Source organism: Methylobacterium indicum, assembly GCF_001043895.1.
GTDB classification, from domain to species: Bacteria; Pseudomonadota; Alphaproteobacteria; order Rhizobiales; family Beijerinckiaceae; genus Methylobacterium; species Methylobacterium indicum.
This window is the reverse complement of sequence record NZ_JTHF01000111.1, coordinates 1-56,426: the sequence shown is the minus strand read 5'-3', so window position 1 is coordinate 56,426 and position 56,426 is coordinate 1. Positions and strand designations below refer to the sequence as shown.

Below are 56,426 nucleotides of genomic sequence, written 5' to 3'. Positions count from 1 at the left end.
CAGGCGGTCGAACTCGCGCATCTCGGCATCCGGGTGAACGCCGTGGCGCCGGGCCCCGTCGATACCGCGATGGCCAAGAAGGTCCACAGCGCGGCGATCCGGGCCGACTACCACGACGCGGTACCGCTCAACCGCTACGGGTTGGAGCGCGAGATCGCCGACGCCATCGTGTACCTGTGCGGCGAGCGCGCGAGCTACGTCACCGGCCAGACCCTGGCGGTGGATGGCGGCTTCGACGCCGCCGGCATCGGCCTGCCGACCCTGCGCCGGGACCTCGCGGCGCGCTGACGGCGCATCCGGCGCCGGGTCACTCCCCCCGGGCCAGGAACTGCCGGAACCTGTCCGACGTCGGCGCGGAGAAGACCTGCTCGGAGGGGCCGTCCTCCAGGATCCTTCCCTCGTGCAGGAAGACGACCCGATGGGCGACGTCGCGGGCGAAGGCCATCTCGTGGGTGACGACCAGCATGGTGCGGCCCTCCTCGGCGAGCGCCCGCATCACCCGCAGCACCTCCGCGACGCGCTCGGGATCGAGGGCGGAGGTCGGCTCGTCGAAGAGCAGGACGCGCGGGTGCATGGCCAGCGCCCGGGCGATGGCGGCGCGCTGCTGCTGGCCGCCGGAGAGATGCGCCGGGTAGTGGTCGCGCTTGTCGGCGATGCCGACCTTGGCGAGGAGCGCCTCGGCCTCGGCGACGCACTCGGCTCTCTTGCGGCCGAGCACGTGGACCGGCGCCTCGATCACGTTCTCCAGCACCGTGCGGTGGGACCAGAGGTTGAAGCTCTGGAAGACCATGCCGACCCGGGCGCGGATGCGATCGACCTGTCGGGTATCCGCCGGCACCCGGCCGCCGCGGCGGGCGCGCCAGGCCACCGCCTCGTCGCCGACCACGACCTCGCCGGCCTCCGGCACCTCCAGCAGGTTGATGCAGCGGAGCAACGTCGACTTGCCGGAGCCGGACGAGCCGAGGATCGCCACCACCTCGCCCTCCCGGGCCGAGAGCGAGACGCCGCGCAGGACTTCGAGATGGCCGAAATGCTTGTGCAGGTCGCGGACCGCGACGGCCTCGGGACGGATGGGCGAGGGGGCGAGCATGGTCGGGTCCGGGGTCAGGCGGGGCGGGCTGCCGGTCGCGGGCGCAGGTCCGGGGAGAGCCAGGCCTCGGCGAGCCGCAGGAGCCCGATGATCACGAAGGTGAGGGCGAGGTAGAAGGCGCCGGCGCAGACGAAGACCTCCAGCGCCCGGAAGCTCTGGGCGATGAGCTTCTGGGCGAGGCCGGTGATCTCCATCAGCGTGATGGTGGAGGCGAGCGAGGTCGCCTTGACTACCGAGATCACCTCGTTGCCGTAGGCCGGCAGGGCCTGGCGGGTGGCGAGCGGGAGGGTGATCCGGCGAAACAGCAGGAGCCGCGGCATGCCGCAGGCCCGCCCCGCCACCAATGCCCCGTACGGGACCGAGAGGACCGCGCCGCGAAAGATCTCCGCCGTGTAGGCCCCGGTGTTGAGGGCGAGCGCCAGGAGCGCGCACCAGTACGGCTCGCGGAAGAAGGTCCACAGGCCCCAGGCCTGGAGCACCGGCCGGAACTGGCCGAGCCCGTAATAGATCAGGAAGATCTGCACGAGCAGCGGCGTGCCGCGGAACACGAAGATGTAGAGCCGGGCGATCCAGTCGAGCGGGACGATGCCCGAGAGCCGGCCCCAGGCGGCGAGGGCTGCCAGAACGCCGCCGAGCGCCACCGAGCCGGCGGTGAGGCTTAAGGTAAGAGGCACGCCGCCGAGCAGCGTCCGGACGGTGGCATCGAGGAACGCGACGTCGATCATCGGATCCCCCGTCTCGCATGGGCTTCGGCCCGGGAAAAACCCCAGGTCGAGAGCGAGGTGATGGCGAGGTAGAGGGCGCCGGCCGCGAGGTAGAAGGTGAAGGGCTGGCGGGTCGAGCCGGCGCCGACCTGGGCCTGGCGCAGCAGCTCGACGAGGCCCGTCACTGAGACCAGCGCCGAATCCTTGAGCAGGATCTGCCAGACGTTGCCGAGGCCCGGCAGGGCGTCGCGGGCGACGAGCGGCGCCACGACCCGGCGCAGGATCAGCCCGCGATGCATGCCGACGGCGCGGGCCGCCTCGATCTGCCCGCGATCGAGGGCGAGGTAGGCGCCGCGGAAGACCTCCGCCTGGTAGGCGCCGGAGATCACCCCGAGCGCCACCACGCCGACCCCGAAGGCCGGCACGCCGATGAAGCCCTCGGCGCCGAACCAGCCCCCGACCACGCCGAGGGCCGCGCTGCCGCCGAAATACATCAGGTAGATGACGAGCAGGTCCGGCACGCCGCGCAGGAGCGTGGTGTAGCCCTCGGCGAGCGCCCGCAGGGGCAGGAGGCCGGAGAGTTTGGCGCTCGCGGCGAGGCCGCCGAGCACGGCCCCGAGCAGGAAGCCGCACAGGGCGAGGCCCAGGGTGGTGCCGGCGGCGACGAGCAGCGCGCCGCCCCAGCCGCCGGGGCCGAAGCCGAGAAGGGTGAAGGCGCTCACGCGGATGGGGCCCCCGTCCGACGACGCACCCTCAGCCCTGCGGGGTCATGTCGGCCTTGAACCACTTGAGCGAGAGCTTCTTCAGGGTGCCGTCGGCGATCACCGCGTCGATGCCCTCGTCGAGCTTGGCCTTCAGCTTCGCCTCGCCCTTGCGCAGGCCCATCGCCACGCCGCGGCCGAGGATGCCGCCGCGGAAGCGCGGGCCCGCCAGCATCACCGTGTCGGCGAATTCCGGCTTCTCGGCGGTGGCCCGGAGCGGCGCGTCGTTGGCGAAGATCGCGTCGATGCGGCCGGCGGCGAGATCGAGGTCGTGCTGCTCGGTGGTCTTGTACTCGCGCACCTCGACGGTGCCCTTGAGGTACTTGTCCATGAAGGCCGCGTGGATGGTCGAGACCTGGACGCCGACGGTCTTGCCCTTGAGGAGCGGCTTGATCGCGTCGAGGGCCTTCGCCGCCTCGGCCTCGTCCATCAGGCTGAACTTCTGGCCGCCCAGGGGAAGCTTGGCGAGCGGCCCGTTGCGGTCGACGGCGAAGCCCGAGGAATCGCCGCTATAGGGCTTGGTGAAATCCACCACCTTCAGGCGCGCATCCGTGATCGTCATGCCCGACATGATGGCGTCGAACTTCTTGGCGTTGAGACCCGGTACCACGCCGTCCCAGTCCTGGGCCACGAACTCGCATTTCAGCTTGGCGCGGGCGCAGATCTCGCGGCCGAGCTCGATCTCGTAGCCGTCGAGGGTGCCGTCGGGCTTGGTGAAGTTGTAGGGCGCATAGGCGCCCTCGGTGGCGATCCGCACCGTCTCCGGCACCGTGTCGTCGGCCCTGGCCGCCCCGGCGGTGCCGATGGCGAGCGAGAGGACGAGGGCGAGAGCAGACCTGATTGTCATTGTGGCGTCGTTCCCGGACCGTTGAGGCGTTCCCACGCGCAGCTAACCCGCAAGGCGACCCTCAAGGCAAGCGCTTGCAGGCTTGCGGCATGCGAGCGGCATGCCACCGGCGGTTTGCACTCACAGGAAAGCGCTGCTATGGCGCCCCCGCGGGCGATGCGCCCGCCGCGGGCGCGCCGCTCGCCAGGAGTGAGAACGATGGCCCCGAGGGCAGAGGCGCGACGACGGATCGGCTGACCGATCCGCCCTTCCTCATCGACGCCCCGCCCAGAGTGTGCCCGTGACCACGCTTCCCCTCGTCATCCGGCCCGAATCCCCGCGCGACAACGACGCCATCGAGCGCCTGCACGAACGCGCCTTCGGCCCCGGCCGCTACGCCCGCACCGCCTTCCGGCTGCGCGAGGGCGTGTCCCATCTCGCCGACCTCTCGTTCACCGCCCTCGTCGGCACGCTGCTCGTCGGCTCGGTCCGGGTCTCGCCGGCCCGGGCGGGATCGAGCCCGCTCCTGGTGCTCGGGCCGCTCACCGTCGATCCGGCCTTCGGCAGCCGCGGCATCGGCGGCGCCCTGATGCGCGCCTCCCTCGATGCGGCGCGCGAGGGCGGGCACGGCCTCGTCATCCTGGTCGGCGACGCGCCCTACTACGCCCGCTTCGGCTTCCGGGTGCTGCCGCCGCGCAAGCTCATCCTGCCGGGCCCGGTCGATCCGGGTCGGTTCCTGGGTCTCGAGCTGCGCGAGGGGGCGCTTGCCGAGGCCGGCGGCAGCGTCGTCGGCGGAGCCTGACGCCTCAGCCCGGATCGGCCTCGCCGCGATAGGCCTCGAGCGGGATCGTCCCGCCCGTGCGGGCGACCTTTTGCTCGTCGCCCGCCGGCAGGGCCCCCTCGAAGAGGTCGATCCGCTTCCAGGCCGGGAAGGGCTGGCGCCCGTCCGCGTCGGGCAGGTGGGGCGACAGCTCGGTGGCCCGGCTCCGGTGGATGTAGCGGCCGCAATTGACGAAGATTCTTTCGACCGAGACCCGCACGACGTGGTCGGCGCCGGGATAGAGCGCGAGCAGGTCGGGATCGTCCGCGAGCGCCGCGGTACCGTGCAGCCGCAGGCGGTGCGGGTTCTCGAAATCGATGAAGAGCAGGCCGATGCGGGGATTCTGCCCGAGATTGCCGAGGGTCAGGAACATGCCGTTCCCGTCGTAGCTCGGAAGGACCAGTTCGCTCGGGCCGGTGATGCGCACGAAGCCCGGGGGGCCGCCCTTGTAGGACACGGTGGGCTGGCCGTTGCCGTCGACGGTGCTGAGGAAGACCATCGTGGCGCCGGCGATGAAGTCGCGCTCGGGTGCCTCGAACGCGTCGTGCGCGTGCGCTTCCAGCCGGTCGGCGAGACGGCGCGTGCCGTGCTCGTCCTGAAGGCGCCGATGGCTTTCGCCGAAGAAGACGCTCATGATTTCCCCCTTGGCCCTTCGGCCCTTCAGGGCCGTTGCGGCTTCCTAGCATGGGGGCCGGGGGGCCGTCGCACCCACCTTGACGGCTGCGGCGCGACGGCCTCGGGAGAGGCCGGCGCCCCGTCACGGGGACGGGGCGCCGAGACCGATCCGTTTAGTCCTTCATGATCTGACCGTCCGGCCCGACCTTCACTTCCTGCTCCTTGTCGGCCAGCGCCACCTTGATCTCGTAGGCGACGGCCGAGCCTTCGCGCTCGACCTCGGCCTCGTAGGCCTTGCCGCCGCCGGCCTGCTTCTCGGCGATCGCCAGGGCGTCCTTCAGCGAGACCTTGGCGTTGTTGAAGTCGGCGACCTTCAGGCGGGTGAAGTAGCGCTCGATCGGCTGGTTCTCGCTCTTGTAGAGCGCGCCGGTCTCGGCGTTGATGCCGTGCTCGACCAGCTTGCCGTCGGGATAGACGACCTTGATCGACCAGTGCATCGGGTTCTTGCTGTCGGCCTTCTCGAAGTCGGCGTCGATGGCGCGGCCGTTGCCGTCCTTCTTCTCGGCGGTAGCGATGGCGTCGGCCAGGCTGATCTTGGCGAGCTTGACGGCCTGCCACTCCTTCATGTCCTTCGTCGCATCCGGCGCGGCGGTCGTGGCCATCGGGGCGGTGCCCGGCGCCGTCGGGGCGGTCGGGGCGGTCGGGGCCGTGGTCTGGGCCAGGGCAAGGCCAGTGGTGAGGGCGAGGGCGCCGGCGGTGGCGAGGAAACGGGTCAGCATCGTGGTCTCCGGGGGCGTGTGAGGCCATCCATCAGGGACACCGGAAACGCCGCTCCCCCGACTTGGTTGCCCATTGGGCAAGATGCTCGTGCACGAGGCAGGCGCGGGACCGGAACACTGATACTCCCCACCAGTTGGCTGGACGTTCCCGGACCTGACGGAGCCCGACGATGACCGATTTCCCGAAGCCCCCGTTCGGGCGCCAGAAGCCGATCCCGATGCCGGGCCGCGATGCCGACATGGACCCAAGGCCGGATTACGGCGAGACCCGCTACCGAGGCTCGGGGCGGCTTGCCGACCGCAAGGCGATCATCACCGGTGGCGACAGCGGCATCGGCAAGGCGGTGGCGCTGGCCTTCGCCCGCGAGGGGGCCGACGTGCTGATCGCCTATTACGACGAGCACGAGGATGCCCGCGAGACCGCCAAGCTCGTCGAATCCGCCGGCCGCCGAGCGGTACTGGTTCCGGGCGACATCAAGGACCCGGCCCATTGCCGCGCCATCGTCGAGAAGGCGGTGGCGGCGTTCGGGCGGGTCGACGTGCTGGTCAACAACGCCGCCCATCAGGCCAGCGTGTCGTCGATCGAGGAGCTGAGCGACGAGGAGTGGGACGTTACCTTCCGCACCAACATCCACGCGATGTTCTACCTGACCAAGGCGGCGGTGCCGCACATGCGGCCGGGCGCGGCGATCATCAACACGACGTCGATCAACGCCGACGCGCCGAGCCCGCAATTGCTCGCCTACGCCACCACCAAGGGGGCGATCCAGAACTTCACCGGCGGGCTGGCCCAGTTGCTCGCCGAGAAGGAGATCCGGGTGAACTGCGTCGCCCCCGGCCCGGTCTGGACGCCGCTGATCCCCTCGACCATGCCCGAGGAGAAGGTGCGCCAGTTCGGCTCCCAGGTGCCGATGAAGCGCCCCGGCCAGCCGGTCGAGCTCGCGCCCGTCTACGTGATGCTGGCGAGCGAGGAGGCGAGCTACGTCTCGGGTGCCACGGTGGCGGTGACCGGCGGCAAGCCGATGATCTGATGACCGCTCGCATGTCGGAGCAAGACGATCGTCCGGGCACCGTCCAAAGCCCTTGCGATCTCGGACCAGGGTGACCGCGCCGCTCTCTCGGGGCGATCGAAAACGGTAGTCATGGCGTTGGGCTTCGGCCACCACCGCCCGGTCGGCGGCCGGGCAGGGGAACGCCCGGTCGACGAATCCTCCGCGCCATCACGCAGGTCGCACCACTCCGGCTATCGGTGCGGTGCTCCAGTAGCCGGAGGTGAGAATCAAAATGCGGGAGCGGTGGCTAGAAATTCACCCGATCCCCGCCCTTCAATCCAAGAATCTCCCGCGCATCGTCCGGCGTCGCGACGTCGAGCCCCAGGCCCTCGATGATCTGGCGCGCCTTCAAGACCTGCTGGGCGTTCGACTCGGCCATCCGACCCGGCCCGATCCACAGCGAATCCTCCAGCCCCACCCGGACGTTGCCGCCGAGCGCGATCGCCTGGGCGGCGATGGTCATCTGGTTGCGGCCCGCCCCCAGCACCGACCAGCGGTAATCGGCGCCGAACAGCCGGTCGGCGGTGCGCTTCATGTGCTGGACGTCCTCCGGGTGCTGGCCGATGCCGCCGAGGATGCCGAACACGCTCTGGACGAAGAAGGGCGGCTTGATCACGCCGCGATCGGCGAAGTGGGACAGCGTGTAGAGATGGCCGATATCGTAGCACTCGACCTCGAACCGGGTGCCGTTCTCGGCGCAGGTGGTCAGGATGTGCTCGATGTCGGCGAAGGTGTTCTTGAAGATCCGGTCGCGCGAGCCCTCCAGGTAGGGCTGCTCCCAGTCGTGCTGGAAGGTCTTGAAACGCTCCAGCATCGGGTAGAGGCCGAAATTCATCGACCCCATGTTGAGCGAGGCGACCTCCGGCTTGAAATGGGCTGCGGGCCCGAGGCGCTCGTCGATGCCCATCGTCGGCGCGCCGCCGGTGGTGAGATTCACCACGCAGTTCGAGCGCTGCTTGATGACCTTCAGGAACGGCTCGAAGGCCTCCGGCGACTGGTCGGGCTTGCCGGTCTTCGGATCGCGGGCGTGCAGGTGGACGATCGCCGCGCCGGCTTCCGCCGCGCCGATCGCGGCCTCGGCGATCTCGTCGGGAGTCACCGGCAGGTGCGGCGACATCGAGGGGGTGTGGATCGCGCCGGTGACGGCGCAGGTGATGACGACTTTCCGTTTGGCCATGGGAATTCCTCCTAGGATTGGGCGCGCTTGTGCGCCATGAGCGCCGCGAGGCGCGCGTCGCGGCGGCGGCTGCGCTCCGCCGGTGAAGCGGGATCGGGGCCGCCGCCCCAGGCGGCATTGATGCGGGCGGCGCTCTCGGGCGACCACACCGAGGCGGGGGCCGGATCGGCGGCGAGCCGGCCGTAGAAGCCGCCATAGCGCGCGGCGTAATCGGCGACGCCGCCCGGCGCGTTGAGATCGATGGTGGCGAAGGGGCCGAGGAAGGACCAGCGCAGGCCCAACCCCTCGGCCACCGTCCGGTCGAGGTCGGCGGGGCTCACCACGCCCTCGGCGACGAGGCGGAAGGCCTCCGAGAGCAGGGCGCCCTGGAGGCGGTTGAGCACGAAGCCCTCGACCTCCCGGTTCACCGTCACCGGCGCCTGGCCGGCGGCCTCGTAGAGGGCGCGGGCGCGCTCGATCACGGCCGGATCGGTCCAGGGCGCGCCGCAGAGTTCCACCACCGGCACGAGATGGGGCGGGTTGACCGGGTGGCCGACGAGGCAGCGGGCCCGCCCCGCCAGCCCCTCGGTGAACAGCGAGGCGACGATGGCCGAGGTCGACGAGGCGAGGATCGTGTCGGGCCCGCACAGCGCGTCGAGCTCGGCAAAGAGCGCGCGCTTGGCCTCCACCGTCTCGGGGCCGTTCTCCTGCACGAGGTCGACCCCTTCCACCGCCTCGGCGAGGGTCGGGCAGGTCCGGATCCGGGCGAGGATCGCCGGGATGTCCGCCACGAGGCCGTGGATCTCGAGCTGGCGCAGGGCCTCCGCGATATGCCCCGGCGCGGCGTCGAGCGCCGCGTGGTGAATGTCGGTCAGGCGGACGGTGAAGCCGGACCGGGCGAAGACCACGGCCCAGGACCGGCCGATCAGCCCGGCCCCGACGATTGCGACGGTCGGCATTGTTGGCGACTCTCCCTCGGGGCGGATCATAGACAAGAACTCACAGCCACAGCACCTGACGGCGAAGGCTAAGATCGTCGCGCAGGGCCTGCGAGGGCCCGGCATGCATCACGCGCCCCCGCTCCAGGGCCACGGTGCGGTCGGAGAGGGCGAGCGCGAGGTCGAGGTTGTGGTCGACGATGACGATCGCGACCTCGCGGCGTAAGGCATCGAAGGTCTCGAACAGGCTCTCGACCACCGCCGGGGCCAGCCCCTCGAACGGCTCGTCGAGGAGCAGCACCCGCACGTCGCCGGAGAGCGCGCGGGCCACCGCCACCATCTGCTGCTCGCCGCCCGACAGGTAGTCGGCGGGGGTGCGCCAGCGCTCGCGCAGGCGCGGGAAGTACGAGAGCACCCGCTCCTCGTCCCAGTGCACGCCGTTGCCGGTGCGGCGCTTGAGCCGGCCGAGTTCCAGGTTCTCGGCGACGCTCATCCCGGCGAAGAGCCCGCGGCCCTGCGGCACGTAGCCGATGCCGGCCCGGGCGATGGAGGCCGCCGAGCGGCCGTCGAGGATGTCGTCCCCGAGCCGGAGATGCCCGGCGGCGTGGGGGGCGAGCCCGGTGATGGTCTTGAGGCAGGTCGACTTGCCGGCGCCGTTGCGGCCGAGGAGCGCCACGATCTCGTGGGCATGCACGTCGAAGGTGACGCCCGAGAGGATGTGGCTCTTGCCGTAGAAGGTGTCGACACCCTGAAGCGACAGCAGCACCTGCGGCTCGGCGGCGCTCGGCCGGGCCCGCGCCGCCATCGCGGCGGTGCCGGAGCCGATATAGACCTCCTGCACGCGCGGCGAGGTGCGGGCATCCTCGACCGTGCCGTCGACCAGCACCGTGCCCTCGTTCATCACCGTCACGGCGTCGGCGATCTGGAAGACCCGGTCGATGTCGTGCTCGACCATCAGGACCGGGACCTCGGTCGAGACCCGCTTGATGATGTCGCCGATGCGGGTGCGCTCGGCTGCCGCGAGGCCGGCCAGCGGCTCGTCGAGGAGCAGCACCCGGGGCTTGGTGGCCAGAGCCACCCCCATGTCGAGGAGGCGCTGGCCGCCATAGGAGAGCGAGCCGGCCTCCGCCCGTTCGAGCCCGGCGAGGCCGAGCCAGCGCAGGATCTCGGCGGTCTCGGCCGCCGCCTCCCGGTCGGCCCGGGCGTCGCGCCACGGGTTGAACCGGCCGGGCCGCCGCCCCTGCACGGCGAGGCGGATGTTGTCCTCGACGGTGAGAGCCGGAAACAGGTTGGTGATCTGGAACGAGCGGCCGATGCCGGCCTCGCAGATCCGCTCCGGCGCAAAGCCGGCGATCGACCGGTCGGCGAGGGTCACGGTGCCGGAATCGGGCCGGTACATCCCGGAGATCAGGTTGAAGGCGGTGGTCTTGCCGGCACCGTTGGGGCCGATCAGGGCGTGCAGCGTCCGGTCGCGCACCGCGATCGTGACGCCGTCGACCGCCTTGAGGCCGCCGAAGCGCTTGGCGATGCCCCGCGCCGCCAGGATCACGCCGTCCACGACCCCGTCCGGCCGCAGGAAGGCCGGCAGGTTCTCCGGCAGCCCGGCCTTGCGGCCGGCCATGGCGGCATCCTCGGTGGCGGGCGGGCGCACCATGCGCCACACGCGCCGGCCGATGCCGACGAGCCCGTCGGGCGAGAACAGGATGAAGCCGACGAACAGGAGGCCGAACCAGAACAGCCAGTTGGCGGTCCAGATCGACAGCATCTCGCGAAACAGGATGAAGAACAGGGCGCCGATCGCCGGCCCGGCAAAGCCCCGCATGCCGCCGATCACCACCATGGCGAGCAATTCGCCCGAGAAGGCGGTGCCGAGCGGTTCGGCCGAGGCGAAGCGGTGGGTGAAGACGCTCAACGTGCCGGCGAGCCCCGTCACGGTGGCCGAGACCGTGAAGGCGGCGAGCTTGTAGCGCTTGGTCGGATAGCCGAGGAAGCGCGCCCGCTGCTCGTTCTCGCGGATCGCCTCGAGCACGGTGCCGAGCGTGGAGCGGCGGAAGCGCGCGAGCCCGTAGACCACCACGAACCCGACGAGGGCCACGAGTCCGTACCAGGTCCAGGCCTCGTCGAGGTCGAGCCCGAGGACACGCGTCCGCTCGACGCCGCCATAGCCGCTCTCGCCGCCGGTGAGCGCGGTCCAGCGGAACGCCACCGTGAAGGAGAGGGCGGAGAGCGCGAGCGTCAGCAGCGAGAAGTAGACGCCGCGCCGCCGCAGGATCAGCAGGCCGAGGAGCGCGGCGACGAGAGCCACCACGACGAGGGCGAACAGGACCGGCGGCAGCAGGGTGCCGGGGAAGAGCTGGCGCTGGCCGATCGCCGCCGCGTAGGCGCCGAGACCGAAGAAGGCGCCGTGGCCGAAGGAGACGAGGCCGGTCTGCCCGACCAGGATGTTGAGGCCCAGGCAGGCCACCGCGAACACCACCACGTCGGTGGCCGAGGTGAGGGTGAGGCCCAGCGCCGACAGGCCGAGCGGCAGGGCCACGAGGGCGAGCGCCATCAGCGGCAGGGTCAGTCTCTCGCTGCGATCGGTCATGGTCGTCACTCGAACCGCAGGATGCGCTCGCCGAGCAGGCCGCGGGGCCGCACGAGCAGGATGACCGCCATCAGGGCGTAGATCGCGGCCTCGGCGAAACCGGGATAGACCAGCACCATCAGGCCGCGGACGATGCCGACGATGAGGGCGGCGAGCACCACGCCCCAGAACGAGCCGAGCCCGCCGATCACCACCACCACGAAGGCGCCGGTGAGCACCTCGGCGCCCATCGCCGGATGCACGCCGGAGATCGGCGCCAGCATCACCCCGGCCAGCGCCGCGAGGCCGACGCTCAGGCCCACCACGGTCGCCATGTAGGGTTTCAGCGAGATGCCGAGCGCCGCCACCATGTCGGGGTTCTGGACGCCCGCCCGGACCACCCGCCCGAAGGTGGTGCGCTGGAGCAGGACCCACACGCCCGCCACCGCCACGACCACCGCCGCCAGGATGGTGAGCCGGTAGCGCGACAGCACGAAGTCGCCGAGGAAGACCTGGCCGCGCAGGGCCTGCGGGATCGCATAGGGCAGGGGCGGCGCCCCGAAGATCATCCGCAAGGCCTGCTCGGCCACCATGGCGAGGCCGAAGGTGAGGAGCAGCGAGAGGATCGGGTCGGAGCGGTAGAAGCGCCGGAAGAGGAACCGCTCGACCAGGAGGCCGATCACCGCGACGAGGACGGGCGCGACGACGAGGGAGCCGCCGAAGCCGAGTGCGGGCGAGAGCAGGATCGTCAGGTAGGCGCCGATCGCGTAGAACGCGCCGTGGGCCAGATTGACGATGCCGCCCAAGCTGAAGATCAGCGACAGGCCGAGCGCGATCAGCAGGTAGATCGCGCCCAGGAACAGGCCGTTCACGACCTGCTCGACGGCGAGGGTGAGGAGGAGCACGGGGTTAGTTCCGATTCAAAAGGACTCGCGTCATTTTCAGATCGCCACCCGCTTCAACGGAGATCGCGGGATCCCCTCTCCCGTGTGGGAGAGGGGTAGGGGTGAGGGTGACACGCTTCCGAATGAGACGTTGGGCGTTGAGCTGCCAGCACGGCAGTTCGAGCCCGACTCAGTCCCGTAGCACCCTCACCCCCAGCCCCTCTCCCACACGGGAGAGGGGAGGTGCGTCTTACCTTGCCAGCCTCGGTGCAACGGCAGAGGTCACCCCTCCATCTTGCACGCCGCCTCCTCCGCCGTCGGGGCCAGCACTTCCATGTCCTCGTTCGGGCCCGGGATCGCCGGGGTCGAGGTGAAGAGGTCCCACTTGTCCTTCACCTTGTCGGCGGGGAGCGCGGTGATCGCGTACATCTCGCTGATGAACTGGTGGTCGCGGGCACGGAAATAGCCGGGGCGGGGCTTCTGCACGTCGAACGTCGCGCCGCCCTCCAGATACGAGACCAGCTTAGGGCCCTCGGTGGAGCGGGTATCGGCCATCGCCTTGGCGACGATCTTGACCGCGTTGTAGTCGCCCCAGGCCTGGTTCTCCGGCGGCTTGCCGTATTTCTTGGTGAAGGCGGCGACGAAGGCCTTGGACGACGGCGTATCGATCTTGTGGTGCCACAGGCACGGCCAGGTGCCGGCGAAGTTGCCGGGGCCGGCGCCCCAGGCCAAAGCCGTGTCGAAGCCGAAGCCGGCGACCGGGAACGGCAGGCCGTACTCGGCGTATTGCTTGAGGAAATTGGTGATCTGGTTGCCGGCGAGGTTCGAGATCACGAGGTCGGGCTTCGCCTGCCGGATCTTGATCATGTAGGCGGAAAAATCGGTGGCGTCGGTCGGCACCAGTTCGTCGGCCGCGAAGGTGCCGCCGTTCCCCTGCATGAACCCCTTGGCGACCCGCAGGAGGTCGTGGCCGAAGGCGTAATCGGCGGTGAGCGAGTACCAGCGCTTGCCCTTGACGAGGCCCTGCTCGGTCAAGGAGCGGCCGACCGCCTTGACGTACATCGAGTTCGCACCCTCGACGTGGAACATGTAGCGCTTGCAATCCTGGCCGCGCAGGGCGTCCGAGTTGGCGCCGGTATTGAGGAAGATCGTCTTGCCCCGCTGCGCGACCTGGCCGATGGCGAGGGCCGAGGCCGACGAGATCTCGCCGACGATCGCCGCGACCTTGTCGCGCTCGATGTAGCGCTCGGCCTTGCTCGACGCGGTCTGGGGGTTGACCGAGTCTTCGGTCAGCAGCTCGACCTTGCGGCCGTCGATGCCGCCGGCGGCGTTGATCTCCTCGACGGCGAGCTGTGCCGCCATCACGGCGTATTCGCCGAGCGGCCCGAGGAAGCCGGTGCGCGGCGTGAGGTGGCCGATGCGGATCGGCTGCGCGCCTTGCGCCCGCACGAGGCCCGGCATCGCGAGCGTGGCGCCGACCGCGAGACCGCCCTGCACGAGGCGGCGGCGCGTGATCGCGTGGCGCGTGGGGGTGAAGCCCTGCGTCATGGTGCGTATCCTGCCCGAGATCGATCACGGTCGTTTGGGTTGCCGTGATCTGTGATCACACTTAGGCTGGCATCAAACGGCGCGCCTGTCGAGACGGTCTTGAAGCCGCCGGAGCGCCGGAGGGAAACGCAGGGAGGAGGTCCGCGCTTGCAGAGGCGGGACTTGCATGGCGCTGCCGTGGAGGCGCGCGCTCGGCCCGACCCGGAGGCTCTCCCGCCTCCCGGGCGGATCACACTGGGCACCCAGGTCTACGACGCGCTGCGCGATCTCCTGATCGCCGGCGAGCTGGCACCCGGCGAGCGGCTGTCCCTGCGCACGGTGGCGGAGCGGCTCGGCACCTCGATGATGCCGGCCCGCGAGGCGGTGTCGCGCCTCGTCGCCGACGAGGCCCTGGAGGTGCTGCCGAACCGCGCGGTGCGGGTGCCGGTGATCACGCTCAAAAAATTCCGGGAGCTGACCCGGGTGCGGATCGCCGTCGAAGGATTCGCGGCGGCGGAGGCCGCCCAGGCCTGCGGACCGGGCGACCTCGCGGCGATCCGGGCCCACGACGCGGCGTTCCGCAGCGAGGTCCGGGCCGACGCGCCCGATCTGGAGCGGGCGATGCGGGCGAACCGCGACCTGCACTTCGCGGTCTATGCCGCCGCCGGCCTGCCCTCGCTCGTCGCGATCATCGAGGGGCTATGGCTGCGCATCGGCCCGGTGCTCAACCTCGACATGCGCTCCTCGCCCCGCCGCCTCGCCGAGGGCGGGGCCGAGGCGCACCACGCGCGCCTCGTGGCAGCCCTCGCGACGGGAGACCCCGAGGGCGCCCGCGCCGCGCTCGCCGCCGACATCGCCGGCAGCGCCGCCTTCATCGAAGCGACCGGTCGCCTGGCCTCCTGAGCCCGGCGCCCCACAACGGAGGATCATCATGGAGATGGGACTGGGCGGCCTGAAGGTGCTGGTCACCGCGGGGGCCGGCGGCATCGGGCTCGAGGTGGCGCAGGCCTTCCGGGAGGAGGGCGCGCAGGTCCATGTCTGCGACGTCGACCGCGATGCGCTCGCAGCCCTGCCGACGGGGATCACCGGCACCCATGCCGACGTCGCCTCGCGCGAGGACATCGCCCGTCTGTTCGCGGAAGCCGACGCGGCGCTCGGCGGCCTCGATTGCCTCGTCAACAATGCCGGCATCGCCGGGCCGACGGGCCGTGTCGAGGAGATCAACCCGGAGGACTGGGACCGCACCCTCGACATCTGCATCACCGGGCAGTTCAATTGCGTGCGCCTCGCGGTGCCGCAGCTGCGCCGGAGCGCCAACCCGTCGATCGTCAACCTGTCCTCGGCGGCGGGCCGCTTCGGCTTCCCGCTGCGCACGCCCTACGCGGCGGCGAAATGGGCGGTGATCGGCTTCACCAAGTCGCTGTCGCGGGAGCTCGGGCCCGACGGCATCCGGGTCAACGCGGTGCTCCCCGGCATCGTCGCCGGCGACCGCCAGCGCCGGGTGCTGGAGGCCAAGGCGCAGCAGCGCGGGATCAGCTTCTCCGAGATGGAGAGCGCGGCCTTCGCGGCGGCCTCGATCAAGGATTACGTCACGGCCCGCCAGCTCGCCGACCAGATCCTGTTCCTCGCCTCGGCGCGCGGCAAGACCATCTCGGGCCAGGCGCTGGCGGTGGATGGCGACCTGCAGATGCTCACGTAGAGCGGTCGCCTCGAGCCTTGAAATCGGAGATCTGGAGCAGCGCCCGGTTGCACCGCGATCGGGCGCTGCTCTCGTGCGCCGGATTGTTCGGTCTCCGGCCTGCATCGGGTCCCGCCGCGGCGGCTGCCGGTCACGGCCACCAGCGGGCGAGGAAGCCGCCCACCACCACGGCGAACATCGCCCAGGGCCCGACCACCAGCCAGACCGGATGGGGCCCCGTCCCGTCCCTCGTCTTCGCGTGGTCCAGGTTCGCGTCACCCAGGTGCACGTCGCCCACATTCACATCGCCCAGGATCATCGCGGCCCCCGCCGATTCGTCGCGTGAGGCGACAAAGCCCGGCGATTATGGTTGGACGGGGGAAGCTTGACCGGTGGGGCTTGCGTCAGGCTGGCCTGTTCTCGGGAGCCGGCGCGACCACGCGGCGCGGACGCGCCGCGTCGAGGGCGTAGAGCGCCAGTCCCGCCCAGATCAGCCCGAAGACCAGCACCCGGGAGAGCGGCAGGGACTCGCCGTAGACCAGCACGCTCAGGCCCAGCAGGCAGGACGGCGAGAGGTATTGCAGCAGGCCGATGGTCGAGAGCTTGAGACGCGAGGCGGCGGCCGCGAACCACATCAGCGGGACGGCTGTGGTGACGCCGGTGAGCATCAGGAGCAGCCATTGCCCGGTCCCGAGCCCGGGGGGCGTCGGGGTGAGGGCGAGGTAGGCGAGCGCCAGCGGCAGGAGCGCGAAGGTCTCGGCGCCGAGCCCGAGGATCGGGTCGATCGGCACCAGCTTGCGGATCAGGGCATAGACCGCGAAGCTGACCGCGAGCGCGAGCGCGATCCAGGGCAGCGCGCCCGCCGCCACCACCGCCGCGACGACGCCGATGGCCGCGAGCGCCACCGCGGCGAGCTGGAGCGGACGCAGGGATTCGCGCAGGACCAGGGCGCCGAGCGCGACGTTGACGAGGGGGTTGATGAAGTAGCCCAGGCTCGCGTCGAGCATCCGGCCGTTCTGCACCGCCCACAGGTACAATGACCAGTTGCCCGCGACGATCAGGGCGGAGAGCAGCAGGAAGAGGTGGCGGCGCTGGAAGCCGATCACCGGCCCCCGCCGCATCAGCCGCAGACCGACGAGCAGCAGGGTCACGAACACGCTCGACCAGAGAATGCGGTGGGCGAGGATGCCCCAGGCCGGCACCCCGTCGAGCAGGCGGAAGTGAACCGGGACGACGAGGCCCCAGCTCAGGAAGGCGCCGAGCGCGTAGATCAGACCCACGGATGTTTCCCCCGGGCGAACGCGATCATCCGCCCGCCCGGGTTGTGCCGCAGGGGCCGCGCGCCCGCTACGGTCCCGGGCGGGGAGCGGTCATCCGCCCTGCGCGGGTCTGCCGGGTCGGGCGAGACCGGATACGGGATGAGAGCGGCGCGGGTTCTCGCCTCCTCCCGGTGGCAAAGGGCTGTCGGGGGAAAAGCCCTTCAAGAATCAAGCGCGGGATCCCCTCTCCCGTGTGGGAGAGGGGTAGGGGCGATCGAAGATCGCGCGAGGGTGATACGGTTCTTATCCAAGCACTGAACGTCGTGCTGACAGCGGGACGGTCAGAGCCTGACTCGGAAGCGTGTCACCCTCACGCGGGATCTTCGATCCCCCGGCCCCTCTCCCACACGGGAGAGGGGAGCCGCTCTATTTTCTTCCCGGACAGCCCTACCGCCGACCGCCCGCGGGGAGAGGAAAAACCCGCGCGTCCTCCCATACCGTGTCGCCTCGCAGATCACGCGCCGAAGAACTGCTCCAGGATCGGCAGCATTGCCTCCGGATTCTCCTCGGCGACGAAATGGCCCGAGGGGACGATCTCGAAGGTCGTGTCCTCCGGCGCGAAGGTGCCGGTCCAGGCCTGGCGCACCGGGTCGAGGCCGTTCCTGCCGACGAAACGGTCGGCGACCAGGACCAGGAGAGGACCGGCGAGGCGTCGTCCTTCGGCGAGATCGGCCTCGTCGGCGGCCCGGTCGGGTCCGGCCCCGGCGCGATAATCCTCGCAGCTGGCGTGGATGCGCTCGGGCACGTTCCAGCTCTGGCGGTAGAGGTCGAGGGCGCCGGGCGAGAAGGCGTCGAGGGTGCCGGAGCCTGTCCAGAGGCGCAGCAGGTCCTCGTAGTAGGGGATCGGCGCCTTGCCGATCTCCGTCTCGGGGATGGGCGCGGGTTGCGCCAGGAAGCGCCAATGCGGGTAGGCGTCGGGCTCCCGCTCCATCGTCCGCCATTGCGAGACCGTCGGCACGATGTCGAGGAGGGCGAGGCGGTCGATGCGGCCCGGCTCGTCGAGGGCGAGGCGGTAGCCGACCCGGGCGCCGCGGTCGTGGCCGACGAGCCCGAAGCGGACATGGCCCAGCCGCTCCATCACCGCCACCACCTCGCGGCCCATCTGGCGCTTGGAATAGTCCTGGTGGGCGGGATCGCCCTTCGGCGCCGCCGACCAGCCGTAGCCCTTGAGGTCGAGGCAGATCACCCGGTGGGTGCGGGCGAGCGCCGGGGCGATCCGGTGCCAGCAGGCATGGGTCTGGGGAAAGCCGTGCAGCAGCACGAGCGGCGGCGCGCCCTCGGCGCCGCCGGCCCGGGCGAAGAAGCGCCCGTCGGGCAGGTCGATCCAGTGCGAGGTGAAGCCGGGAAACAGGTCGGCGGGCATCGGGCGCTCCCCAAGGGTCGTCGGGCCCGCGCCGGGACACGGGCCCTCGTCGGGGCTAACGCACGAGGAAGGCTCAGGTCTCGCGGGCCACCGCGCGCCAGCCGATGTCGCGGCGGCAAAACCCCTCCGGCCAGTCGATCCTGTCGAGGGCCGCGTAGGCCCGGCTCTGCGCCTCCCGCACGTCGCGGCCCAGCGCCGTCACCGCCAGCACCCGGCCGCCATCGGCGACGAGCCGCGCGCCGTCGCGCTTCGTGCCGGCCTGGAACACCAGGGCGCCGGCCGCCTCGGCCTCGGCGAGCCCGCGGATCTCCGAACCCTTGGCGACGGTGCCGGGATAGCCGGGGGCGGCCATGATGACGGTCAGCGCCACCTCGTCGCGCCACTCCGGCACGACGCCCGAGAGGTCGCCCTCGGCGGCCGCGAGCAGCAGCGGCACCAGATCGGAGGCGAGGCGCGGCATCAGCACCTCGCATTCGGGATCGCCGAAGCGGGTGTTGTACTCGATCAGCATCGGGCCCTCGTCCGTCAGCATCAGGCCGGCGTAGAGGATGCCCGAGAACGGCGTACCCCGCGCCCGCATGCCGTCGAGGGTCGGGCGGATGATCCGCGCCATCACCTCGGCTTCGAGCTCCGGCGTCAGGACGGGGGCGGGCGAGTAGGCGCCCATGCCGCCGGTATTCGGGCCGAGGTCGCCGTCGTGGACGCGCTTGTGGTCCTGCGCGGTGCCGAGCGGCACGGCGCGGGTGCCGTCGCACAGCGCGAACAGGCTCGCCTCCTCGCCGACCATGCACGCCTCGATCACCACCTCGGCTCCGGCGGCGCCCATCCCGCCGCCGAGCATGTTTTCGACCGCGGCCTCCGCTTGTTCCAGCGTCTCGGCCACCACCACGCCCTTGCCGGCGGCAAGACCATCCGCCTTGACGACGACCGGGATGCGGCCGGCACGGAGATGAGCGAGCGCCGGCTCGACCTCCCGGAAGCGCGCGAAGGCGGCGGTCGGGATCGCGAAGTCCCGGCAGAGTTCCTTGGTGAAGGCCTTCGAGCCTTCGAGCTGGGCCGCGGCCGCGTTCGGGCCGAAGGCCCGGATCCCGGCCCCCGAGAGCGCGTCGACGAGGCCCGCCACCAGGGGCGCCTCGGGGCCGACGACGACGAAATCGACGCCCTCCTGACGGCAGGCCGCGATCACCGCGGCGTGGTCGGTGACGTCGAGGGACAGGTTGGTGCCGTGGGCGGCCGTGCCGGGATTGCCGGGGGCGATGAGCAGGCGCCGGCAGAGCGGGCTCTGGGCGAGCTTCCAGGCGAGCGCGTGCTCGCGCCCGCCGGAGCCGATCAGCATGAGGGTGAGGGGGTGCTGGTCGCGCATCGCCGGTCCCGGAACGGAAGGTCAGTCTTAGCACGAGACGTTTAGGGGTGCGGGCGCGGCGCGGCAACCGGGACTGATGCGCGGGGGACACTGGACGGCCGCAAGCGGCGGGGCGGCCTTCCGCGACTCGGGCCAAGCCGCTAGCGTCCCGCCCGATGTCCGCCTCCGCCTTCTCCGCCCCGATCGCCAACGTGCCCGAATGGTCGGTCACCGAACTGGCGACCGCCCTCAAGCGCACCCTCGAGGATGCGTTCGGGCATGTGCGCCTCAAGGGCGAGATCTCGGGCTATCGCGGCCCGCACGGCTCCGGCCACGCCTATTTCAGCCTCAAGGACGGCGGCGCCAAGATCGATGCCGTGATCTGGAAGGGCACGATGCTGCGGCTGCGTCACAAGCCCAAGGAGGGCCTGGAGGTCGTGGTCACCGGGCGGATCACGACCTATCCGGGCAAGTCCGCCTACCAGATCGTGGTCGATTCGCTGGAGCCCGCCGGGGCCGGGGCCTGGATGGCGCTCCTGGAGGAGCGCCGCCGGCTGCTGGCCGCCGAAGGGCTGTTCGACGCCGCCCGCAAGCGGCCGGTGCCGTACCTGCCCACGGTCGTCGGCGTCGTCACCTCGCCGACCGGCGCGGTGATCCGCGACATCCTGCATCGGCTGGCCGACCGGTTCCCGCGCCCCGTCCTGGTCTGGCCGGTGCGGGTGCAGGGAGAGGGCGCCGCGGAGGAGATCGCGGCGGCGATCCACGGCTTCAACGCGCTCGAACCCGGCGGCGCGATCCCGCGGCCGGACGTCCTGATCGTCGCCCGCGGCGGCGGCTCGATCGAGGACCTGTGGTGCTTCAACGAGGAGATCGTGGTGCGGGCCGCCGCCGCCAGCACGATCCCGCTGATCTCCGCCGTCGGGCACGAGACCGACGTCACGCTGATCGACCACGCCGCCGACCGGCGCGCCCCGACCCCGACCGGGGCCGCCGAGATGGCGGTGCCGGTGCTGCACGACCTGCTCGCCGATCTCGATTCCCTGAGCCGGCGCCATGCCGGCGCCCTGTCGCGCCTCGTCGACCAGCGCCGGGGCGAGTTGCGCGGCCTCGCCCGGGCCCTGCCGGGCCCGGAGGCGCTGCTGGCCCAGAAGCGCCAGCGCCTCGACCTCGCGGAGGCCCGCCTGGCGCCCGCGCTCGCCGCCAATGCGCGCGACGCGCAAGGCCGCCTCAACCGGGCGCTCCAGGGGCTCGCCCGCAACCCGCCCTCCCTGCGGCTGGCGCGGGCCCGCGAGCGGCTGGCGGCGATCGATCACCGCCCGCGCCACGCCCTGGAGCGCGTGCTGGCGGTGCAGGGCGAGCGGCTGAACGGGCTGTCGCGCCGGCTCGACCGGGCGCCGGGGCAGGGGCTGGAGCGCCTCGCCGGGCGCCTGTCGCGGGCGACCGCCCTGTTTTCCAGCCTCAACTACCGCTCGGTGCTGGCCCGCGGCTACGCGCTGGTGCTCGGTCCCGCCGGCACGCCGGTCGGCTCGGCAAAAGCCGCGCGGGCGGCCGGCCGCCTCACGGTGGAGTTCGCCGACGGTCGGGTGGCGGCTGCGGTGGAGGGAGCGGCAGCTCCCGAGACGCCGCCGGAGACGCCGCCGTTGCCGGCGCGCCCGGCGCCGCGTCGGGCGGCCAAGCGCAAGGAGCCGGCGGCGGAGACGAAAAAGGCGCCCGTGGAGGGCGCCGTGCAGGGGTCGCTGTTCGAGAGCTGACCGGCGCCCCAAGGCTCATACCCGAACCCTCCCCCCTCTGCGGGGGAGGGGTCACGAGCGGGCACCTCGACAGGCTGCCGGTCCGCGGCTCAATACTCGTCGTCGTCCTCGTCCTGCTCGCCCTTGCGCATCGGCTTGAGGCGGGCGAAGACCGAATCGGCGTCGAGGCGTTCGTCGCCGCGGCCGGGGCGACGCTCGTCGTGATCCTCGGGCTCGGGCAGGACCGACAGCTCGGGCGGCATCAGGGTGGCGCCGCCCTCGGCGGGATCGACCAGCGGACGGTCCTTGGCGGAGCGCTGCACCTCGAAGTCGAGGTCGATCTGCGAGCACAGGCCGAGGGTCACCGGATCCATCGGCTGCAGCGAGCCGGAATTCCAGTGGGTGCGCTCGCGGATCTGCTGGATCGTCGACTTGGTGGTGCCGACGAGGCGCATCACCTGCGCGTCCTTCAGCTCCGGGTGGTTGCGCAGCAGCCACAGGATGGCGTTCGGCCGGTCCTGGCGCCGCGACAGCGGGGTGTAGCGCGGGCCCTTGGTGCGCTTCACCTCGGGCAGCTTCACCTTGGACACCGCCACCTTCATGCGGTGGTTCGGGTTGGTCTGCGCCCGCTCGATCTCCTCGCGGGTGAGCTGGCCGGTCGAGACCGGGTCGAGGCCCTTGATGCCGGCCGCCACCTCGCCGTCGGCGATGCCCTTCACCTCGAGGGGGTGGAGCTTGCAGAAATCGGCGATCTGATCGAAGGACAGCGACGTGTTCTCGACGAGCCAGACGGCCGTCGCCTTCGGCATCAACGGACCCTGGGACATACACACCTCCTCGGGGCGCTCCCGCCCGGCGGAAGCGCGGCGGCCGCTCCCTCGGGAGGCGGCGTTGCGACACGGGCCCCTCGGCGGCGACAGGGCGCCCGGGGCGGAGCCTTTCGGCCCCGCCGGCGTCCCGGGATGATCGGGACGGCCTGTCTCACGCTGTGAGGGAATCGTCCGATATATAGGCGCGTCGCCGGCCCGGTGCAAACCGGTTTCGCGGGGGACGTGCGGGCATTCGGACCGGCTTTCGGGTCCGGATCATCTTGCGCCCGCCGGACGAAGCCGGCGGGCGTCGCGGCGCGATCAGGCGAACAGGCTCGACACGCTCGACTCGTCGGCGGTGCGCCCGATCGCTTCGCCGAGGAGCGGCGCGATGGTGACGACCCGGATGTTGCGGGCGAGCTTGACCGCGGCGGTCGGCTGGATCGAGTCGGTGATCACCAGCTCCTTGAGCTTCGAGGAGGCGATGCGCGACACCGCGCCCCCCGAGAGCACGCCGTGGGTGATGTAGGCCGAGACGTCCTTGGCGCCCTTGGCGAGCAGCGCCTCGGCGGCATTCACGAGGGTGCCGCCGGAATCGACGATGTCGTCGACGAGGATGCAGGAGCGGCCCTCGACCTCGCCGATGATGTTCATCACCTCGGATTCGCCCGGCCGGTCGCGGCGCTTGTCGACGATGGCGAGCGGTGCGTCGATGCGCTTGGCGAGCGCGCGGGCCCGCACCACGCCGCCGACGTCGGGCGACACCACCATCATGTCGGCGGGGTCGAGCCGCTCCTTGATGTCGCGCACCATCACGGGCGCGGCGAACAGGTTGTCGGTCGGGATGTCGAAGAAGCCCTGGATCTGGCCGGCATGCAGGTCGAGGGTCATCACCCGGTCGGCGCCGGCCTCGGTGATGAGGTTGGCCACCAGCTTGGCCGAGATCGGGGTCCGGCCCGAGGTACGCCGGTCCTGGCGGGCATAGCCGAAATACGGAATCACCGCCGTGATGCGCCGCGCCGAGGAGCGCCGCGCCGCGTCGATCATGATGAGGAGTTCCATCAGGTGATCGTTCGCCGGGAACGAGGTCGACTGGACGATGTACACGTCCTCGCCACGCACGTTCTCCTGGAGCTCGACGAAGATCTCCATGTCGGCGAAGCGGCGCACGGAGCAGACCGCCAGCGGCTTCTCGAGATAGGCCGCGATCGCCTCGGCCAGCGGGCGGCTCGCATTGCCGGCGACGATCTTGATCGAGGATTTCATCGTGCTTCCATCGTGGCCCGCGCCGAGAGCCCCGGCGCTGCCGCACGGTGCCCTTGGGGAACCGCGCGCGCCGGGGCGAGGGGAGGGGATCGCATCGCGCGGCGCGCGATTGCGGGCCCCTCGCGCGGCGATGCTCTCATGTGTGACGGGCGAGGCTCTTACCAGCGCCGGGATATCGTCACAATGCTTTCATGTGCGCCGGAATGCGCAAGTCCCCGCGTTTCACAAGTCCCCGCGTTTCACATGCGCGGGGACGTCATGCCTGGCGGCGGAAATTCGCTTCAGGGCTGCAGAAGCTTGTGCAGATGCACGATGAAGTAGCGCGTCTGCGCGCTGTCGACCGTCTGCTGGGCCTTGGCCTTCCAGGCCATGGCGGCGCTGGCATAGTCGGGGAAGATGCCGACCACGTCGAGCTTCGAGAGGTCGCGGAAGGTGACGCTGTCGAGGTCGGTCAGCTCGCCCCCGAACACGAGGTGGAGGAGCTGCTTGGGCTCCTGGGAGCTGGCGGGAGTGTTGCCCGGGTTGCTCATGCGCATCGACTCCGCGTGCCGCGATGATGCCGCCCGTCCGATCCGGCGGACGGCGCCTGCCCGGTGGTGGGCAGGCGCCGAGCGGCGTCGCAAACGCGGGACCGCGCGTCAAGCCGGATCATGGTGCGGTGCACGCGGCCGGGCCTCGTGCGCGCCATGATCCGGGCAGGCCGCCGTCAGGCGGCGATCCAGGGCAAGCCGCCGTGTCAGGCGGCGATCGAAGGCACGCCGCCGTCAGGGCGGCGGCGAGCGTGGAGGGAAGGCCGTCAGGCGGCGTCGAGGGTCGGATAGTCGATGTAGCCCTCGGGGCCCTGGCTGTACCAGGTCTTGTAGTTGTCCTTGTTCAGGGGCGCGCCCTTGGCGATCCGCTCCGGCAGGTCCGGGTTGGCGATGAAGGTGCGGCCGAAGGCGATCGCGTCGGCACGGCCCTCGTCGAGGGCGGCCTGACCCTTCGGGCCGTCATAGTCGGAGTTCAGCACCAGCGGGCCCCGGAAGGCGGCCTTGATCGCGGGCGCCACGGCCGGGCGGGCGGCCTTGCCGAAGGTGCCGTTCGGGCCCGGCTCGCGCAGCTCCAGGAAGGCGACGCCGATATGCGAGAGCGCGGCGGCGGCGGCCGGGAACAGGGTCTCGGGATCGGGATCGTCGACACCCTGGATCGGCTCGTTCGGCGACAGGCGCACGCCGGTGCGGTCGGCCCCGACCGTATCGGCGACGGTGCGGGCGACCTCGGACAGCAGCCGGATGCGGTTCTCGACCGAGCCGCCGTAGCGGTCCTGGCGCAGGTTGGTGCCCGAACGCAGGAACTGGTCGATCAGGTAGCCGTTCGCGGCGTGGATCTGCACCCCGTCGAACCCGGCCTCGATCGCGTTGCGGGCGGCCTTGGCGTAGTCGGCGAGCAGCCGCGGGATCTCGTCCTCGCGCAGGGGCCGCGCCTCGGCATAGGGCTTCTTGCCCTCGTAGGTGTGGGCCTGGTCGGGCGCCGTGGTGGCGGAGGCCGAGACCGGCGCCTGCCCGCCGAGGAAGTCGGGATGGACCACCCGGCCCATGTGCCAGAGCTGGGCGACGATGCGCCCGCCGGCCTCGTGAACCGCGGCCACCACCGGCTTCCAGGCCTCGACCTGCTCAGGCGACCACAGGCCCGGGGCGAAGGGCCAGCCGGTGCCTTCCTGCGAGATGCCGGTGGCCTCGCTGATGATCAGGCCGGCGCCGGCGCGCTGACGGTAATACTTCGCCATGATCGGGGTCGGGACGTGGGTCCGCGAGGCGCGGCCGCGGGTCAGCGGCGCCATCAGGATGCGGTTCGGCGCCTGGATGGCACCGAGCTGGATCGGGTCGAACAGGGAAGGCACGGAAGGAAATCTCCGGATCGAGCCCGGCTTCAAGGGCCGGGCGATGCGGGTGGGATGTGGGTGGTGCAGCGCAGCAGACCAGGGGCGGACCCTGCGGCCGCGTCCCGCGATGTGCGCTGCCTCACCTCACGAGAGGGATGAAAGCAGGCCCCAGGTCACGACTTGTCCATCTGCTCCTTGGCGTCCGACACCGCCTTCATGCAACCGGCCTCGTCGCCCTTCTTGTCGAGCTCGCGGGCGCGGTTGAGGCTGGCGCGGGCCTCCATCACGCCGGTGCCGCCGCCGCTCGCCTTGGCGACCTCGGCGGTGGCCTGCGTCTCGGCCGAGCCCGGGGCGGGGCCCTTCGGGAGCGCGGAGGGGCTGGTGCCCTTCTCGGTCGCCGCCTCGGCCTGCGCCTCGCGGCGCGACGCCACCTCCTTGCCCCCGCTCGAGGCCGCGATGGTCTCGCGGCCCTTCGCGTCGAGGCGCGGCTCCAGGGAGGAGATCTCGGTGCCGCAGGCGCCGGCGAAGGCCGGACCGGCGAGACCGGCGATGAGGCCGGCGGCGAGGATGAGCTTCATGGCGTCTCTCCCTGTCGTTGAATCGCGCCCGTTCCCGAACCTTGGCGCGAAGGGCTCCGGTCCGCGAACACCGGCCCGGGCGCGGGGGTTCCGGCGAAAGTAAGAGACGGCTCAGAAAAAAAGGGCCGCCCCCCGGCGGGAGGCGGCCCCTCGTCTCGTCGAGATCCGCGGGGCCGAACGCCCCGCGGGATCTTGGCTCACGCGCTCAGCTTGTCGCGCATCGGCAGCTGGCGGATGCGCCGGCCGGTCGCCGCGAAGATCGCGTTGGCGATGGCCGGCGCCACCGGCGGCACGCCGGGCTCGCCGACGCCGCCGAGCGGCTTGTCCCAGGACCCGCCCTGCACGAGGTGCACGTTGATGATCTTGGGCGCCTCGTTGATCCGGGTCAGCTCGTAGGTGTCGTAGTTGTCCTGGACGGCGCGGCCGTTCTTGAAGGTGATCTGAGCGGTGAGCGCGAGGCCCATGCCCATCACCACCGCGCCCTCGAGCTGCGAGCGCACCCGCTCCGGGTTGACCTGCTGGCCGCTGTCGATGGCGATGTCGACCCGTTCGACGGTGACCTCGCCCTTCGGCCCGACCGAGACCTCCGCCACGGCCGCCGTGTAGGTCACGAAGCTGTAATGCGCCGCGATGCCCAGCCCGCGGCCCTTGTCCACCTTGCGGCCCCAGCCGGCGCCCTTGGCCACCGCCTCGATCACGTTGCGCAGGCGCCCGGTATCGATGGGATAGCGCGAGGGATCCTCGCCGTAGTTCCAGGCATCGCCGATCTTGACCGGATCGATGATCCGGGCCGGGCCGATCACGTCGAGGAGGTAGTCCTTCGGGTCGCGGCCGGCCATCTGGGCCAGCTCGTTGATGAAGGACTGCACCGCGAAGGCCCGCGGGATGTTCGACACCGAGCGGAACCAGCCGATGCGGACATGGGCGTCGGCCGGCGGGTTCTCCATCCGCATGTTGGGGATGGCGAACGGCACGTTGACGAGGCCCATCCCGAGCTCGATCGGGATCTGCTCGTTGGCGCCGGCCACGAAGGTCGAGCCGATGGTCGGGGCCGCGCTGCGGTGCAGCCAGGCGATCGGCATACCCTTGTCGTCGAGGCCGGCCTCCAGCCGCTCCACCGAGACCGTGTGGTAGTAGCCGTTGTGGAGGTCGTCCTCGCGGGTCCAGGTCATCTTGACCGGGGCGCCGTCCATCGCCTTCGAGCAGAGCGCCGCCTCGACGAAGTAGTCGGGCTTCGACTTGCGGCCGAAGCCGCCGCCGAGCAGCGTCACGTTCACCGTGACGGTCTTCGGGTCGACGCCGAGGCGCTTGGCGATCCGGTCGCGGGCGGCCTGGGGCGACTGCACGCAGCCCCACGCCTCGATCGTGCCGTCCTTGGCGATCCTGACGGTCGCGGCCGGCGGCTCCATCGGGGCCTGGACGAGGTGGGGGATGTAGTACTCGGCCTCAAGGCGCTTGGCCGCCTTCTTCATTGCCGCGTCGACGTCGCCTTCCTGGCGCACCACCTTGCCGGGCTTACGCACGGCCTGTTCCAGGGTGGCCCGGTAGGCGTCGGAGTCGTAACTCGCGTTCGGCCCGTCCTCGAAGGAGGCGTTCAAGGCCTCGCGGCCCTTGATCGCCGCCCAGGTGTTGCGGGCGATGACCGCGACGCCGCCGGTCGGCATGAACTCGTAGGGCGGGGCCGGCGGATCGATGGTCACGACCTTGACGACGCCCGGCACCTTCAGGGCGGCGGCCTCGTCGAAGCTCTTGACCTTGCCGCCGAAGACCGGCGGGCGGGCGACCACGGCGTAGAGCATCCCCTCGACGCGGGTGTCGAGGCCGTACTGCGCCTTGCCGGTGGTGATGCCGACATTGTCGATGAGGCCGACGCGGCCCTTGCCGATGTAGCGGAAGGCCGACGGGTCCTTGAGCGTCACCGTCGCGCGGTCGGGCACCGGCATGGAGGCCGCGGCCTGCGCGACCTCGCCGAAGCCGATCCGGCGGCCGGACTTGGCGTGGACGAGGGCGTGGTTCTCCGTCGTCACCTCGGCGGCCGGGACGTTCCACTGCTTGGCGGCGGCCGCGACCAGCATGGCGCGGGCGGCGGCGCCGGCACGGCGCAGCGGCATGAAGAAGTGCCGGAGCGAGCGCGAGCCGTCGGTGTCCTGGTTGCCGAAGCGCTCCTCGTCGCCATGCGCCTGGGCGACCTTGACCTTGGCCCAGTCGGCATCGAGCTCGTCGGCGACCACGAAGGCCACCGAGGTGCGCACGCCCTGGCCCATCTCCGAGCGGATGCAGGTCACCGTCACGGTGCCGTCGGGCGCGATCGCCACGAACAGGGTCGGGTCGTCGCGCCAGCCATGCGGCATGCCGTCGGCGCCGAATTTCGGCGGATCGGCGGCGAGGGCCCCTTGCGGCTTCAGCGACAGGGCGAGCACCAGGGCACCGGCCCCGGCGATGAGGCCGCGGCGGCTGAGCTGGCCGGGCGAGACCTTGGCGACGATGGATTCCGGCTCGTCGGCCGGGGCGGAGGTGGGGAAGGAGGCGAGGTCGTGAATCACAGGCGATCTCCCTGGCCGGCCTTCGGGGTCAGCCCCGCCGCCTGCTTGATGGCGGCGCGGATGCGCGGATAGGTGCCGCAGCGACACAGGTTGCCGCTCATCTGGTTGTCGATGTCGGCATCGGTCGGCTTCGGGGTCTCCTTGAGGAGGGCCGCCGCCTGCATGATCTGCCCGGTCTGGCAGTAGCCGCACTGCGCCACGTTCAGCTCGCGCCAGGCCGCCTGGACCGGGTGATTGCCGTCCGGCGACAGGCCCTCGATCGTCACCACCGGCTGGCCGTCGGCGGCCGAGACCGGGGTTTGGCAGGCCCGCATCGCGGTGCCGCCGACATGGATGGTGCAGGCGCCGCAGGCCGCGACGCCGCAGCCGAACTTGGTGCCCGTCAGGCCGAGCTCGTCCCGCAGGTACCACAGCAGCGGCATCTCGGGGTCGCCGTCGAAGCGGCGCTCCTCCCCGTTCACGTTGAGCTTGATCATCGTCGCCCTCCGGCTTCGGGAGGCTCTTCCGGCGCCCCGCGGACACGCTTCCGGTCGCGGCGCCACCTCCCTCTCGTCGATTGCGGTCTCGGCGCCCCGGCCCCCCGGACCGGACGGCGCCGCTCTCCTCCCTCACGCCGTGCATGCGGCGTGCATTCATGCATCGTGGACGTCGCCGCCCCGGGACACGTCCCGCGAGCCGATCGTCGGAGCCCCGCACCACGCCCGAACATGAGAATGATTTAAGGCTAGGGATGGGTAACCCGGACCCCCGCGTGTCGGCAAGCCGCCAGTTCACCGTCAGGTTGCCGCGCCGGGCCGCTGCAACGCCTTGCCGCGAGTTCCGTTTTCGTGTATCGGCCGCAACTCCGGTCGTCCCATGCCGGGATGCCGCGTGCCGGGCCCTCGCCCGTCCGCACCGCGCCCCGGCCGGGACCTTCGGAGCACACGTTTCTGCCCGTCGATCACGCGCCGGCCCGCTTCCCGTTTCGGGGGCGGCGGTTCTGGAGAAGCCCCGAGGCGGGGCCGCTTTGGGACTCCGGCGGGCGGAAGCGGCCCGTCGATACGAGCCGCCGGCGCCGTCCCCTCGGAGAGAGCGGGGCGAAAAGGAGCATAGATGTCCGCAGGTTTGCAAGGCGCCTCGTCGAGCCGCGAAGATTTCGCCGCCCTTCTGGAAGAGTCGTTCCGCGAGCACGAGATCACGGAAGGTTCCGTGGTCAAGGGCCGCGTGGTGGCGATCGAGAAGGACGTCGCCGTCATCGACATCGGGGCGAAGACCGAGGGCCGCGTCGCCCTCAAGGAGTTCACGGGCCCCGGCCGTGACCAGCCGATCGGCGTCGGCGACGAGGTCGAGGTCTACGTCGACCGCATCGAGAACGCCCTCGGCGAAGCCGTCATCTCGCGCGACAAGGCGCGCCGCGAGGAGAGCTGGGTCAAGCTCGAGAAGGCGTTCGAGAACAACGAGCGCGTCAGCGGCACGATCTTCAACCAGGTCAAGGGCGGCTACACCGTCGACCTCGACGGCGCCGTGGCGTTCCTGCCGCGCTCGCAGGTCGACATTCGTCCGGTCCGCGACGTCACCCCGCTGATGGGCACGCCGCAGCCGTTCCAGATCCTCAAGATGGACCGCCGCCGCGGCAACATCGTGGTGTCGCGCCGCACCGTGCTCGAGGAGAGCCGGGCCGAGCAGCGCTCCGAGCTGGTGGCCAACCTCGAAGAGGGTCAGGTCATCGACGGCGTGGTCAAGAACATCACCGAGTACGGTGCGTTCGTCGACCTCGGCGGCATCGACGGCCTGCTGCACGTCACCGACATGGCGTGGCGCCGCGTCAACCACCCGTCCGAGGTGGTCAACATCGGTCAGACCGTCAAGGTCAAGATCATCAAGATCAACCACGAGACGCACCGCATCTCGCTCGGCATCAAGCAGCTGCTCGCCGATCCGTGGGAGGGCATCGCCGCCCGCTACCCGGTCGACGCCAAGCTCAAGGGCCGCGTGACCAACATCACCGATTACGGCGCCTTCGTGGAGCTGGAGCCGGGGATCGAGGGCCTGATCCACGTCTCGGAGATGAGCTGGACCAAGAAGAACGTCCATCCGGGCAAGATCGTCTCCACCTCCCAGGAGGTCGAGGTCCAGATCCTGGAAGTCGATCCGGTCAAGCGCCGCATCTCGCTCGGTCTCAAGCAGACCCTGCAGAACCCGTGGGAGGCCTTCTCCGAGAAGCACCCTGCCGGCACCGAGGTCGAGGGCGAGGTCAAGAACAAGACCGAGTTCGGTCTGTTCATCGGCCTCGAGGGCGACGTCGACGGCATGGTCCACCTCTCGGACCTCGACTGGAACCGTCCGGGCGAGCAGGTCATCGACGAGTTCAAGAAGGGCGACGTGGTGCGCGCCCAGGTTCTCGACGTCGATGTCGAGAAGGAGCGCATCTCGCTCGGCATCAAGCAGCTCGCCGGCGACCCCTTCGCCGATGCCGGTGACGGCATCCGCAAGAACCAGGTCGTCACCTGCGAGGTGCTCGAGGTCAAGGATTCGGGCATCGAGGTCAAGATCGTCGATTCCGACCTCCAGGCCTTCATCCGCCGCGCCGACCTCGCCCGCGAGCGCAACGACCAGCGCCCCGAGCGCTTCGCCGCCGGCGAGAAGCTCGACGCCCGCGTGACGCAGTTCGACCGCAAGGCCCGCCGCGTCCAGCTCTCCATCAAGGCCCTCGAAATGGCCGAGGAGAAGGAGGCGATCGCCCAGTTCGGCTCCGCCGATTCGGGCGCCTCGCTCGGCGACATCCTCGGCGCGGCCCTCAAGGCCCGCCAGGCCGACAAGAAGTAAGGGACCCGCCCGGGCCGCGAAGGCCCGGGCACCCCTCCACGATCCGGACGCCCGCGCGGAGAGCCCCCTCCGCGCGGGCGTTCTCGTATCCGTATTCTCCCGATCGGGGAGGGGGATGGCCCCAAACCGGTCTTGCCGCTGCGCGACGGCCGGGGGTAGAACACGCCGGGAGCGAGGTGCGCCAAGGACTTGCAGGGGACGCCCCTGCCGGACGGGCGCACCCGGAGGTCGGACCAGGATACGGGCGCCGCATGGCCATCGATGCTGAACTTCTCCTCGACCGGCGATCCTTGCGCCGGAAGCTGTCTGTCTGGCGCGCGGTCGGGATCGGGGCGCTGATCGTCGCCGCCGGCGCCGTCGGCTGGCGGGCGGCCGGGGGCACGGGGTTCTCCGCCGTCACGCCGCAGATCGCCCGCATCAGCATCGACGGCTTCATCGCCGGCAGCGAGAAGACCCGCGAGCTGATGAAGCGCGTCGGTGAGTCGAGCGCGGTCTCGGGCGTCGTCGTCTCGATCAACTCGCCGGGCGGCACCACCACCGGCTCGGAAGAGCTGTTTCGCAATCTCCGCGCGCTGGCCGAGAAGAAGCCGATCGTCGCCTTCGTGGACGGCACGGCGGCATCCGGCGCCTACATCACGGCGATCGCCGCCGACCACATCGTCGCCCGCGAGACCTCCCTCGTCGGATCGATCGGCGTGCTGTTCCAGTATCCCGAGGTGTCCGGCCTCCTCGACAAGGTCGGGGTGAAGGTCGAGGAGGTGAAGTCCTCGCCGCTCAAGGCCGAGCCGAGCGGCTTCCACCCGACCCCGCCGGCCGCCCGCGAGGCCCTTCAGGCGATCGTCGGCGACACCTTCGGCTGGTTCAAGGACCTGGTGGCCGAGCGCCGCAAGATGAATCCCGACCAGCTCAAGGCGGTGGCGGACGGCCGGGTCTTCAGCGGGCGCCAGAGCGTGCCCCTCGGCCTGATCGACGAGACCGGCAGCGAGCGCCAGGCCGTCGCCTGGCTCGAGCGCGAGAAGGGCGTGGCCAAGAACCTGCCGGTGCGGGACTGGAAACCGCGCTCCGACAACCGCTTCGGCCTGTTCTCGGCCGCCGCGTTCGGCGCCGGCCTCCTCGGCTACGACGATCTGGCCGCCCGGCTGCGGCAGGCCGCCCCCGAGACCGCCGCCCTGACCCAGGGCGGGCTGCTCGCGGTCTGGCGCCCGTAAGGCGCCGACCCGCCTCCCCGCGAGACGCATCCGCCCCACGCATCCCCGGCCGGCCCCGCCTCAGTCGAGACGATACTCCATGATCAAGTCAGAGCTGGTCCTCAAGATCGCCGAGCAGAACCCGCACCTCTACCAGCGCGACGTCGAGAACATCGTCAACGCGATCCTCGACACGATCGCCGACGCCCTGGCGCGGGGCGACCGGGTCGAGCTGCGGGGCTTCGGCGCCTTCTCGGTCAAGCGGCGGGAGGCGCGGCGGGGCCGCAACCCGCGCACCGGCGCCGCCGTGGCGGTGGCCGAGAAGGCGATCCCGGTCTTCAAGACCGGCAAGGAGATGCGCCTGCGCCTGAACGCCGCCGGGATCGGCGCCGACGAGCCGAGCCGGGCCGAGGCCGCCTTGAGCTGAAGGCGGACGCCGCGACCCTGGCGCCCGCGCGCCCGCGCGTTACAATTTCCTCCGCGGGACTCCGTCCGGCGGTCCCGATCCCCTCCCGCATCACCGACGAAAGACCGGGTTTCCCGATGATCCGCTTCCTCAAGGGCCTGATCCTGCTGCCCATCGCGATCGTGGTCGTGCTGCTGGCGGTGGCCAACCGCCAGCCGGTGATGCTGTCCTTCGATCCGTTCACCAACGGCACGCCGGCCTTCAGCATGGCGATGCCGCTCTACGCGCTGATCTTCGCCGCGGTGGCCCTCGGCATCGTGGTCGGCGGTGTCGGCTCCTGGCTCGGCCAGGGCGACAACCGCCGCGACCGCCGCGCCAAGGGCCGCGAGCTCGCCCGCCTGCGCCACGAGGCCGAGCGCCTGCGCCAGGCCGCGCCGCCCCCCGCCACGATCGGCCGCACCGCCCTGCCGGCCCCGGTCGGCCGCGCCTGACCATGCGGTGGATCGGCGAGGGCGAGATCGACGCGGCGCTCGACCACGCCCGCCTGGCCGATGCCCTCACCGCCGCCTTCCGGGCCGGCGCCACGGTGCCGACGCGCCACCATCACGCGATCGAGACCGCCCCCGACGGCGCCTCGCTGCTGCTGATGCCGGCCTGGACGCCCGATTATGTCGGCATCAAGATCCTGACCCTGTTCCCGGGCAACCGCGCGAACGGCCTCGACACGATCCAGGGCGGGGTCCTGCTCTGCGGCGGCCGCGACGGCCGGCCGCTCGCCCTCCTCGACGGCGCCCGCCTGACCCTGTGGCGCACCGCCGCCGCCTCGGCGCTCGCCGCCCGCCATCTCGCCCGGCCGGACGCCGCCAGGATGGTGATGGTGGGAGCGGGCGCCCTCGCCCCCTTCTTGGTGCGGGCGCATGCCGCCGCGCGGCCGATCCGCCACGTCGCAATCTGGAACCGCCGGCCGGAGGGCGCGGCGCAGCTCGCCGCGACGCTCGCCGCCGAGGGGTTCGACGCCGAGCCGGTGACCGACCTGGCATCCGCGGTGGGGGAGGCGGATCTCGTCTCCTGCGCCACCCTGTCGACCGCGCCGCTGGTGCGGGGCGACTGGCTGCGGCCGGGCACCCATCTCGACCTCGTCGGCGCCTTCACGCCGGCGATGCGCGAGGCGGACGACGCGGCCTTGCGGCGCGGGCCGCTCTACGTCGACACGCCCGACGCCCTCAAGAAGGGCGGCGACGTGGCGGTGGCGATCGCCGCCGGCGCGCTGACGCCCGAGGCGGTGACGGGCGACCTCGCCGCGCTGTGCCGGGGCGAAGCGCCCGGGCGGCAGGGACCGGACGAGATCACGGTGTTCAAGTCGGTCGGGGCCGCGATCGAGGATCTGGCTGCGGCCATCGCGGTCTGGGAGAGCCTGACGCCGTCGGCTTGAGCCGCGAAACCCGTGCGATCCGGCATCCGACGCTCTATAAACGGCGCATGTCGCCCGCACCCTTCCTCGTCAAGATCTGTGGTCTCGGTACGCCCGAGACGCTCGAGGCCGCCATCGCCGCCGGGGCCGACCAGATCGGCCTCGTCCATTTTCCCCGGAGCCCGCGCCACGTCGACCTCGACCACGGCGGCGCCCTGTCGCGCCAGGCCCTCGGCCGGACCGAGCGGGTGGTGCTGCTGGTCGATCCCGACGACGCCCTCGTCGCGGCGGTGGTGGCGGCGTTCCGCCCTGACTGGCTCCAGCTCCACGGCAGCGAGAGCCCCGAGCGGGTGGCGGTCCTGCGCGCCCGCACCGGGTTGCCCGTGATGAAGGCGCTCGGCATCGCCACCGCCGACGATCTCGCCCGCGCCGCCCGCTACCGGGGCGTCGCCGACCGGCTGCTCTTCGATGCCAAGCCCGCGCCCGGCGCGGTCCTGCCCGGGGGCAACGGCCACGCCTTCGACTGGTCGCTGCTCGCCGGGGCCGGCCGGACCGACCCGTTCATGCTGTCGGGCGGCCTGACGCCCGAGACGGTGGCCGACGCCGTGGCAATGACGGCCGCTCGCGCCGTCGACGTGTCGTCGGGGGTCGAGACCGCGCCCGGCCGCAAGGACCCGGCCCGCATCGCCGCCTTCGTGGCGGCCGCCAGAGCCGCCGCGGGCGCGGACGGGTCCGCCGCCCGTGCCGCCGGGGGTGCGACCGCGCCGGAAATTGCCCCTGCGGCGCGAAGGGCGTAAGCCCCGCCGACACATTTTTTTCACGATCCCGTCCAGAGGCAGAGCTCCCGCCGTGACCGCTCCCCAGAATCCGAACTCGTTCCGCACCGGCCCCGACGAGCGCGGCCGCTTCGGCATCTTCGGCGGCCGTTTCGTCGCCGAGACCCTGATGCCGAACATCCTCGCCCTGGAGCAGGCCTACGCCGCCGCCAAGGCCGACCCGGCCTTCCAGGCCGAGATGAACGGCTACCTCACCCACTATGTCGGCCGGCCGAGCCCGCTCTACTTCGCCGAGCGACTGTCCGAGCACCTCGGCGGCGCCAAGATCTACTTCAAGCGCGAGGAGCTGAACCACACCGGCTCGCACAAGGTCAACAACGTGCTGGGCCAGATCCTGCTTGCCCGGCGCATGGGCAAGCCGCGGATCATCGCCGAGACGGGAGCCGGCCAGCACGGCGTCGCCACCGCGACCCTCTGCGCCCGCTTCGGCCTCAAATGCGTCGTCTACATGGGCGCGGTCGACGTCGAGCGGCAGAAGCCGAACGTCTTCCGGATGAAGATGCTCGGCGCCGAGGTGGTGCCGGTCGAATCCGGTACCCGCACCCTCAAGGACGCGATGAACGAGGCCCTGCGCGACTGGGTCACCAACGTCGCCGACACCTTCTACTGCATCGGCACGGTGGCGGGGCCGCATCCCTACCCGGCGATGGTGCGCGACTTCCAGTCGATCATCGGCACCGAGACCAAGGCGCAGATGCTGGAGATGGAAGGCCGCCTGCCGGATTCGCTCGTCGCCTGCATCGGCGGCGGCTCGAACGCCATGGGGCTGTTCCACCCCTTCCTCGACGACCGCGAGGTCGCGATCTACGGCGTCGAGGCCGCCGGCCACGGCGTTTCGAGCGGCCTGCACGCGGCGTCCCTCACCGGCGGCAAGCCCGGCGTGCTGCACGGCAACCGCACCTACCTGCTGATGGACGGCGACGGCCAGATCGCCGACGCGCACTCGATCTCGGCCGGCCTCGATTACCCGGGCATCGGCCCCGAGCATGCCTGGCTGCACGAGATGGGCCGCGTCACCTACCTGTCGGCGACCGATACCGAGACCCTGGAGGCCTTCCGGCTCTGCTCGCTGATGGAGGGCATCATCCCGGCCCTCGAGCCCGCCCACGCCCTCGCCAAGGTCGCCGAGCTCGCCCCGAGCCTGCCGCGCGACCACCTGATGGTCGTCAACCTCTCGGGCCGCGGCGACAAGGACATCCCCCAGGTCGCCGAGATCCTGGGCGATACCCTCTGATCCCCGCGCGCCGCGCCCAGGATGGCGCGGCGCAAAAAGGCCTGCGACGGTTCCTTGACAGCCCCGCCGGCCTCCCCCTATACCGCGGCCATCGCAGCGGCGCACACGGACCGGCCGCAGCGGGGCGGAGTAGCTCAGTTGGTCAGAGCAGAGGAATCATAATCCTTGTGTCGGGGGTTCAAATCCCTCCTCCGCTACCAAAGTTTTTCAACCCCGCTAAGCAGTTAGCGGGGTTTTTCATTGCCGTGCCCTTGCGCCGGAATGGCAAGATCTCCTAGTGCAGCCCAAGAAATTGCCCTGATCCCGTAACGGTTTTCTGGGGGGTCAGACAGCACTCTAGCGCACTCCTGTCGCACTCGTCTGCACCGCAGCAACCCGACAGGGCCGCCCCTTTGAGACCCCTTGGCAACGTCCCCGACGACCGCTTCCGACTGTTCCAGCGCGAGGGCAGCACCAAGTGGCAGATGCGCTTCAGCATCCGCGGACAAGGGCAGCTCGAGCGCTCCCTCGACACCGACGATCTGCGGGAGGCACAGCGACGGGCAGAGGCCATCTGGTACGAGGCTACCTACCGCGCGCAGCAAGGGCTCACCGCTCGTGCCCACACCTTCGAGAGCGTGGACGCCGAACGAGCGCTCTCGGGACGTGATCGCCAGCTGTCATCCGCGCTGGGGGACACTCCGAGCACGCGGCACATGAGACGCACCGGCCAGGTGGTGGCATGCTGCTCGATGAAGGCGAACGTCACTTGGGCATCTGCGCGAAGATGCCGATCGCTTTTTTTAGCACGTCGCGCTCCATGCGCGTCCGGTCGAGTTCGCGGCGCAGGCGGGCGATCTCAGCTGCCTGATCGGACGGCGAGGCAACCGGGCTCGTAGGAGCGGGGTCCGGCAAGCCTGCGGGTCGCTTTAGCGGCGAGCCCTCCATCAGCACGGTTCGCCACTGGCGCAGCAGGGAGGGCTGGATCCCGAGTTCGGCGGCGACCTGCATCCGCGACCGGCCGCTGCTCTCGAGCAGGGCCCCCGCCTCGCGTTTGAATTCGGGGGTGAACTCGCGTCGTGTCTTCGCCATCAAACACCTTCCCCGCCCGAAACGAGCGTATCAAAGGTGTCCGCGAAACCGAGGGAGGATCAGGGCACACCGGGGTGTCGAGGGCACCCACCAAGCAGCATCCGAGCGGTCATTTCGCCCCTATACCCCGCGAAGGGAAGGGCAGTCAGCGCTGATGCGCCAGGAGCATCGTACAGCGCGTTCGATGGGCTTCCAGCAGCTGGGCGGTTGCTGCGTCGCCCCTTCGGTCCTGGGGCACCCTGAGCCCAGCGCGACAGCTTCCGCCCTCGTGGAGCAGCACCGCTATCCCATGCGGACCTTCGAACTGTCTCCGATATGGATGGCATGGGGTAGAGGGGCCGGCACGGCCATTGCCGCCTCCATCCAATGCGTTTCGAGACTCACATGGCTCGGCTTCGGGCGTCGCGTCAGGCGGGTTGTCGGCGGAGGTAGCCACGGATAGCCGGGAACAGGATTCACTTCTTCGTTCCCCCCTGAATAAGGCAGGCGACGCAAAACTCCGCACAGACGTAGCCTGCGGGAATGCCATCTAGGAGCGACCAAGTCGCGACCTCCCGATCACCCGCCGCATAGGCGATCGACGTGATAAGGAAAAACCGCATAACACAAAATCAAAACGGCTTTCTGGTCGCGAAAAAGTTCGACATCGAGCGGGGCTCCATGTTGCCGATCGATATCTGCATGGCACGGATTTCCAATATTTGACTTAGCTAAAAGGGCAGCGGGCGCACTCAATAATCGGATGGTGAAGATGATGAAATTGAGCGCCGTGCGGGCAGTGCTTCGCCTGTGATGTGCCTTGCCGATGACCAGGGTAGGGCAGCCGGCGAGGAGATACTTAGGGGTGTCATACAACGTGTTCGAAAGGCGTCCTCCGCCTTGCCTCCACATTGCTGTCTATTAAATTCAACAGATCATAATACTCAAGCGCACCAAGCCTCTCTATAAAGAGCCATGATCGCTTTGACGTCTGGTATGATTGGATTGTTCGACGGCGATCCTGAGGCGAGGGCCTGCTGAGCCATCGTAGGGAGCAGGGTCGTCCAGGTTGCCGGGTCGACGCCGTAGGCTTTCGGGGTCGGGACGGCAAGATCGGCGTTTAGAGCACGCAATTCGGCTACGAGGGCTCGGGCTGCCGCATCATCGTCCAGGCCGGCGGCGAGCCCCATCGCACGGGCACAATCGGCATACCGCGCCTCGGCACCCGGAATGCTGTAGGCGGTAATCGCAGGCAGGAGCATGGCATTGGACAGTCCGTGCGGGACGTGAAAGTGCGCGCCGATCGGCCGGCTCATTCCGTGAACGAGAGCGACAGAACTGTTCGAAAACGCGATCCCGGCCTGCGTCGCGCCCAGCATCAAGGCTTCTCGGGCGCTAAGGTCGGCTCCGTCGACATAGGCGCGCCGCAGATGTGGAGCGATGTTCCGTATCGCCGCCAGTGCAAAGCCGTCCGAGAAGGCGTTGGCGCGACGCGAGACATAGGCCTCGATCGCATGCGTCAGGGCATCGATCCCGGTATCGGCGGTCAACCGCGGAGGTTTGCTGAGTGTCAGCTCGTAATCGACGATCGCGGCAACGGGAAGAAACGACAATCCAGCGCACAGCATCTTCTCGCAGTTGTCGTTGTCGGTCACGACGGTGAACCGCGTGACCTCAGACCCGGTGCCCGCCGTCGTAGGGATGCCGATAATCGGAAGCGCGGGGCCGTTTTCCTGGTGGGGAGCCTTGTAGTCGCGCATCGCGCGACCCTGGACGCAGAGGACGGCGACCGCTTTAGCGGTATCGATCGGGCTGCCGCCGCCAAGGCCGATCAAGCAGTCGAAACGGCCCGCTTCGACCGCGGCCAAAACGGCGGCGACCGTTCGGGTATCGGGTTCCGGGATCGTGTCGGAGAAGACCGCCGACTCGATGTGCGCGGAGGCGAGGGCGGCTTGGAGGCGATCGGCAGTCCCGTTTCTCACCATAGTCGCATCCGTGACAATCAGCGGCTTCGACAGTCGCAAGTTGCTCAAGATGTCCGCCGTCTCGCCGAGGGCGCCCCGGCCGATACGGATGATGCGCGGCAGCGTGATCTGATAGCTCATCGACTTTCCCCCCGATCGGCGCTGCGCCGGCCCATCGACGATCGTGATGGGCCTCGAACCGCGCGCGATGCTCTTCCAAGTCTCAATCTGGATCATGTGATTGCCGTTGCATCTGCCGCGGCTGGCCGATTCCCGTCGGCCTGTCAGGCTGACGCAGCGATGACAGACCTCGTACGACCACGATGTCACGTCGAACGGATGCGCTTCATACCAACGGCCTCGAAAGCTCACGCATCAGGCCGTCGACCATTCTTCAATGGTTGACGCCAAGCCCAGCAGTCCGGAACCCTGGGCTTGGCGGAAACTTCAGAACGGAACCAAACTTCCTTTTCAACGACCGTTGGTATCATGCCTCTTCGAGGGCTTTGCCGTTGGTTTCCGGCAGGATGCAGGTGCAGAGAAAGACGATGGCGTAAGCCGAGGTCGTGAAGATGCCGATCGCCATCGCGAGGGAGATATGCGTGCTCAGTTGCCCGACGATGAATGGAAAGGTCGCTCCGACCGCCCGTCCGAAGTTGTAGGAGAATCCCATTCCAGATCCCCGTACGCGGGTCGGAAACAGTTCCGTGAAATAGGCGCCGAGGCCGCTATAGGTCCCGGAGCTGAAGAACCCCAGAGGAAATCCAAGAAGCAACGTCCATGTATTGCCAATCGGCAGAACCGTGTAGCTGATGGTCGCAATGATCGTGCAGACCGAGAAGAGCACGAAAGTGGGGCGGCGCCCGATCAGGTCGGTGCAATAGGCCCCGGCGGCATAACCGAGCCAGGCTGCACCGATCACGACGGCGAGGTAGCCCGAGGAATTGAGTACGGACAGGTGGCGCTCGGTCTGAAGGTAGGTAGGCAGCCACGTGATGACGGCGTAGTACCCGCCCTGCACGCCGGTCGAGAGCAGCGAGGCGAAGATCGTCGTACGAAGCAGGTCGGGGGCGAAGATCGCTGCGAAGCGCTCGCCATGGCGCGTCCCATGGGCCGTGCGGGCGGTGGGGGAGGGCGTATCCGCGGGAACGTATTTGCGCAGGTAGAGGACGAAGCCCGCCGGCAGGAACCCGACGAAGAAGAGAGCTCGCCAAGCCAGATGCTCCGGCAGGAGTTGGAAGCAGATGGTGTAGACGAGGACGGCCGCTCCCCATCCGACGGCGTAGGCGCTCTGGACGAAGCCGAGGGCCTTGCCGCGGTGCTGCGGCCTGACCATCTCGCCGATCAACGCGGCGCCGACAGCCCACTCGGCACCGAAGCCAAGCCCCTGCAGCGCCCGCACGACGAGCAAGGATTCGAAGGAGTTGGTGAGTCCACACAGGGCCGTGAAGACGGAGAACCAGACAATCGTGACCTGCAGGGTCACGAGCCGACCGAAGCGGTCCGACAGGATGCCTCCGAGCCAACCGCCGAGGGCCGAGACAAGCAGCGTGGTCGTCGCGATCGTCCCTGCTTCGGAGCGCGACATGCTCCAGAGCGTCATCAGCGTGGGAATCGCGAAGCTGTAGAGAACGATGTCCATTGCATCGAGGCCGAAGCCGCCGAACGATCCCCAGAATGTTCGTCGTTCGCCCTTCGTCATGCCTCCGAACCAAGAAAACATAGTCGAGCGCGCCGATGGCGCCTCCACGAGCACCCCGTGTCCGGTATCCATGGTGCGATCCTCCTCTTTTGTCGTTGATTTCGACTTTGCATCACGATTGGCGCGTCAAGTGCAAAATTCGAGTCGAGGAGCAATATATACGCTTGGATGATCAATATTTAAAACGCAATGGCGATATAGATCGAGAAAATAGATTGATCTTCCCGGTTAGTATAATTCAACACGCCCCCAATCACCGATCGGCGCCGCTTACGCGTCGTCGTCGACGATCACCTCCTGCTGCTGGTCGCCGAGCCCCTCGATCGTGAGGTGCATCACGTCGCCAGGCTTCAGGTAGACGGGCGGCTTCATTCCCAGACCGACGCCCGGCGGGGTGCCGGTCGTGACGACGTCGCCGGGGTGGAGCGTCATGAAGGAACTCAGGTAGCTCACCAGCGTGGCGACCCCGAAGATCATCGTGCGCGTCGATCCTGTCTGGCGGCGCACGCCATTGACATCGAGGGTCATGGCCAGAGCGCCGGGATCGGGAACATCCTCGCGCGTCACCAGCCAAGGACCCATGGGCGCGAAGCTGTCGTGGCTCTTGCCCTTGGTCCACTGGCCCTGACGTTCGGTCTGCCACGCTCGCTCCGAGACATCGTTGACGATGAGGTAGCCGGCGACGTGATCCAATGCCTGCGCCTCTGCGACATTCTTGGCGCGCGTGCCGATCACAAAAGCGAGTTCGACTTCCCAGTCGGCCTTTGTCGCCCTGGCGGGCAGGCGCACGGGATCGTAGGGCCCCGAGATCGCACTCGTCGCCTTCATGAACACGATCGGCTCCGTGGGGACCGGCAGGCCGGATTCCTCGGCATGATCAGAATAGTTCAGGCCGATGCCGATCAGCTTGCCGACGCGGCCCACGCACGGCCCGAGCCGGGCGCCGGTGGGAGCGAAGGGCAGGAGCGACAGGTCGAGCTCGCGCAGGCGGTCGAGGCCCGCCGGCGAGAGAGCGCGGCCGTCGATCTCGTCGACGACGCCGAGCAGGCTGCGGATTCGACCCTCGGTGTCGATGATGCCCGGGATTTCTCGGCCATCCTCACCGTATCTGACGAGCTTCATGCCGCCCCTCCTTCGCGTACAGCCGGCGCCCGGTGCGCCATCTCTAGCCAGTAATGTCCGCGGGTCTCATGGTGACGTGGGGCCGGCCGCGCGAGACCCTCGTCGCCCGCCGCGACTGGATCGTGGACGGCGTCTGGCGGACGATCGTGCTCGATGAACACGAGATGGGTCTGCGATCCGGGGCCACCGCCATAGATCGCGCGCTCCGAAGTCGTGATGTTGGCAATCGCGGCGTTCGAGCGAAACAACCGGACGCGAGTCACGCCGCGGATGCGGCACGCGGCTGCAATCCAGTCGTCGGCGTAAAGGTCTTCATCGCCCGGCGCGAGATCGAACTGCAATGCCGTAATGTAGGGCGAGGCGAAAGCGCTTGCGAGGCCGACCTCGGCGATGGTCGTGTAGACATTCCTCACCGGATCGCGGAAATGCCGGAGTGCCTCCCGCGTCCAGTCCGTGGGGGCGTTCAAGGCCGCGAGGTAAGCCTCCGAGCCAAGGACCGCCGGCCCGTCGGTCTCGTAGAACATCAGGAATTGCGGCGAGTCGCCGATGACGCGATACCGGCGCCCCTCGCGAAACCCCGGTATGGAGACGCGCTCGATGATGTGCTCGCAATTGTGCCATTGCTGGTACCGGAGCACGTAATCGGGATCGATGCTGGCCCAAAAGGCCATCAGGCCCCCGGTCGTGGTGGCGTGCGTATCCGTCATGGGATGGCTCCGAACTCTGGACGCCGCGCGCGGCGTAAGCGCGTGATGTCGACCTCAGAACTGCCCGGCGCGCTCCTCGTAATGCGTCGGCTTGTGGTGGGAGGGCATGTCGCGGGCGATCCAGTCCGCCACCCAGTCGATCATCTGCGCCAGCGACACGGTCGGGTAGCCGTAGAGACGCTGCGCGGCCAGGGTGGTGTTGTACCACCCGGTCTGCGCTTCCTCGCCGCTGAAGACCGGATCGCGGCCGAGCCGGCGGCCGAATTCATTCGCGACGAGGCGGACGCTCATATGCTCCGGGCCGCCGACGTTCAAAGGCGTCGTCGGTGTCGTGCAATGCGCCAGGGCCCCCAGGATCTGCGCGTTGCTGTCGCCTTGCCAGATCACCGAGGCGTAGGCCGTGGCGATCGGGATGGGTGTTCCATCGCGAACCCAGGTCGCGATGTCGTGGAGCACGCCGTAGCGCATGTCGATCGCGTAGTTCAGCCGGATCAGCCGCCCCGGCGTGCCGTGTCGGCGAGAGAAGAACGAGAAAATGCGCTCGCGCCCCGCACAACTCGTGGCGTAGTCGCCTGTCGGTCCCGGCTCGACGGTCTCGTCCCAGCCGCCGCCGACGATGGGCGCGAACGGATACACGCACAGGGTTGAGAAGGCGACAATACGGGATGACCGGAAGCGCTCGGCCACCAGCGCCGGGACATGGGTGTTCATGGCCCAGCTAAAGCTCGGATCCTCATCGGTGCCGAATTTCTTGCCAGCCATGTAGACGATATTGGGGACGTCGGGCAGCGCGGCGACGGAGTCGCGGTCCAGCAGGTCGCAGCTGATGGCATCGATGCCCCAGCTCTCGAGCCTCTCGCGCAATCCTGGCTCTGAAAAGCGGGCGACGCCTATGACGCGCTTCTCCGGAGCCGCTCGCTTGGCCATGCGTGCCAGGGTCGGCCCGACCTTGCCGCCGACGCCCAGGACCATAATGTCACCCGGTGTCTTTTCCAGAAGAGCTGGGAGCCAGGCGGTCGGCCTCGACAGCAGCTCCTCCAGCGCGTCCTCGTCCTTAATCGTCGACGGAAGGCGGTCCGCGTGCAGGGTCGCGCTCATCGTTTCCTCCTATTTAATTAAGTAATTACTTAGCTCTCTCGGCCATGCGGTCAATCGCCGAATGGAGCAGACATCGCGATCGATCTGCGTCATGCCGCCGCAGGCACTAAGCGGCGAAGGCCAGCGTCTCGAGCATCAGTGCCGAGCAATGATTTTATGTATAAGCAGAATGCCGAATCAGATAAAGACCTGAAAATCACATCTACTTACTAGATAGGACGAAGATATCCCATGATAACATCACAAATAAAATTTTCCCTTTCGGCAAGATTTTCCTTTGAATCGAGGTCTCTTCGCAAAATTGCTCCCAATGTATATCGATTTGAAAGATAGAAATATCCTTCGGCATTGATCGATATAAATAATTGCGTCGGATCTACGTCGCCGCGAAACATGCCACCGGCGCTACCGCGATCAAGCGTATCTTTAATGAAATCCAGAAGCGTATCGTACAGACTGGATATCAGGCTTGAGCCCCGAACGTGGCGCCCAAGCTGCATGTTCTCGGCGGTTAGAAGTCCAATAATTTCTGGAAATTCGATTGCCATTCGAAAAGTTGCGATGATAAGCCTGCGCATCGCCTCGTCGGGAGGGAGGTTTCTCAGCTCGAGATCTCCATGGTGAGACCTTACGATACTATACGCCGCCTCCATTACTACGACAAAAAGATTTTCTTTATCTTGAAAATAGTGATAAACAAGATTTATATTAACTTTCGCTTTTGCTGCAATCGACTGTACTCTCGCCCCGTCAAACCCCTTGTGGGCAAATTCGGATGTCGCAGCATCTAGGATGCGCGCCTTGGTCGCGACGGCGTCGCGTTGCGGAGTGTTTCTGGTAGCCACTGATGTTCTCTTACGACTATCGTCGTGATAGCTGGACAATGAAGGACGCACAAGCGTTGCATCAATCGGTATAATTTTCTGCAGTAGTCGTAGGCTTTTTCAAATTTCCGCTGCAGGCCTGCAACAACATACTACAGGTAGAGCGCATGGGTCTAAAGTCGATCGACGGCGCAACCGGCGAAGTTGCGATCGCTGCGGCTGATTCGAGCTCGCGACCGAGGCCGACCAGGATCGCTTGGTGACGCGGCCCCGGCAGACCGTCCGAGGATTGGTAGCGCGATGCGCCTGACAGAGCTGGATGTAGGTGGCGGAAGGCTGGGTGCGTAGCGGAGACGCTTGCAACCTCCGCTTCAATATAGGCGCTTCCGTTTAAAGGAAATCGCCAGCGGCAGGGTCGGCGGCGCACGGCAGAGTCTCAAGGATTGCGGTAGCGGCCTCTCCGGTAGACCAAGCTGAAATTGTTGGCCGGCATCGGAATACCCTCGACGAGGCTCAAGCCCTGAGCCAGGCCAGCTTCAGAAATCGCTTCGACATCCCGCACGCCCCACGCGGGGTCGCGAGCACGCAGGTCCGCATCAAAGGTCGCGTTGCTGGGAGCCGTGTGGGCTCCCGCGACCCTGAACGGGCCGTACAGGTAGAGCAGGCCACCTTCAGGAAGGATGCCGCCGGCTCCCGCCATCAACCCCACCGTTGCCGACCACGGCGCGATATGGGTCATGTTGATTGCCAGCACCGCATCGGCGCGCGCCACCGGCCAAGGCTGCGCGCGGGCATCGAGGGATTGCGGAGCAAGGACATTGTCCAAGCCGGTGTCATGTGCGTGTGCCGCGATACTCCTCAGTGCTCTTGGATCAGCATCGGTCGGTTGCCAGCGCAGGCGAGGTAACGCGGACGCAAAGTGAATGATGTGCTCGCCCGACCCACTGGCCACCTCCAGAACCAAGCCGGACGCCGGGAGCAGACGGTGCAGGACGTCGAGGATCGGCTCTCTGTTCCGCGCCACGGCTGGCGCGAACAAGGCATCGCCGGTTGAAAGAGGTTGGATCAAGACCGCGTCCCATTCCAGCATGACATGCTTCACGATGAGCATCGGCCCTCGTGAGGTAGCGCGATCCTGGACGCCGACCAGTGCGCGGAGGCGGCTGGCATTTGGTCCGCTGGTCATGTCCGAGCTGAGATCCCGATTTCGCCCGGCGAAGCTCCATCCCACACATGAGTGGGGGTGGCATGGGCAGCCTCATGATCCGCGCAAGGCCTCGGATCGCTGGCCCCGCTGCCTATCTATCTGGAACGATGGGGGCCGGTCTGCACGAGGAGAGTACGATGGCCTACGAAAGAGCGGTGCTGGCGGGCGGGTGTTTCTGGGGCATGCAGGCCCTTGTCCGCCGTCAGGAAGGGGTTGTCGCGACCCGAGTAGGTTATACCGGCGGCGACGTAGCGAACGCGACCTACCGCAATCACGGCACCCACGCGGAGGCCATCGAAATCACCTACGATCCGGCGCGTACGAGCTTCCGCCGGATCCTCGAGTTCTTCTTCCAGATTCATGATCCAACGACCCCGAACCGCCAGGGCAACGACCGTGGCCTGAGCTATCGCTCTGCCGTCTTCTACGTCGACGACGAGCAGCGCCGCGTAGCGGAGGAGACCATCGCCGACGTCGAGGCCTCCGGCCTCTGGCCTGGGCGGGTGGTCACCGAGCTGGCACCCGCCGGACCGTTTTGGGAGGCCGAGCCGGAGCATCAGGATTATCTGGAGCGCCATCCCAACGGCTATACCTGCCACTTCGTCCGACCGAATTGGCGGCTGCCGGTCCGGTCCGCGGCCGAATAGCCGAGAGTTCCCGTGGCATCGCCTGCGGACGATGCCTTCGTCACGCGCACTGGGCAGAGGCTGCAATCCTGCACCGTCAACGGGCTGACGAACCCTCGTCATGTCCTGGTGATGGCGGCTGCTCGCAAGACGGCCCGGCAAGCCGGGCCTTCCGACTGGAACCCGAACCGGCGGAGCGATCGACGGTGCCGGATCCACCTATTTTGGGGAGGCGCGCTGACGGGATGGGGCTGACGGTTGCTCGTACGTCGTCGACGAACGCAGCCGGGTTCTCCATTGCGGCGAAGTGGCCGCCCCTGATCGGCTGGTTGAAAAAGCGCAGGTCCGCAAATCGCCGCTCCGCAGTGATCCCGGCGCCTATCTCGCCGTCCTCGAACGACAAGCTCGACGCCAGAGTTCGAGCCCCTGGTTTTTCGGGAAACCTTCCGGCGCTTCGAGCGTAGCGTTGGCTTCAGACATCCAGCCAGAGGACCGAGCGCAATGGAACCGATGAAGCCGATGGAACCCATGAAGCCGATGGAGCCGATGAAGGGCTCGGAGCCCTGGTGGCCGCAGGAGCTGGGCCAGCCGTCGAGCAGCGGTGGCCAGAACGGCATGCGCTACGCGTTCTTCCCCGACAAGCAGCGACTCCTCGTCGAGACCGACGGCAAGCTGATTACCTACGATAGCGGCGACCACCGCATCAGCGGCGTCTCCCAGTCGAACGGCCAGGTACCGAGCTTTACCACGCAGGATGGCGACGTGAATGTGAACGACCTCGAGGTCGTGGATTGAAGGAGGCTCCCGCGCCGGATCAAGCCAAGGGGCGGGGAGGCCCTGTCGGGACGGAGGACCAGCGCTCAATGATCTGGGGCACGTCGCGTGCCGGCTCGGGCTTGGCGCTGACCCGCCGGTTGATCATCCTCACGAACGCTGATGTGAACGAGGAGGCGGTGAACTCGCGGGCCTTGACCCGATAGTCACTCGCGGTGTCCTCGCTGTCCCTGGCGAGCCAGGCCAGCCGGGACATGTTGCAGCTGCTACGCTGATCGACTTGGACGCCAGCAGCGGAGCCTTTCGGGGCTTCGCTGCTGCGATGCGCGATGGGTGCACCGAGATACCCTGGGAGCTCCCAGCGTGCGGCATTCCAGGGACCAGTTCGCCCCTATGCCCCGTGCGGGGGAGGGCAGTCGGCGCTGACGTGTCAGGACCGCAAGAGAGGCCGGTTTGGCCTGCGTCTCCGCCAGGCCGCCGGTTGCGCCGGGCGAGGGGAGGTTCGCAGGCGTCTCGGAGAAAGCCCGGCATCGGCCGGCCGCATCGAGGCAAGAGACCCGTTCACCTCGATGTGAACCACGGTCCCGCTTTTGCCCGAACGAAAGGCTCACCAGCGATAGTTCACCCGGCCGGTGCCGCTGAAGACGTGCGACCGGTCCGCCAACTCGCTCTCGACCCTGACGCCGACGAAGAGGTTGGGCGTCAGGTTCAGCCCGAGATCGGCCGACAGCAGCGCCAGATCGGACACGGGGGCCGTCGCGTCGAGGCTGAAGCGGTCCGCCTTCGCCGCCTGGAAGCCCGCGACCACGTCCGGGTTGGACGAGGCCCGATGCAGCCAGGCCGCGCTGGCGCGGAGCGTCAGGTCCCGGTTGCCGTCGAGCGTGAAGGTCCGGTCGCGCGCCGCGCCGAGTTCGAACCGCGTGTCCCAGGTCGAGCGCCGGTCGAACCGGAGCCCGGCCGCCGAGAGTTGCGGGCCGGCTGCGGTCTCCGTGGAGGCGGGCGTCCGGAAGTCCTGCACCTGCAACGCGCCATAGGGCGCGAGGCCGGCGACCTCCGTCTCCAGACGGTATCCGGTCTCCAGCCGCGCGCCGTGATGCCAGCCGCGGAACCGCGAAGAGTAGCGCGTGCCGGTCAGCGGCAGCATGCGGTCGAGCACGGTGTCGTGACTGCCGAAGGACAAGGCCCCGGCGAGATAGGCCGCCTCGACGCGCTTCACGCCGTAGAGGCCGAACTGATAGACGTCGCTGCGTCCGTTCACCCAGTTGCTGGTCGAGAAGCTGGTCGAGCCGACGCTGACGGCGAGCCCGGCGAGCGTGTCCTTGTCCGGCCGGGCATCGATGCCCAGAGCCTGCCCGCCGAGACGCGTCGAGAGTGTCCCCATGCCGACGCCCCGGGTCGAGGTCTGGCTGAGCCCGCCGAGATCCCGGCCCCACAGGTTCCAGGTCTGGCTCCTGTCGCTGCCGCCGGGCTGGCGGACGAGCGAGGTCATGAAGGCGTTCGACATCTGCGTGCCCACGGTCGAGACCGCGGAGGTCCCGGCGCCGCTCAGGTTATAATAGGCCTGATCGAGATCGCCGTGCTGGACGAGGCCCACCAGCCTGGGCAGCATGTCCCGGAAATGGCCCTGGCCGGCATTTTAGGCGTTGGCGATCACCTGGCCGATGACCCGGCCGCTCCGCGACAGCGCCTGGGGGGCGAAGTCGATGGTGGTGGCGAACGACAGCTTGCCGTCGCGGGCGCCCAAGACGTGGCCCAGGATCGCGCTGCTGCCGATCCGCAGCCCCGAGACGTCGAGGGTCTCGGCCGCGGTCAGGATCGTCCTGACGACCGTGCCGGGCTTGATCGTCGTGAGGTCGAGGATCGTCGGCCGTAATTGACCGGCGAGCTTGCCGGTGCCGGTGACCGCGAAGCTGTCGGCGGCCCCCGTCTTCTGGTCGAGTCGGATCCGGAGCGAGGCCGTGTCGGACTGGATCAGCGATCCGGTGATGACGGTCTTGCCCAGCGCGCCGCCATTGCCCAGCAGGCCGGCATTGTGCGGCGTGCCGCCGCCCAGGTCGAGCGACGTGCCGGCGTCGATGGTGCCCTCGGCCAGGTTGCGCAGGGTGTTGGCGCCGCCCTGGGCCAGCGTCACCGATCCGGTCAGCACGCCCTTGTTGGTGAAGGTCGTATCGCCCGAGAGCGTGCGGACGGTCTGCCCCGCCGCGCCGTCCCTCGTCGTGAGGTGGCCGGCATTGGTGATCTGGTTGACCGGGCTGTCGAGCCGCAGCGCCGACCCGCCCGGGCCGCCGGTGCCGGAAACCCCCGGGACGATAGTGATGATGGGGTCGGTGGTCGAGTGCGAGATGATTCCTGTCGAGCCGGTACCGTAGGTCTGGATGGAGGCATTGACAGAGACGTTCACCCACCCGGCCCGCCCCCTGCGCCTTGCACGACTCTGTTGGCGCCATCGAACACGATGCCGCCGCCGTGGACGGATTGAGCGATGACGCCATCAGACCAGCCGCCATAGGTGGTGATCGGCGCATTGACGGAGACGGTGACGTCGCCGCCATGCCCGGTACCACGGACGAAGGTGGTACCCCATACGCCCGATCCTCCACTCAGGACGATGCCGCCGCCGCCGACGCTCTGGGCGATGATGCCGGGTGAGTGGTGGCCGTAGGTGGTGATCGGGGCGTTGCTGCTCAGCCAGACCGGTCTCGCATCGGACCCGCTCTCGCCGCCGCCCAACTTCACCCAGCCGACCGCGACGGCGGTGCCGCCGCCGCCGATCGACTGGGCCAGGATGCCGGCCGAGTTGATCTCCCCGGTGCCGATCGAGCCGCTGTTGAGGACGGTGATCTTGCTGCCCGAGCCGCCCGCTCCGCCGCTGCCGCCCACGGCACGCGCCGAGCCGCCGAAGGCCGTCGTGGAGGTCGCCCTCGCGAAGCCGCCGGCGCCGCCGCCGACCGACTGCGCGGCGATGCCGGCCATGCCCGCCGGATTGCATGGGGGAGTGGTGCCGCCCTCGCAGGCCGCAGCGGTCGCCGAGCCGATCGTCAGCCTGCCGCTGTTGGTGATGGCGATGGCACCGCCGCTGCCGCCGAAGCCACCGATCTCTGAGCGACGATGGCACCGCCGCCAGCGGTCTTGATGTCGGCCCTGTTGGTGATGCCGACCGACCCGCCGCGTCCGCCGGCGACGCCGCTGCCTCCTGCCGACTTCTTGTCGCCGTTCTCGGCATCCCCACCGGCCCCGCCCTGCCCGCCGCCGCTTTGTGCCACGATGCCGAAGGCGGCGGCCGTCGCCGCGCTGACCTGCCGGGTGCCTGCGGGCGCGGCGCCGATCATCTGCGAGCCCTGGGGGGCCAAGCAGAATCCCGCCAGCGGGCACGCCGCACGCTGGAGCCTGCCGGTCGCGGTGGCGGCCCGCCTCGTCGAGGGCCGGGTCGACCTCGCGACCTTCGAGGCGCCGGCGAGCGGACCCGTCCTGGCGCTCGCCCGCCGCACCGCCTGGGAGCCGCTCGCGGGCGCCCGGTTTCCGGAGGTCTTCGAGGCCGAGATCGTCGCCGAGACGCGCGACGGCCTCCGGCACGAGATCCGGGTCGACGACGTCTACGGCAATGCCGGACGGCCTGCCGGCGACGATGCGGTCCGGGAGAAATTCCGCCGCAACGCCGCCCGCGGCCTCGCACCGGAGGAGGCCGCGTCCCTGGAGGCCGCCATCGACGCACTCGCCGAGGCCCCGCGCCTCGACGCCCTCACCCTGGCCCTCTCCCCCTCCGCCCGGAGCGACGCATGAGCATGGACCACGACCTCCTCATCCGCGGCGGCGACGCCGTCCTTCCCGGGCGCGGGCGCACGGCATGCGACATCGCCGTCCGTGACGGCCGGATCAGTGCGATCCTCGCGCCCGGCGCGCCCGCCTCGGCCGCAACCACGCTCGACGCGCGCGGCCTCGTCGTCCTGCCCGGTGCCATCGACGTCCATCTCCATCTCGGCCACGGCCGCGATATCGCCCGGCCGCGCGTGCCGGAGGATGCCGCCCGGGAGAGCGCGGCGGCGGTCGCCGGCGGGATCACCTGCTTCATCCCCTACCTGATGACGAGCGATCCCTTCGCGAGCGTGCTGCCGGAGGTGATCGGGGTCACCGAGGCCGGATCACGGATCGATTTCGGCTATCACCCGATCATCTCGACCGAGACGCAGCTCGCGGAGGTCGAGGCCTGCGCCCGGGAGCACGGCGCGCCGACCTTCAAGATCTTCATGAACAACCGGGGCGGGGAGGGCGCCCGCCTCGGCTTGCCGGACATCGACGACGGCTTCCTCCTGCGCCTGTGCGAGGCGGCGGCGCGAGCCGGCGGCATGGTCTGCCCGCATCCCGAGACGATCGAGCTCGCCTGGGTCACCCGCGAGCGCGCCAAGGCGGCGGACCCGGACGGCACCGGGGGGCTCGCGACCTGGAACGCCAGCCGGCCGCCCTTCGTCGAGGCCGATGCGGTGCAGCGGGCGGGTTTCATCGCCCGCACGGCCGGGGCGCCGCTCTACGTCGTGCACACCTCCTCGGGCGAGGCCCTGGCTGCGGGCCTGCGCCAACGCGAGGCGGGCGCGCAGCTCTTCCTCGAGACCTGCCCGCACTACCTGACCCATGACGTCGACTGGGACGGCGGCGAGACCGGCGGGAGCGATACGGCCAAGATCAACCCGCCCTTGCGCGCGGCGGCCGACCGCGAAGCCCTGTGGGCCGGCATCCTGTCGGGCTTCATCGATACGGTGGCGACCGACCACGTCCATCGCGGCCTCGACGCCAGAGCGGGTGGCATCTGGTCCGCCGCGCCGGGCTGCCCCGGCCTCGAGACCCTGCTGCCGGTCCTGCTGACCGAAGGCTATCATGCCCGCGGTCTCGACCTCGCCCGCGTGGTCGATCTCGTCTCGACCCGTCCGGCGCAGATCATGGGGCTTGCCCATCGCAAGGGCGCGATCGCGCCGGGTCTCGACGCCGATTTCGCCCTCGTCGACCTCGACGCCGAGTGGACCCTCACGCGCGCGGACGTTCGCTCGAGCGCCGGCGACTCGATCTACGAGGGGCGGCGGTTCCGGGGGGCGCGTGCTCCACACGGTCGTGCGCGGCCGGATGGCGCTGCGGGATCGTTCGCTCCAGGACGACGCCATCGGCACCGGCCGCTACGTTCCGCGACGGCTTGCCGCCGTTCGTCTCTGAAGGCCCGTCGCGTCCGTGAGATAAGGGCTCTCGCAACGCGAGAGCGGGGTGCGTGAGCCGGCACGAAGAGCGGTCAAGCAGTCCGCTCGATCGTGTGGAGGGTGATGACGCTGGCCTGCCGGAGCGGGAAGACCTCGTGGATGTCGGCGCGCCGTCCATCGCGAACGGGTGGATGGCGGGTGCGATCGAATCAGGCTTGGCGATGCTCGACTACCTGGCGATGCCGCGCCGGGTAATCTTGCCCAAATCCCGCGTGCCCGGCTCACCCGGGGCCGCACGCGGGCCTCTCCGTGTTGCAGCCTGCCGTCGTCAGATCCGCGCGCGAGCCTGCCCCGCAGCCAGATAGGCCCGCCATCCCCCGTGAGCGGAGACGTCCTCGGCGTCGCGCACGCCCTGCGGCTCGCAGAGGAATCCCTTCGGCGTGGTGCCGTCGGACAGCCGCAGAGTGCCGATGCCGAGGGGGGCGGGGATCGCCGCGACGAAGCGCCCGAAGGCCTCGGGCGTGAGAGCCCAGACCTCGGTGGCGATCGCCATACCGGCGCCGTCGGTCACCCGGATCAGGCCGGGACGACGCGGGCCCGCGCCCGGCAGGGCGAAGAGACGGTAATCGGGCGTGGTCGCGACCGCCCGCAGGAGCCGCCCACCGAGCGCGGTCAGCTCGCCGTTGAGGGGCAAGCCGGAGAGATGCGCGCCGACCACGGCCAGCTCGATCTCGTCGTCCGCCGCCCGCGGCGCGTCCGGCTCGGGGGCCTGCGGCGGCGCGACGCCGGTCGAGCCCATCGAGCAACCGCCGGCGCGGTGGAGGGCGTCGCCGAGGGAGATCAGCGCCGCGTCGCGGCCCGCCGGTGCGATCAGGGTGAGACCGGCCGGCCAGCCATCGGCGCGGGGACGGCTCGGGATCGCCAGGGCGCAGAGATCGAGCAGGTTGACGAAGTTGGTGTAGGTGCCGAGCTCGGCGTTGGGGCCGATCGGGTCGGCCTCCAGCGCCGCGACGGTCTGCGGCCGCGGGAAGGTCGGCACGCAGAGCGCATCGATGCCTTGCCAGACCGGCTCGGTGGCGCGGCGCAGTTCCGCCAGCCGGTAGCGGCCCGCGAAGGCGTCGGCGGCCGAGAAGGCGGTCGCACGTTCCGTGATGGCGCGGGTGACCGGGTGCAGCGCCTCGGGGGTCGCGGCGATGACGTCCCGGATCGCCTCCCAGCGCTCGGCCACCCACGGACCGTCGTAGAGGAGCGCGGCGGCGGCGAAGAACGGGGTCAGATCGACCGGCACCAGGGTCGCGCCGAGCGCCGCGAGATCGCCGAGGCCGGCATCGAAGGCGGCCTCCGACATCGCGTCGCCGGCAAATCGCCGGCTCTGCGCATCCGGCACGCCGATGCGCCGCGGCCCCGGCCCCGGCCCCGGCCGCCCGACCGGAACGGCGCGCGAGAACGGGTCGGCGGCGTCGAACCCGGCAAGGGCCGACACGCCCTCGAAGGCGTCCGCCGCGGTCAGCGCGAAGATCGACACGCAATCGAGGGTGCGGCAGGCCGGCACCACGCCGCGCGTGGAGAGCGCCCCGAGCGTGGGCTTGAGCCCGACGATGTTGTTGAGCCCCGCCGGCACCCGGCCGGAGCCGGCGGTGTCGGTGCCGAGCGCCAGCGGCACCAACCCCGCCGCCACCGCCACCGCGGAGCCCGAGGACGATCCGCCGGGCACGAGCGCCGGGTCGAGGGTGTTGCGCGGCACGCCGTAGGGCGAGCGCATGCCGACGAGGCCGGTGGCGAACTGGTCGAGATTGGTCTTGCCGATGATCAGCGCCCCGGCCTGCCGGAGCCGCGTCACCACCCCGGCGTCCTGCGCCGCGGGCCGCGCGTAATCCGGGCAGGCGCAGGTCGTGGGGAGGCCCGCGACGTCGATGTTGTCCTTGACGGCGACCGGGATGCCGTGGAGCGGGCCCGCCGGCAGGTCCCGGGCCTCTGCCGCCACCTCGGCCTCCGGCCGCAGGGTGAGGAAGACCGCCGGATCGGCGAGCGCCGCGATGCGCCGGTAGACCTCGCGCACGGCCTCTATCGGCGTGAGGGCTCCCGAGGCGTAGGCCTCGCGGTACTGGGCGACGGTGAGGGGAAACTCGCTCACGCCGACACCTCGTCGATCAGGCTCACATGCGCCGCGACCACGCGCCAGCCCTCGGGGAGGCGGGCCCAGGACTGCATCTGGCGCCCGACCTTGCCGGGATGCGCCTCGCGCCAGAACAGCGTCGAGGCGGTGGCGAAGTCGCGCCCGAAGGTGGTGATGACGGTCTCGTCGATGCGCCGCTCGACCCCGACCGGCGAGCGCGCCCGCCGAAACGCCCGGATCGCGTCCATGCCGTAGAGGTTCTCTCCGATGCCGTACCGGATCGTGCGGGGATCGTCCCAGAACAGAGCCTCGAGGGTCGGCACGTCGTTGGTAACGAGAGCGGTTTCGTACGCCGCGAAGGCCGCCTCGACCTCGGCTTTGACGTCGGGGATGTCGATATCCATGGAGTTTCCTCACGCAGTTTTCGAGTGGGCCGATCATGGCCTGGACGAGAAGTCGCGGGATCCCCTCTCCAGGCGATGCCGGGCTTGCCAGAGATCCTTGCCCGGTATCGCTGCAAGGTGCGGGAGAGGGGTAGGGGCGATCGAAGATCGCGCGAGGGTGCTACGGTTCTGAGTCTGGCACGAAGCGTCGAGCTATCAGCACGACGTTGAGTGCTCGAATAAGGACGGTGTCACCCTCACCCCCGACCCCTCTCCCACACGGGAGAGGGGGGACGTGCTCGACTTCGAGAGGTCGGAGTTGTTCGAGGGGTCGGTGCTGTTGCGAGGCACGCGGCCTCACCCCGCCACCGGCGCCGCCGCCACCCCCGCCGCCTCGATCGCCCCGGCGACCCGCAAGGCCAGGTCCTCCCGCCACGGTGCCGCGATCACCTGCACGGCGAGGGGCAATCCGCCTCCGACCCGCACCGGCACCGCGACGACCGGCAGGCCGATGAACGAGATCGGCTGGGTGAACACGCCGATATTCGGCCGCGCGGGGACGGTGACGCCGTCGAGCTCCATCGTCGCCTGGCCGATCCGGAGCGCCCGGCACGGCGTGCAGGGGGCGAGGATCACGTCGACGTCGTCGAAGAGCGCCAGCACCCGCTCCCGGTACCAGCTGCGGAAGCGCTGGGCCCGGTGGACCCAGGCGGCGGGGATCGTCGTGCCGGCGATCAGCCGGTCGCGCACCGCCGGGTCGTAGTCGCCCGGCCGCTCCCGCAGGCGGTCGAGATGCAGACCGGCGGCTTCCGCCGCCGTGATGATGAAGGCGGCGGCCCGAGCGCGCGCCGCTTCCGGGATCTCGACGGTGCGGGAGGCGCCCGAAGCCTCGGCGGCGAGCCTCACCGCCGTGAAGCAATCCGCCTCGCCGCCGCGGGCGAAGTATCCGCCGGCGACCGCGATCCGCAAGGACGTGGCGCCCTGCGCGAGCGCATCCGCAATGGGCTCGATCGCGCGCGGCGCCTGCCAGGGATCGTCGGGATCGGTGCCCTGCATCGCGTCGTAGGACAGCGCCAGGTCGGCGACCGAGCGCGCGAGCGGTCCCAGATGATCGAAGCTGCCGACGAACGGAAAGGAGCCCGCCCGCGACAGCCGGCCGAAGGTGGGCTTGAGCCCGAAGGTGCCGCAGAAGGCCGAGGGCACCCGGATCGACCCGTTGGTGTCCGAACCGAGCGCGAGAGGCACCATGCCGGCCGCCACCGCTCCGCCGGACCCGCCCGACGACCCGCCGGTCATCCGCGTGCGGTCGTGCGGGTTGCGCGAGGGGCCGTCATGGGCGTTCTCGCCGGTGAAGTCGTAGGCGTATTCCCCCATGTTGAGGGCGCCGACCAGCACCGCGCCGGCCGCCTCGAGCCGCCGGACCAGGGCGCCGTCGCGGGTGGCCGGCGCCCGCTCGCGGTTGATCCTGGAGCCGGCGCGGGTCGGCAGGCCGGCGACGTCGAACAGGTTCTTGACCGCGAAGGGCACGCCGGCGAGCGGCCCCACGCTCCGGCCGGCGGCCCGCTCGGCGTCGATCGCCGCGGCCCG

At 69.8% G+C, this 56,426-nt stretch carries 53 protein-coding genes, 1 tRNA gene and 1 pseudogene (1 of these 55 running past the window's edge); 18 read left to right on the top strand and 37 right to left on the bottom strand.

Going from position 1 to position 56,426, the window contains the following annotated elements:
* On the top strand, window positions 1–288 hold the 3' portion of the coding sequence (locus QR78_RS13635) for an SDR family NAD(P)-dependent oxidoreductase (protein WP_048428065.1). The gene continues 513 nt to the left of window position 1, outside the view; the window shows 288 of its 801 coding nt (coding positions 514–801); the start codon falls outside the window, past its left edge; the stop codon is at window positions 286–288.
* A 19-nt stretch (window positions 289–307) separates the two neighbouring features.
* On the opposite strand, the gene QR78_RS13630 is transcribed toward QR78_RS13635, so the two are convergent.
* The 4 genes from QR78_RS13630 to QR78_RS13615 are packed head-to-tail and all read right to left on the bottom strand — an operon-like array spanning window position 308 to window position 3,402.
* On the bottom strand, window positions 308–1,090 hold the full coding sequence (locus QR78_RS13630; protein ID WP_048428064.1) for an ABC transporter ATP-binding protein: 783 nt from the start codon (window positions 1,088–1,090) through the stop codon (window positions 308–310).
* Window positions 1,091–1,104: 14 nt separating this feature from the next.
* Complete coding sequence (locus QR78_RS13625) at window positions 1,105–1,815, bottom strand: ABC transporter permease (RefSeq protein ID WP_048428063.1); 711 nt, start codon at window positions 1,813–1,815, stop codon at window positions 1,105–1,107.
* Window positions 1,812–2,516, bottom strand: a complete 705-nt coding sequence (locus QR78_RS13620) for an ABC transporter permease (RefSeq protein ID WP_048428062.1) — start codon at window positions 2,514–2,516, stop codon at window positions 1,812–1,814. Before QR78_RS13620 ends, QR78_RS13625 begins: the two co-directional genes overlap by 4 nt.
* Before the next feature lie 31 nt (window positions 2,517–2,547).
* A complete protein-coding gene (locus QR78_RS13615; protein WP_048428061.1) occupies window positions 2,548–3,402 on the bottom strand; it encodes a transporter substrate-binding domain-containing protein in 855 nt (284 codons plus the stop codon).
* 280 nt (window positions 3,403–3,682) lie between these two features.
* Here QR78_RS13615 and QR78_RS13610 point away from each other — a divergent pair, with 280 nt between their 5' ends.
* Window positions 3,683–4,183: a GNAT family N-acetyltransferase gene (locus tag QR78_RS13610; RefSeq protein ID WP_048428104.1), complete on the top strand. Its 501-nt coding sequence runs from the start codon at window positions 3,683–3,685 to the stop codon at window positions 4,181–4,183.
* A 4-nt stretch (window positions 4,184–4,187) separates the two neighbouring features.
* Here the strand turns inward: QR78_RS13610 and QR78_RS13605 are convergent, their stop codons facing one another.
* Together QR78_RS13605 and QR78_RS13600 are read right to left on the bottom strand one after the other, a co-directional pair.
* Window positions 4,188–4,835, bottom strand: a complete 648-nt coding sequence (locus QR78_RS13605; RefSeq protein ID WP_048428060.1) for a pyridoxamine 5'-phosphate oxidase family protein — start codon at window positions 4,833–4,835, stop codon at window positions 4,188–4,190.
* A gap of 154 nt (window positions 4,836–4,989) precedes the next feature.
* Window positions 4,990–5,595, bottom strand: a complete 606-nt coding sequence (locus QR78_RS13600; RefSeq protein ID WP_048428059.1) for a PepSY domain-containing protein — start codon at window positions 5,593–5,595, stop codon at window positions 4,990–4,992.
* 170 nt (window positions 5,596–5,765) lie between these two features.
* On the opposite strand from QR78_RS13600, the gene QR78_RS13595 reads away from it, so the two are divergent.
* Entirely contained in the window at window positions 5,766–6,626 is an 861-nt protein-coding gene (locus QR78_RS13595) for an SDR family oxidoreductase (RefSeq protein ID WP_048428058.1), read from the top strand.
* 268 nt (window positions 6,627–6,894) lie between these two features.
* Here the strand turns inward: QR78_RS13595 and kce are convergent, their stop codons facing one another.
* From kce to QR78_RS13570, 5 genes are all read right to left on the bottom strand, one after another.
* Entirely contained in the window at window positions 6,895–7,824 is a 930-nt protein-coding gene (gene kce / locus QR78_RS13590; protein ID WP_048428057.1) for a 3,5-dioxohexanoate:acetyl-CoA acetone transferase, read from the bottom strand.
* 11 nt (window positions 7,825–7,835) lie between these two features.
* The gene (locus tag QR78_RS13585) at window positions 7,836–8,762 is read right to left on the bottom strand and encodes a 3-hydroxyacyl-CoA dehydrogenase (RefSeq protein WP_048428056.1); all 927 of its coding nucleotides are present in this window, start codon (window positions 8,760–8,762) and stop codon (window positions 7,836–7,838) included.
* Between the two features lie 40 nt (window positions 8,763–8,802).
* Window positions 8,803–11,328 (bottom strand): branched-chain amino acid ABC transporter ATP-binding protein/permease, encoded by a 2,526-nt coding sequence (locus tag QR78_RS13580; protein ID WP_048428103.1) that lies wholly within the window; start codon window positions 11,326–11,328, stop codon window positions 8,803–8,805.
* Window positions 11,329–11,333: 5 nt separating this feature from the next.
* A complete protein-coding gene (locus QR78_RS13575) occupies window positions 11,334–12,212 on the bottom strand; it encodes a branched-chain amino acid ABC transporter permease (RefSeq protein WP_048428055.1) in 879 nt (292 codons plus the stop codon).
* A 261-nt stretch (window positions 12,213–12,473) separates the two neighbouring features.
* Window positions 12,474–13,739, bottom strand: a complete 1,266-nt coding sequence (locus tag QR78_RS13570; protein ID WP_048428054.1) for an ABC transporter substrate-binding protein — start codon at window positions 13,737–13,739, stop codon at window positions 12,474–12,476.
* A gap of 177 nt (window positions 13,740–13,916) precedes the next feature.
* On the opposite strand from QR78_RS13570, the gene QR78_RS13565 reads away from it, so the two are divergent.
* Both QR78_RS13565 and QR78_RS13560 read left to right on the top strand, forming a co-directional pair.
* Window positions 13,917–14,621: a GntR family transcriptional regulator gene (locus QR78_RS13565; RefSeq protein WP_048428102.1), complete on the top strand. Its 705-nt coding sequence runs from the start codon at window positions 13,917–13,919 to the stop codon at window positions 14,619–14,621.
* Window positions 14,622–14,649: 28 nt separating this feature from the next.
* A complete protein-coding gene (locus QR78_RS13560) occupies window positions 14,650–15,417 on the top strand; it encodes an SDR family oxidoreductase (RefSeq protein WP_048428053.1) in 768 nt (255 codons plus the stop codon).
* Between the two features lie 130 nt (window positions 15,418–15,547).
* On the opposite strand, the gene QR78_RS34940 is transcribed toward QR78_RS13560, so the two are convergent.
* From QR78_RS34940 to purD, 4 genes are all read right to left on the bottom strand, one after another.
* On the bottom strand, window positions 15,548–15,715 hold the full coding sequence (locus QR78_RS34940) for a hypothetical protein (RefSeq protein WP_158004041.1): 168 nt from the start codon (window positions 15,713–15,715) through the stop codon (window positions 15,548–15,550).
* A gap of 85 nt (window positions 15,716–15,800) precedes the next feature.
* The gene (gene rarD, locus QR78_RS13555) at window positions 15,801–16,676 is read right to left on the bottom strand and encodes an EamA family transporter RarD (protein ID WP_048428052.1); all 876 of its coding nucleotides are present in this window, start codon (window positions 16,674–16,676) and stop codon (window positions 15,801–15,803) included.
* Between the two features lie 493 nt (window positions 16,677–17,169).
* Window positions 17,170–18,078, bottom strand: coding sequence for an alpha/beta fold hydrolase (locus QR78_RS13550; RefSeq protein WP_048428051.1), 909 nt, complete (start codon window positions 18,076–18,078; stop codon window positions 17,170–17,172).
* A 73-nt stretch (window positions 18,079–18,151) separates the two neighbouring features.
* Entirely contained in the window at window positions 18,152–19,441 is a 1,290-nt protein-coding gene (purD, locus tag QR78_RS13545; protein WP_048428050.1) for a phosphoribosylamine--glycine ligase, read from the bottom strand.
* Between the two features lie 155 nt (window positions 19,442–19,596).
* Between purD and xseA the strand changes: the two genes are divergently transcribed.
* Window positions 19,597–21,171: an exodeoxyribonuclease VII large subunit gene (gene xseA / locus QR78_RS13540; RefSeq protein WP_048428049.1), complete on the top strand. Its 1,575-nt coding sequence runs from the start codon at window positions 19,597–19,599 to the stop codon at window positions 21,169–21,171.
* 89 nt (window positions 21,172–21,260) lie between these two features.
* On the opposite strand, the gene QR78_RS13535 is transcribed toward xseA, so the two are convergent.
* The 7 genes from QR78_RS13535 to QR78_RS13505 all read right to left on the bottom strand — a co-directional run bounded on the left by QR78_RS13535 (window position 21,261) and on the right by QR78_RS13505 (window position 28,683).
* Window positions 21,261–21,977, bottom strand: a complete 717-nt coding sequence (locus QR78_RS13535) for a DUF1013 domain-containing protein (RefSeq protein ID WP_048428048.1) — start codon at window positions 21,975–21,977, stop codon at window positions 21,261–21,263.
* Window positions 21,978–22,280: 303 nt separating this feature from the next.
* Window positions 22,281–23,225, bottom strand: a complete 945-nt coding sequence (locus QR78_RS13530) for a ribose-phosphate pyrophosphokinase (protein WP_048428047.1) — start codon at window positions 23,223–23,225, stop codon at window positions 22,281–22,283.
* 281 nt (window positions 23,226–23,506) lie between these two features.
* Entirely contained in the window at window positions 23,507–23,755 is a 249-nt protein-coding gene (locus QR78_RS13525) for a DUF4170 domain-containing protein (protein ID WP_048428101.1), read from the bottom strand.
* A 266-nt stretch (window positions 23,756–24,021) separates the two neighbouring features.
* Complete coding sequence (locus tag QR78_RS13520; RefSeq protein WP_048428046.1) at window positions 24,022–25,104, bottom strand: alkene reductase; 1,083 nt, start codon at window positions 25,102–25,104, stop codon at window positions 24,022–24,024.
* Between the two features lie 155 nt (window positions 25,105–25,259).
* Complete coding sequence (locus QR78_RS13515; protein WP_048428045.1) at window positions 25,260–25,664, bottom strand: hypothetical protein; 405 nt, start codon at window positions 25,662–25,664, stop codon at window positions 25,260–25,262.
* A gap of 197 nt (window positions 25,665–25,861) precedes the next feature.
* Window positions 25,862–28,207: a xanthine dehydrogenase family protein molybdopterin-binding subunit gene (locus QR78_RS13510; protein ID WP_082171667.1), complete on the bottom strand. Its 2,346-nt coding sequence runs from the start codon at window positions 28,205–28,207 to the stop codon at window positions 25,862–25,864.
* A complete protein-coding gene (locus QR78_RS13505) occupies window positions 28,204–28,683 on the bottom strand; it encodes a (2Fe-2S)-binding protein (protein WP_048428044.1) in 480 nt (159 codons plus the stop codon). The genes QR78_RS13510 and QR78_RS13505 overlap by 4 nt, the downstream gene beginning before the upstream one ends.
* Before the next feature lie 616 nt (window positions 28,684–29,299).
* On the opposite strand from QR78_RS13505, the gene rpsA reads away from it, so the two are divergent.
* The 8 genes from rpsA (at window position 29,300) to QR78_RS13465 (ending at window position 36,286) form a co-directional block, all read left to right on the top strand.
* Entirely contained in the window at window positions 29,300–31,012 is a 1,713-nt protein-coding gene (gene rpsA, locus QR78_RS13500) for a 30S ribosomal protein S1 (RefSeq protein WP_048428043.1), read from the top strand.
* A 251-nt stretch (window positions 31,013–31,263) separates the two neighbouring features.
* Entirely contained in the window at window positions 31,264–32,220 is a 957-nt protein-coding gene (gene sppA, locus QR78_RS13495; protein WP_048428042.1) for a signal peptide peptidase SppA, read from the top strand.
* Between the two features lie 79 nt (window positions 32,221–32,299).
* Complete coding sequence (gene ihfB / locus QR78_RS13490) at window positions 32,300–32,626, top strand: integration host factor subunit beta (protein ID WP_048428041.1); 327 nt, start codon at window positions 32,300–32,302, stop codon at window positions 32,624–32,626.
* Window positions 32,627–32,742: 116 nt separating this feature from the next.
* A complete protein-coding gene (locus QR78_RS13485; protein ID WP_048428040.1) occupies window positions 32,743–33,096 on the top strand; it encodes a LapA family protein in 354 nt (117 codons plus the stop codon).
* Between the two features lie 2 nt (window positions 33,097–33,098).
* Window positions 33,099–34,037 carry a bifunctional Delta(1)-pyrroline-2-carboxylate/Delta(1)-piperideine-2-carboxylate reductase gene (lhpI, locus tag QR78_RS13480; protein ID WP_048428039.1) on the top strand — a complete coding sequence of 313 codons (939 nt, stop codon included), beginning with the start codon at window positions 33,099–33,101 and terminating at the stop codon, window positions 34,035–34,037.
* Between the two features lie 47 nt (window positions 34,038–34,084).
* On the top strand, window positions 34,085–34,813 hold the full coding sequence (locus QR78_RS13475; RefSeq protein ID WP_048428038.1) for a phosphoribosylanthranilate isomerase: 729 nt from the start codon (window positions 34,085–34,087) through the stop codon (window positions 34,811–34,813).
* Between the two features lie 52 nt (window positions 34,814–34,865).
* Window positions 34,866–36,086 (top strand): tryptophan synthase subunit beta, encoded by a 1,221-nt coding sequence (trpB, locus tag QR78_RS13470; protein ID WP_048428037.1) that lies wholly within the window; start codon window positions 34,866–34,868, stop codon window positions 36,084–36,086.
* A 123-nt stretch (window positions 36,087–36,209) separates the two neighbouring features.
* A tRNA-Met gene (locus QR78_RS13465) sits at window positions 36,210–36,286 on the top strand.
* Window positions 36,287–36,705: 419 nt separating this feature from the next.
* Here QR78_RS13465 and QR78_RS13460 read toward each other — a convergent pair.
* The 9 genes and pseudogenes from QR78_RS13460 to QR78_RS13430 all read right to left on the bottom strand — a co-directional run.
* Window positions 36,706–37,157 (bottom strand): annotated as a pseudogene (locus tag QR78_RS13460) (transposase); the annotation flags it as partial.
* A gap of 558 nt (window positions 37,158–37,715) precedes the next feature.
* A complete protein-coding gene (locus QR78_RS34095) occupies window positions 37,716–38,012 on the bottom strand; it encodes a hypothetical protein (protein WP_125901000.1) in 297 nt (98 codons plus the stop codon).
* Between the two features lie 68 nt (window positions 38,013–38,080).
* Window positions 38,081–39,241 carry an iron-containing alcohol dehydrogenase gene (locus QR78_RS13455; protein ID WP_048428099.1) on the bottom strand — a complete coding sequence of 387 codons (1,161 nt, stop codon included), beginning with the start codon at window positions 39,239–39,241 and terminating at the stop codon, window positions 38,081–38,083.
* 346 nt (window positions 39,242–39,587) lie between these two features.
* On the bottom strand, window positions 39,588–40,874 hold the full coding sequence (locus QR78_RS13450; RefSeq protein ID WP_048428035.1) for an MFS transporter: 1,287 nt from the start codon (window positions 40,872–40,874) through the stop codon (window positions 39,588–39,590).
* Between the two features lie 198 nt (window positions 40,875–41,072).
* Entirely contained in the window at window positions 41,073–41,924 is an 852-nt protein-coding gene (locus QR78_RS13445) for a fumarylacetoacetate hydrolase family protein (protein ID WP_048428034.1), read from the bottom strand.
* A complete protein-coding gene (locus QR78_RS31930; RefSeq protein ID WP_053220908.1) occupies window positions 41,921–42,631 on the bottom strand; it encodes a hypothetical protein in 711 nt (236 codons plus the stop codon). Before QR78_RS31930 ends, QR78_RS13445 begins: the two co-directional genes overlap by 4 nt.
* Before the next feature lie 54 nt (window positions 42,632–42,685).
* A complete protein-coding gene (locus tag QR78_RS13435) occupies window positions 42,686–43,729 on the bottom strand; it encodes an NAD-dependent epimerase/dehydratase family protein (RefSeq protein ID WP_048428033.1) in 1,044 nt (347 codons plus the stop codon).
* 209 nt (window positions 43,730–43,938) lie between these two features.
* Window positions 43,939–44,574, bottom strand: a complete 636-nt coding sequence (locus QR78_RS32765) for a TetR family transcriptional regulator (RefSeq protein ID WP_158004040.1) — start codon at window positions 44,572–44,574, stop codon at window positions 43,939–43,941.
* A gap of 415 nt (window positions 44,575–44,989) precedes the next feature.
* Window positions 44,990–45,643 (bottom strand): DUF938 domain-containing protein, encoded by a 654-nt coding sequence (locus tag QR78_RS13430; RefSeq protein WP_048428097.1) that lies wholly within the window; start codon window positions 45,641–45,643, stop codon window positions 44,990–44,992.
* 254 nt (window positions 45,644–45,897) lie between these two features.
* Between QR78_RS13430 and msrA the strand changes: the two genes are divergently transcribed.
* Together msrA and QR78_RS13420 are read left to right on the top strand one after the other, a co-directional pair.
* Complete coding sequence (gene msrA / locus QR78_RS13425; protein ID WP_048428032.1) at window positions 45,898–46,407, top strand: peptide-methionine (S)-S-oxide reductase MsrA; 510 nt, start codon at window positions 45,898–45,900, stop codon at window positions 46,405–46,407.
* 480 nt (window positions 46,408–46,887) lie between these two features.
* A complete protein-coding gene (locus QR78_RS13420; RefSeq protein ID WP_048428031.1) occupies window positions 46,888–47,181 on the top strand; it encodes a hypothetical protein in 294 nt (97 codons plus the stop codon).
* A gap of 586 nt (window positions 47,182–47,767) precedes the next feature.
* On the opposite strand, the gene QR78_RS13410 is transcribed toward QR78_RS13420, so the two are convergent.
* Genes QR78_RS13410 through QR78_RS13400 form a run of 3 tightly spaced genes read right to left on the bottom strand, consistent with a single transcriptional unit; the run spans window position 47,768 to window position 50,133 of the window.
* The gene (locus QR78_RS13410) at window positions 47,768–48,769 is read right to left on the bottom strand and encodes an autotransporter outer membrane beta-barrel domain-containing protein (RefSeq protein ID WP_082171669.1); all 1,002 of its coding nucleotides are present in this window, start codon (window positions 48,767–48,769) and stop codon (window positions 47,768–47,770) included.
* Window positions 48,770–48,796: 27 nt separating this feature from the next.
* Window positions 48,797–49,561 carry a hypothetical protein gene (locus QR78_RS13405; protein WP_048428028.1) on the bottom strand — a complete coding sequence of 255 codons (765 nt, stop codon included), beginning with the start codon at window positions 49,559–49,561 and terminating at the stop codon, window positions 48,797–48,799.
* A complete protein-coding gene (locus QR78_RS13400; RefSeq protein WP_048428027.1) occupies window positions 49,558–50,133 on the bottom strand; it encodes a hypothetical protein in 576 nt (191 codons plus the stop codon). Before QR78_RS13400 ends, QR78_RS13405 begins: the two co-directional genes overlap by 4 nt.
* Before the next feature lie 291 nt (window positions 50,134–50,424).
* Between QR78_RS13400 and QR78_RS13395 the strand changes: the two genes are divergently transcribed.
* Together QR78_RS13395 and QR78_RS13390 are read left to right on the top strand one after the other, a co-directional pair.
* Window positions 50,425–50,940 carry an MmgE/PrpD family protein gene (locus QR78_RS13395; protein WP_244278477.1) on the top strand — a complete coding sequence of 172 codons (516 nt, stop codon included), beginning with the start codon at window positions 50,425–50,427 and terminating at the stop codon, window positions 50,938–50,940.
* Complete coding sequence (locus tag QR78_RS13390) at window positions 50,937–52,415, top strand: dihydroorotase (protein WP_202972801.1); 1,479 nt, start codon at window positions 50,937–50,939, stop codon at window positions 52,413–52,415. The genes QR78_RS13395 and QR78_RS13390 overlap by 4 nt, the downstream gene beginning before the upstream one ends.
* A 253-nt stretch (window positions 52,416–52,668) precedes the next feature.
* On the opposite strand, the gene atzF is transcribed toward QR78_RS13390, so the two are convergent.
* The 3 genes from atzF to QR78_RS13375 form a co-directional block, all read right to left on the bottom strand.
* A complete protein-coding gene (atzF, locus tag QR78_RS13385) occupies window positions 52,669–54,474 on the bottom strand; it encodes an allophanate hydrolase (protein WP_089504297.1) in 1,806 nt (601 codons plus the stop codon).
* Complete coding sequence (gene hpxZ / locus QR78_RS13380; protein WP_048428095.1) at window positions 54,471–54,860, bottom strand: oxalurate catabolism protein HpxZ; 390 nt, start codon at window positions 54,858–54,860, stop codon at window positions 54,471–54,473. Before hpxZ ends, atzF begins: the two co-directional genes overlap by 4 nt.
* Window positions 54,861–55,196: 336 nt before the next feature.
* The coding region (locus QR78_RS13375; RefSeq protein ID WP_048428025.1) for an AtzE family amidohydrolase at window positions 55,197–56,426 on the bottom strand (1,230 nt) is incomplete at its 5' end.

Bases quoted from the DNA above. Each gene is read 5' to 3' on its own strand.
- QR78_RS31930 (WP_053220908.1), bottom strand. From the start codon at position 42,631: ATGACGGATACGCACGCCACCACGACCGGGGGCCTGATGGCCTTTTGG.
- QR78_RS13530 (WP_048428047.1), bottom strand. From the start codon at position 23,225: ATGAAATCCTCGATCAAGATCGTCGCCGGCAATGCGAGCCGCCCGCTG.
- QR78_RS13450 (WP_048428035.1), bottom strand. From the start codon at position 40,874: ATGGATACCGGACACGGGGTGCTCGTGGAGGCGCCATCGGCGCGCTCG.
- QR78_RS13435 (WP_048428033.1), bottom strand. From the start codon at position 43,729: ATGAGCGCGACCCTGCACGCGGACCGCCTTCCGTCGACGATTAAGGAC.
- QR78_RS13430 (WP_048428097.1), bottom strand. From the start codon at position 45,643: ATGCTGGAATGGGACGCGGTCTTGATCCAACCTCTTTCAACCGGCGAT.
- QR78_RS13580 (WP_048428103.1), bottom strand. From the start codon at position 11,328: ATGACCGATCGCAGCGAGAGACTGACCCTGCCGCTGATGGCGCTCGCC.
- lhpI (WP_048428039.1), top strand. From the start codon at position 33,099: ATGCGGTGGATCGGCGAGGGCGAGATCGACGCGGCGCTCGACCACGCC.
- QR78_RS13390 (WP_202972801.1), top strand. From the start codon at position 50,937: ATGAGCATGGACCACGACCTCCTCATCCGCGGCGGCGACGCCGTCCTT.
- QR78_RS13525 (WP_048428101.1), bottom strand. From the start codon at position 23,755: ATGAGCAACCCGGGCAACACTCCCGCCAGCTCCCAGGAGCCCAAGCAG.
- QR78_RS13570 (WP_048428054.1), bottom strand. From the start codon at position 13,739: ATGACGCAGGGCTTCACCCCCACGCGCCACGCGATCACGCGCCGCCGC.
- hpxZ (WP_048428095.1), bottom strand. From the start codon at position 54,860: ATGGATATCGACATCCCCGACGTCAAAGCCGAGGTCGAGGCGGCCTTC.
- QR78_RS13550 (WP_048428051.1), bottom strand. From the start codon at position 18,078: ATGCCCGCCGACCTGTTTCCCGGCTTCACCTCGCACTGGATCGACCTG.
- xseA (WP_048428049.1), top strand. From the start codon at position 19,597: ATGTCCGCCTCCGCCTTCTCCGCCCCGATCGCCAACGTGCCCGAATGG.
- QR78_RS13455 (WP_048428099.1), bottom strand. From the start codon at position 39,241: ATGAGCTATCAGATCACGCTGCCGCGCATCATCCGTATCGGCCGGGGC.
- QR78_RS13615 (WP_048428061.1), bottom strand. From the start codon at position 3,402: ATGACAATCAGGTCTGCTCTCGCCCTCGTCCTCTCGCTCGCCATCGGC.
- msrA (WP_048428032.1), top strand. From the start codon at position 45,898: ATGGCCTACGAAAGAGCGGTGCTGGCGGGCGGGTGTTTCTGGGGCATG.
- kce (WP_048428057.1), bottom strand. From the start codon at position 7,824: ATGGCCAAACGGAAAGTCGTCATCACCTGCGCCGTCACCGGCGCGATC.
- QR78_RS13505 (WP_048428044.1), bottom strand. From the start codon at position 28,683: ATGATCAAGCTCAACGTGAACGGGGAGGAGCGCCGCTTCGACGGCGAC.
- QR78_RS13400 (WP_048428027.1), bottom strand. From the start codon at position 50,133: ATGGCCGGCATCGCCGCGCAGTCGGTCGGCGGCGGCGCCGGCGGCTTC.
- QR78_RS13600 (WP_048428059.1), bottom strand. From the start codon at position 5,595: ATGCTGACCCGTTTCCTCGCCACCGCCGGCGCCCTCGCCCTCACCACT.
- QR78_RS13395 (WP_244278477.1), top strand. From the start codon at position 50,425: ATGCCGAAGGCGGCGGCCGTCGCCGCGCTGACCTGCCGGGTGCCTGCG.
- QR78_RS13535 (WP_048428048.1), bottom strand. From the start codon at position 21,977: ATGTCCCAGGGTCCGTTGATGCCGAAGGCGACGGCCGTCTGGCTCGTC.
- QR78_RS13420 (WP_048428031.1), top strand. From the start codon at position 46,888: ATGGAACCGATGAAGCCGATGGAACCCATGAAGCCGATGGAGCCGATG.
- QR78_RS13515 (WP_048428045.1), bottom strand. From the start codon at position 25,664: ATGAAGCTCATCCTCGCCGCCGGCCTCATCGCCGGTCTCGCCGGTCCG.
- rpsA (WP_048428043.1), top strand. From the start codon at position 29,300: ATGTCCGCAGGTTTGCAAGGCGCCTCGTCGAGCCGCGAAGATTTCGCC.
- QR78_RS13560 (WP_048428053.1), top strand. From the start codon at position 14,650: ATGGAGATGGGACTGGGCGGCCTGAAGGTGCTGGTCACCGCGGGGGCC.
- QR78_RS13485 (WP_048428040.1), top strand. From the start codon at position 32,743: ATGATCCGCTTCCTCAAGGGCCTGATCCTGCTGCCCATCGCGATCGTG.
- QR78_RS13630 (WP_048428064.1), bottom strand. From the start codon at position 1,090: ATGCTCGCCCCCTCGCCCATCCGTCCCGAGGCCGTCGCGGTCCGCGAC.
- QR78_RS13585 (WP_048428056.1), bottom strand. From the start codon at position 8,762: ATGCCGACCGTCGCAATCGTCGGGGCCGGGCTGATCGGCCGGTCCTGG.
- QR78_RS13625 (WP_048428063.1), bottom strand. From the start codon at position 1,815: ATGATCGACGTCGCGTTCCTCGATGCCACCGTCCGGACGCTGCTCGGC.
- QR78_RS13595 (WP_048428058.1), top strand. From the start codon at position 5,766: ATGACCGATTTCCCGAAGCCCCCGTTCGGGCGCCAGAAGCCGATCCCG.
- purD (WP_048428050.1), bottom strand. From the start codon at position 19,441: ATGCGCGACCAGCACCCCCTCACCCTCATGCTGATCGGCTCCGGCGGG.
- sppA (WP_048428042.1), top strand. From the start codon at position 31,264: ATGGCCATCGATGCTGAACTTCTCCTCGACCGGCGATCCTTGCGCCGG.
- QR78_RS13475 (WP_048428038.1), top strand. From the start codon at position 34,085: ATGTCGCCCGCACCCTTCCTCGTCAAGATCTGTGGTCTCGGTACGCCC.
- QR78_RS13410 (WP_082171669.1), bottom strand. From the start codon at position 48,769: ATGCTGCCCAGGCTGGTGGGCCTCGTCCAGCACGGCGATCTCGATCAG.
- QR78_RS13445 (WP_048428034.1), bottom strand. From the start codon at position 41,924: ATGAAGCTCGTCAGATACGGTGAGGATGGCCGAGAAATCCCGGGCATC.
- QR78_RS34940 (WP_158004041.1), bottom strand. From the start codon at position 15,715: ATGATCCTGGGCGATGTGAATGTGGGCGACGTGCACCTGGGTGACGCG.
- ihfB (WP_048428041.1), top strand. From the start codon at position 32,300: ATGATCAAGTCAGAGCTGGTCCTCAAGATCGCCGAGCAGAACCCGCAC.
- QR78_RS13605 (WP_048428060.1), bottom strand. From the start codon at position 4,835: ATGAGCGTCTTCTTCGGCGAAAGCCATCGGCGCCTTCAGGACGAGCAC.